Here is a 52,231-nt window from a genome sequence, read left to right on the forward strand (position 1 = left end):
CTTCCCAGTACATATTGTGGCCGCCGGTTCCGATTCCGAATACAACCGCCGTGCTGTAAAAATAAGCTACCGAAATGGCAAGTGCAATCAACGTCATCATGCCGGGATTTTTCTGCTTGAGTTCTTCTATCGTGCCTTTTAAGAAAGGCCATCCGCCGTAAAAAAAGACGATACTCGCTAACACAAACAACACATACATATCCCCTGTAAAACGCCAGTCGACGCCTATAAACGTTTGAATCAACGGCGACAGTAAGAGGATGGGAATAGTAATAATTAGTGAAATATAAAAGCGTTTCTTAAAATCCTCCCCGTGTCCATGATGGGAATGACCCTGTGCAGAATCGCTGTGCTCCTGATCATGCTGATGTTCGTGTTCCATTTAACAGCCCTCCTTTAAATATATACCCTTACACTGTATGTGTATTATATACCCCATATAGGTATATTTTCAACCGTTGTTTTGATATCATTAAAAAAAGCCTGAAGCTTCTTACGAGCGTTCAGGCTTTGCTTTTCTTTATTAAGCTGTCTGGCGGCAGGCTTCTGCACATGCAAAGCATGCTTTGGCACATTCCTGGCAGTGGTCATGATCGTGCTTCTCGCATTCTTTTCCGCAGGCTTCGCAGATGGTCGCACAAACGGCAGCCAGCTCTTTTACAAACGGGCTGTTTCTGGCAATCGCCTGTTCAAGATAGCCGCATATATCCGCACATTCTCTATCCAGGCGGATACATTCACTCATCATTCCCGGATCTTCTTCGTTCAGGCACGCGTCAAAGCAATGGTTGCAGGCTGTCATGCATTCGTGAAGTGCATTAATAAGATTTTCGTGATTCATGTTCGTTTCCTCCTTTTATGATGATTATTTTTTAGGGTACATAACAGCCATACCCTTTAATTGTGAAGAAAATATGTAGATATGGATATTTTTTGTTTTTCTCCTTCTATTTAGAGAGTAATAAAAGCGGAACTTCACACAAAAACCATACACCCCTGCTAAAATGTAAGGAGTATTTACAGTAAAGGAGGCCGAAACTAGTGGAGACTTCTATTTTAATAGTGGATGATGAAGCAAACATGCGGCAACTCGTGGATATTTACTTATCCAAAGAAGGCTTTCATGTGTATCAGGCGGCTTCCGGCCGGGAAGCGCTCGAATTAATGGAGCGTAAGCCTATCTGCGTGGCTATTATTGATATTATGATGCCGGGCATGGACGGCTGGACGCTGTGCCGTTCTATTAAGGACAGCTGGGAAACCGGTATATTGATGCTGAGTGCCAGAACGGACGTAAAAGACCGGATCAAAGGGCTGAATCTTGGCGCCGATGACTATTTAGTAAAACCATTCGACCCGGAAGAGTTAATTGCCAGAGTCCGGGCGATCACAAGGCGCAGCTCCCAGGCCCGGGAGGATGTTCCTTCGTCGCTTATTCTGCCTGAGATGAAAATATTTTATGAAACCCGGGAAGTTTTCGTTCAGAACAACACCGTTGATTTAACCCCGACAGAGTATATGATTTTACTACTTCTGGCTGAGCATCCTAAACGTATTTACACCCGGGAAAATATCGTGGAGCAGGCAGATAGATATGAGGAATGGCATGACTACCGGAAAGTGGACACCCATATTAAGAATGTAAGAAAAAAACTACAGGCAGCCGGTTTATCCTACAACCCTATTAAAACCGTGTGGGGTGTCGGCTACGCCTTTCAACAGCTTAAGGAACAAAACCAATGAATACGATATTTCTTAAATTGTTCGGCTCGGTGCTGTTCTTATTTCTAATCGTTCTTTTCCCTTTGGGATTTGTCGTGCAGCAGATTTTTTCTACCTATAACGAATCCCATCTGCAGGAGGAAACGGCTGAGCTCGCGCAGCAGCAGGCAGACCTGCTTCCTCTTCTGGACGAACGAAGGCTCGGGCTGCTCGTTGATGCCCTCTCAGAGAATACTGCACGGGAGATTGCGCTGGCCGGATCCAATGGGGAGATAGAAACCTCATCCGGTGTCGAGGAATTTTCCCCGGCAGGCCTTGGTGCAGAAGGCACGTATCAAGATGAAGCGTCGGGCCGCGAGTATTATTATGCAGAAGCGGAGGCCGTCTCCAACTCATTTGATGTGACGTCGGTGTATGTTTTTTCGCCGAAGCATCTGCTGGGCGGCTCGATGAATGAGCTGCTGCTGGCACTGATCTGGGCCGGAACAGGCTCTATCCTGCTGGCACTTGGCTTCACTTTTATTGCTGCCAGACGCCTCACTTCGCCTCTGCGCTCGATGGAAAAAGCAGCCCGGCAGATGGCGACGGGTAATTTAAACGTGCAGGTGCCGGCCTCTTCCAAAGATGAACTAGGCTCTCTCGCCCGCTCCATGAATGAGCTGGCCCGGGATTTAAAACAGTTCCGGAATACCCGCCGGGAGTTTCTCTCGAACGTGTCGCACGAACTGCGTACCCCGCTTTCTTATGTGCAGGGTTACAGCCGGGCGCTGAAAGAAGGCTGGTACCGCAGTGAAGAAGAAAAACAGCAGTATGTCCATTTAATCCATGATGAATCGCACCGGATGACTCGATTAATTAATGACGTATTTGAACTATCGAAAATGGAGGAAGACCGCTTCCCTCTCGCATGGGAGCTGGTACAGATCGAGAATATTGCAGAGGCGGCGGTTCAGAAAATAAAACCGCAGGCCCGGCAGAAAGGGATCGATGTATCGTTCGATGCAGAACCGGCTCTACCCGCAGCCGCAGCGGATCCGATGAGAGTGGAACAGATTTTTTCAAATATTCTTCAGAACGCCGTAACCTACACGCAAGAAGGACACATCGATGTAAAACTGAGCAGACAGGATAAACAAATATGGTGCCGGTTTTCCGACACCGGAACAGGCATAGACGAGGAGCATCTCCCCTATATTTTTGAACGCTTTTACCGAACCGATAAATCCAGATCCCGTGCTCACGGCGGCAGCGGACTAGGGCTTGCTATCGCCCGGGAGCTGACAGAGCTTCATCATGGCAGCATTTCCGTTCAGAGCAGGGCCGGACAGGGTACGAGCTTTCTAATTCAATTTCCTGTGGCAGAGGAGGAGGAAGAATGAAAAAAAGAGAATGGGTTCCGGCTGTTTTGTTTATTGTGCTGGGGATTCACTGCTTTGTGATGCCCGGATTTGTGCTGACCGGCTCCCTGAACGTTCATTCCTACCTCGCTCAGGTGCTTCATGTCTGTTTTTGGATAGGGATTCCTATCTTTCTCACCGGGATCATTTATCTTGTCTGGAAAAAAAGAAAACGCAGCAAAGGAGAGACATCATGAAAAAATGGTATGCCGCTATTGGAGCAAGTATGCTGATTTTTGCAGCAGCCTGCGGAGGAAACGAAGAGCCTGCTGCTTCAGAGCCGGAGGAAAAAGTAACCTTTTCGCATATTCACGGCGCGGGCTTTACCGCTGACGGGGAACATGCGCTCATTCCGGCCCACGACGGCCTGCGGAAGCTGGAAAACGGCTCCTGGAAAGTGCCTGAAGGAGAGGCCCACGACTATATGGGGTTCACGATGACCGACAGCGGATTTTACAGCAGCGGCCACCCCTCCCAGCAGACCGACTACGCGAACCCGTTCGGTCTTGTCAAAAGTACCGATCAGGGAAATTCCATTGATGTACTGGGAATGGAGGGAGAAGTTGATTTTCATATTATGGATGCGGGCTACGAGTCGCACGTTATCTACGCCGTGAATCCCCAGCCCCATGACGCTATGCCGGAGAGCGGTTTATACCGCTCGGAAGATGAAAGCAGCTGGGAATTGAAAAACATGGAAGGCCTGGAAGGCGAGGTGCTGTCATTGTCCGCCCATCCCACTGATTCTGACCTTGCGGCAGCGGGAACGATAGACGGCGTCTACCTTTCCAGAAATGAGGGCGATACGTTTGCGCCTGTTTCCACCGAAGCTCCTGTGCCTGCTTTAACCTTTTTAGCCAACGGAAACCTGCTGTATGCGGAAGGAACCGGTACACAGACAAAACTAATAATAGCCGATGACGGCGAACTACGAGAGATCCCCGCTCCTGACCTGAAGGAAGGTGACAGCACCGGCTATATCGCCCAAAATCCGAAGCATCCGGATACGCTGCTCGTTACAACCACCGAAAGAGATATCTTCTATACGGAGGATCAAGGAAATTCCTGGGAAAAACAGGCCGATGCCGGCGAGGAATTATAATAAAAAACATCACCTGCAGAAAAACAGGTGATGTTTTCGTATTTACAGCGCTTTAACCTGCTTCACGAATTCACGCAGCATAGCAGGAAGGTCAGGCCAGGCATGACCGGAAACGAGGTTTCTGTCCACGTAGTCCATTTCATCAATATACTCGGCTCCCATGCTCTGTACTTCCGGTTTGCAGGCATGATACGCGGTAAGCTTACGACCCTTCACCACGTCGGCAATGGTAGTAAGAACAAGACTGCCGTGGCACATGACGCAGATCGGCTTATCCTCTTTAAAAAAGTGGGCTACAATATCCGGCAGATGCTCGTTCATGCGGATATGCTCCGGAGCCCGGCCGCCCGGAATAATCAGCGCATCGTAGTCGGACGCCTTAATATCGGCAAAAGCGACATTGGCCTCAATGCCGTAGCCCGGCTTTTCTGTGTAAGTATCCCAGTCTTCAAAATCGTGAATGACCGTATGCAGCTTTTTGACACTTCCTGCAGCAATATCCACGTCGAATCCTTCTTCGAGGCACCGGTAGTATGGATAATATACTTCCAGTGCTTCCACTGCGTCTCCTGTCACAATCAACACTTTTGGTGCTGCCATTTGTAACGCCTCCTTTGATTTATCGTTCTGCTATCTCATTACACGTTTTGGACAATTTTAAACCTTTGCTTCCACAGCTTTACGGATCGCCTGATCGAGATCTTCGATAATATCTTCAATCGCTTCGATACCAATGGACAAGCGGATCATGCCCGGACTCACGCCGGCTTTTTTCTGGTCTTCTTCGTTCAGCTGCTGGTGCGTCGTGCTGGCAGGATGGATAATCAGTGATTTGGCATCACCGATATTAGCCACATGCGAAAACAGATTGACCGAGTGAATGACTTTTTTCCCGGCTTCAATACCGCCTTTAATTCCAAAAGTCAAAATGGCGCCCTGCCCTTTAGGCATCAGCTTCTGGGCCCGCTCATAGGTCGGGTGTGAAGGAAGGCCGGCATAGGAAACCCAGTCTACATCCTCATGTGCTTCCAGGAAGGCAGCCACTTTCCGGGCATTTTCACTGTGTCGTTCCATGCGCAGGTGCAGCGTCTCGAGTCCCTGCAGCAGCAGAAAAGAATTAAACGGCGACAGGGCGGAGCCCAGATCCCGGAGAAGCTGTACCCTCGCTTTGATCGCATAGGCGATCGCCCCAACGGCATCTGTATAAACAATACCATTATAGCTTGGGTCCGGCGTCGTCAGGCCGGGAAATTTATCGTTTGCCGCCCAGTCGAACGTACCCCGTCAATCAGCATGCCTCCAATCGTCGTGCCATGGCCGCCGATGAATTTCGTAGCGGAATGAACGACTATATCCGCACCGTGCTCGAAAGGACGGAACAAATACGGACTCGGAACGGTATTGTCGACAATGAGCGGAACCCCGTGTTCATGGGCAATATCCGCAACTGCCTGCATATCAAGCACATGGCCCTGGGGATTGCCGATGCTTTCTGCAAACACGAGCTTTGTTTTCTCGTTTATGGCTTCACGGAAGTTCTCCGGATCGGACGCATCAACGAAACGGACCGTAATCCCAAGCTTTGGCAGCGTTGTGGAAAATAAATTGTACGTCCCGCCGTAGAGACTGCCTGCCGAAACAATTTCGTCGCCGGCGCCGGCAATATTTAAAATCGAATACGTAACTGCAGCCTGGCCGGAAGCCGTTCCTACTGCAGCAGCGCCCCCCTCCATTTCAGTAAGCCGTTTTTCCAGCACATCGGTTGTCGGGTTCATTATCCGCGAATAAATATTGCCGAACTCCTGCAGTCCGAACAAATTAGCGGCGTGATCGGTATCCTGAAATCCATACGACGTCGTCTGGTAAATCGGTACCGCCCGTGCCATCGTCGTTGGATCGATTTCCTGTCCTGCGTGTACACCCATCGTTTCGGGACGAAGCTTTTTCTTTTCAGTCACTCTCTCATTCCTCCTTGAATTAATCGTTCTCTTCTCTGTTTCGCCATCTTCCTGTCATCTCCTGCCTGCACGAAAAAAACCGCTCCGGGCGGACCGGGGCGGTTTCATTAGACAAATTTGATGGAAATACGCTCGACGTCTTCTTTCACTTCAGCCGGCATGCTCTTTTCGGAGCGCGGATGAATGAAAAAATGGTCATTTCTCCAAATCTCCACAATATTGCAGGAGTAAATAACGTCTCCGTTCAGGTTTTTCATATAAAACGTCATGTGGGCACGCTTGTTCAGGTCGCCGTAACGGGTCCTTCCGTGATAGCGGGGAAAAGCAAATCCGTAGATATAGTCTCCCGCCTGTTTTTCGCCGTGCGTCTTGTCCAGGCTGATATTCAACTTGATGCGATCTTTTGTCTTCATCATAACAGCTTCCCCTTTCCAGATTTGTAGCATTGGATAACAATCGGATGGCCGTGGCTGTGAGATGGTGGTCTGTACCCTTATCTTACTATATTTTAGGAGCCATTGAAAACAGAACGTATATTTTTTATTACCTTCCTCTGCTTCCTTTTTTCTTCCCCGGAAGCGCCAGCCTGCGTGTGCCCCGGCTTTCAAGACGACGCAGGCGCTCTTCAAGTTCATTGTTTTTTTGTTTTAATCCGGCTTTGCTTTCCGTACGCTGCAGGTCAATATGCAGATTGGGTATATCCACGACCAGAAGCGTCCATTTAAACAGCTTTACTTTCAGCTTTCCATGAACGGAAACCCGCTTTACCGGATCGCCGGGAAGCACCTCCTCCTGTACGCGGAGAATTCCTTCTTTCGGCGGCAGCGTTTCCTGGAGATGGGTGTCAAATACCCGGCGGACGGCTGCCTTTCCTTCATTCGAAGACGGCGTGCCTTCCCGCAGAACGAGACGCTTTGTTTTCCAGTCTTTCATTATTTTATCTCCTTTTCGGCAGACTTTTTCTTTTTTTATTCTATTTTTCCAGAAAACAGGGTATAAGAAAGAAAAAGGAGGTGCCATACATAAAATGGAATTATTTGAAACATGGCTTGCCGCCGTGACAAACTGGCTCTGGGGTGTACCTATGGCAGTGCTGCTGCTGGGCATTGGTATTGTATTGAATGTGTATATCCGTTTTTTTCCGATCCGCTATTTTTTCCATGTGATCCAGCAGACATTTGGATCGATTTTCAAAAAAGAAAAAGCAGAAGGCTCGGTAACGCCGTTTCAGGCTGCCGCATCTGCTCTCGCGTCTTCCGTCGGTGCCGCCAACATTGTAGGGGTGCCCGTAGCTATTACGCTGGGCGGGCCCGGCGCGGTCTTCTGGATGTGGATGGTTGCCCTGATCAGTATGGGAACAAAGTATTCAGAGATTGTGCTCGGCATGAAATACCGGGTAAAAAATGAAAAAGGCGACTGGGTCGGCGGGCCGATGTATTACATACGCCGGGGGCTCGGCTGGAACAAAGTCGCCGTGTTTTTCTCGTTTTTCCTGCTGCTGCAGATATTTGCAAGCATCATGGTGCAGTCCAATTCCCTTTCCCAGACGGTAGAGGCATCCTTTCAGACGAACACCCTTTATACCGGTATCGGGGTGGCGGTGTTGATCGGCATCATCAGCTTCGGAGGCATACAGTGGATCGGCCGCTTCACCAGCCGGGTGATTCCGCTGATGGTCGTTCTGTATATCGGCAGCGTGTGTATTATTTTATTTAACAACCTGTCTGCCGTACCGGAAGCCTTCGGGATGATTTTCTACTATGCGTTTAATCCGATATCGGCTGCCGGCGGATTTGCCGGCGCCGGCGTCGCGGCTGCGCTGCGCTTCGGTCTTGCCCGCGGTATTTATTCCAACGAAGCCGGTATGGGTACCGCTCCCATCGCCCACTCCACCGCGATGACGGATCACCCTTCCAAGCAGGGAATGTGGGGTGTGGCGGAAGTATTTGTGGATACGATTGTTGTGTGTACGATGACTGCTCTCCTGATCCTCACCACTGACGTCTGGACCGGCTCGGCCGCGGATGATGCAAACGCTATGGTAGTTGAAGCTTTCGCCAGCGTCATGGGTGCCGGCGCTGCCGGGACGCTCGTTTCCATTGCATTGTTCTGCTTCGTGCTTTCCACCATCCTCGTTATTGTCTTTTACGGCGAAAAGCAGGCAGAATATTTATTTGGCTTCACGGTATCCATCGGCGTACGGGTTCTATACCTGGCAGCTATTGTGCTTGGAGCTATCGGCGGGCTGCAGTTTGTCTGGCAGTTCCTTGATTTTATGCTCGCAATGATTATTATACCCAACATTATTGCGCTGTTCTTTCTGCGCAAAGACGTCGCGGAAACTACAAAGGATTACGTCAGCCGTTATTTATCCAAAAAATAAAAACAAAGCCGAAGGCATAAAATCCTTCGGCTTTTTAACGTGCTTATGAAAAAATCTCGTCAATCTTACGGATTTCTTCGTCGGTCAGGGTCACGTCCCCTGCTCTTTTATTATTTACAACCTGTTCAGCGCGCTTGGCTCCCGGAATAATCGCGTCAATGGAAGGACGCGTCAAATACCAGGCAAGAATGACATGCGCCACTTCTTCGCCTTTGGCATCAGCAATTTCGCGTACTTTTTCCACCTTTGCCAGATTTTCTTTAAAGGCTTCTCCTTTAAAACTAGGACGGCTGTCACGGATATCCGAAAACGTTGTATTTTCATCATACTTACCGGCTAAAAGACCGGACTCCAATGGAAAGTATGGAATAAACGTAATGTTTTCCTGCTCGGTGTAGGGAAGAAGATCTTTCTCCGCCTCACGGTTTAACAGATTGTATTCTGACTGAAGCACATCCACATCGCCGTGCTTGTTGGCTTCTTTAAGCTGCTCGATCGTAAAGTTGGATACGCCGATCGAACGGATTTTCCCTTCTTCTTTTAGTTCCCTTAACGCCTGTACTGCTTCATCTTTCGGGGTCTCCTCATCCGGAAAATGAATATAGTACAGATCAATATAGTCGGTCTGCAGACGGCGCAGGCTGTCTTCTACCGCCTGCTTTAAAAAGGCGGGCGAGTTATCCATTGTCGTCTCGCTGCCTTCAATTTTATGGGCACCTTTCGTAGCAAGGATAATGTCTTCGCGGTTGTATTCTTTCATCACTTCTCCGACAAGCTCTTCGGAACGCTCTGGTCCGTAAATAAAAGCAGTATCAAGAAAATTCATGCCGTTGTCCAATGCGGCTCGTACGACATCTTTTCCCTGCTCTTCGTCAAGCATGTCCGGATAAATATTGTGTCCACCTACAGCGTTTGTGCCAAGGCCGATCGGATGAACGGCCAGCGTTGATTTTCCAAGTTTTACGTGTTCTGCCATGTTTTCATCTCCCTGATTATAATGTCTCTCTTACTATTTATCACCAATTGGAAGAGTTTAAACATATTAGACCGCTTTGATGTCGGCCCGCTTTGTGAGCATTCGGATAACTGCGGCCAGGAGAAGGAAGAGCAGCGTACTTAATAAGACAGATACCATAAGGGACACTTCCCCGGACGCCATGACAGATATGAATTGAAAAATAGAGTTTTCCGCTTCCCAGAATAGCTCGATCACACCCATCAGCCCGCCTCCAACAAACGTGAGCAGAAGACCAACGAACCAGTGAAACCGGAAGAAGGAGGCGCTGATAAACCAACCGATTGCATAATACAGAATAAACTGGAAAAAGGAAGAAAGCAGCTGGCCCGGCAGATTTAACGTGCTCCCACTCTGTGACTGGGTCCATCCGGTAAAAGCAGCTGCCATTGTTTCCAGGCCGTATGCTGCTCCGAATATAACCGTGAGCAGGGCGGCCAATATGACGGCGGCTCCCATGGTGCCGAAGAAATAATCCCTGCGGGTAACACCGTTGGACACGTAATAGCGGATTAAACCGCCCATTGAAAGGATACCGGCGATAAAGAAGTAAATCCGCGCAGAGCCTCTGGAGTTTTCCAGAAACGACCATGTCATTATATCGTCGCCCCACCATGTCATAAAGGCGCCGGTACCGAAATAAATTACCAGGTAAATGGCGAGGAACCAGAGGCTCCATCTTCCTATGATGTCAAAAGAGATTTTACCGACAAGTACTTTTTTATCCGGCATGCTGCTCCGCTCCTTCCGTTAAATGAATGAACAGTTCCTGCAGGGCAACCGGCCCTAATTCCAGGTTTTGTGCCTTTGCCTGCTGCTTTTCCTGATCAGAGAGCACTGCATCAATCATGATGGACATCGTGGTGCCGAGCTGCTGCTCTTTTAGACGTTTTTTACCTTCTGTAAATGCGAGCACTTTGTCTTTTGGCCCGGTAACGGTCGTCCCCCGCTCGAGCAGCTGTTCTTTATCCTGCTGCAAAAGCAGGCTGCCGTCGTTAATAATCAACACTTCTTCGATCATGCCGGCCATTTCCGAAATCAGATGGGTGGAGAGAATAATTGTCCGCGGATGCTCCATGTAGTCTTTTAATACTTCTTCGTAAAACAGCTCCCGCGCCGGGGCATCCATACCGAGATATGCTTCATCAAAAATGGTAAGAGGCGCCCGCGATGCCAGGCCGTCCACTACCTGAACCGCCGATTTTAATCCTTTGGACAGGTCTTTGACCGCTTTATTTACCGGAATCTTAAACCGTCGGCATAAATAATCAGCATAGTCGTGATCATAGTTCGGGCGGAAGGCTGCGTTCATTCTGAGCCACTTTTTCACTTTTTCTGTTTCATCTTCGAGATTCGAATCATAAACAAATAAAATGGTTTCCATCACTGCTGCATTCTCAAACGGCTCTTCCCCGTTCACCATAATTCGTCCTGCTTTTGGTTTTCTAAAGGCCGCAAGCACGGATAGAAGCGAGGTTTTCCCTGTACCGTTACGCCCGAGCAGACCATATATTTTATTTTCTTCGAGCTCAAATGACACGTGTTCGAGTATGTTCTTCGAGCCGTAGCCGATGCTTAGATTTTCCGCCTGAATATGCATAGTTACCGCTCCCCCCTTCTTTTCATTTCTTCCATCATCTTGTAAATGTCATCGATACTGATGCCGAGCCTGCCTGCTTCCTGCAGCATGCTCCCTATATACTCTTCCATAAACGTCTGCCTGCGTGCCTCCAGCAGCTTCCCTCTTGCTCCATCTGCAACAAACATGCCAACTCCCCTTTTCTTGTATAGAATTTGATCGTCTACAAGCTGGTTCATCCCTTTTAGAACAGTGGAAGGGTTAATCTTGTAATACGCTACGAGCTGTGTGGAAGAAGGCGCCTGCTCTCCTTCTTTTAATTCCCCGTTCACAATGTCATCCTCAATCATCTTTGTGATCTGCTGAAAGATCGGCTTGCTTTCGTCCAATGTGGGCCTCACTATAGGAACACCACCTTTATGTTATATGGTTAGTTGGTTGTGTAACTAACCATATAACTATATCTGTGTTTTGTCAATTCTTTTTCCATACAAAAAAACACCCTGCCGGCCAAAAGACCGACAGGGTGAGACATGTTTATTCATACAGTTTTACAAACATCACGGCGCACAAAAATGTCTCCTTAACCGAGCCGTCCGTTTCTTTTTCAAGAAGCAGCAGGTCCTGGCTGAAACTACCGCCAACCGGAATCACCATTCTGCCTCCCGGCTTCAGCTGCTGAAGAAGTGCCGGTGGAACAGAAGCTGCTGCAGCTGTCACGAGAATCCGGTCAAACGGGGCGTATTCTTCCCAGCCCTCGCTGCCGTTGCCAAGTTTGTATTTAATATTGGAAAAGCCTGCTGCTTTCAGCCTCTGTTTCGCTTTTTCATGCAGAGGCGCAATCCGCTCCACCGTGTAGACCTCTCCGCAGAAAGCGGCCAGCAGAGCTGTCTGAAATCCCGAGCCCGTTCCGACCTCCAGCACACGCAGACCAGGGCCCGGATCCAACTCAATTGTCATCTTCCGCACAAGCGAAGGCTGGGAAATCGTCTGTCCGTATCCAATGGGGGCAGCTGCATCTACATAAGCCTGATCTTTGGATGTCTCCATGTAAAAGCTTCGGTCTATTTCTCTCAAATAAGCGGTTATCGCTTCTTCCATTGATTTCATACCCGGATGCTCCTTTCCAGAGTATAAAAAAACACCAAAGCCTCTAAGCTCCGGTGTTTACTGCATGCAAAGAAACCCTCACTATTGGCTTTTTTCCAGCAGAACAGGAGAGAGACGTATATTCATTTAGTTTAGCTTTATTTATCCTTGTCCAGACGATTTTGTTCAGGGTTGGCGTCTTTTACTTCTTTGCGTTTTCCCTGAAAAGCTTCCAGCTCTTCTTTTGAAGGAAGGCCGACATGGGCTTTAATGTTATATTCTGCCCGCATGGCTGGTTTTCCGTCTTCTTTTCCGCCGATAGTACGTTCTTCTACGCGGTGAGCCTGCGATTGATCTTTATTTTCAAGATCTTTCACGATACGAGTGACGTCTTTAAGAAGGTCATTCAATCTCATTGTGCTTTCACTCCCTGCTTTTAATCGCTGAGGCTTTATTTATTAGACTCTTCGGTTTCTTCTTCCTGCTGCGTGCCGTTTGCTTCTTCGAGCTGGCGGATTCTTTCATGAAGCGCTTTGTTTTCCTGAACGACTTCCATAGCCTGGGAGGAATAATGCGGATCGTGTCTCCACCAGTCAATGCCCATTTCTTCAGCTTTATCAACAGAAGCGACAAGCAGGCGGATTTTGATTGTTAACAGTTCTACTTCCGCAATGTTGAGCTTAATGTCTCCTGCGATAACTACCCCTTTGTCCAATACCGTTTCAAGTACATCGACAAGGCTGCTGCTTCCGGAGTTGCTTGCATTTACCTGAGCGGGACGGTTACTAGCTGGATGATGACGATCGTTACTAGCCATTTAACATTCTCCTTTAAAGCTGATTTTCATACGTTATTTCTAAATAAGGTTTCCGAGCGGACCAAGATCAATATTTAAATCATCATCGGTCAGTCCGAAAATCACTTTCATTTCTTCCATTTTCTCTTCAAGCTGCATTAATGCAATACCGAGTTGTTCGATCTGTTCATCGGATAGGTCGCCGCCTTCTACCCGGCGCATTGCCTGGCGTTCCACGAGCTGGCGGAGAAGTTCAATAACGGTCATCACAATCTGTGACAGCCCTTCGTCTACCTTATCCGGATCCAGCGAAATCTTCCCGGTCGGGTTGCTTGTCTGCAGGCCGGTCAGGTCTGGTGTATCTCCCATACGGACGTCCTCCTTACATTACTTTACTTCCTGAATCGTTCTCTCGTTTTCAACGAGGGAGCGTTTCCGGTTGTCCTCGAGCTTCTGGACCGAAGCGAGCAGGACACTTAAATCAAGGTACACTAATTCAATATCAGCAATGGAAATGGTTAAATCCCCGCGGATTACTACTCCTGTTTCGAGCACCGTGTCCAGAATATCCAAAAGCGTGATATCCTTATTTTTTAAATCGAGGCTATCTTCCCGCATTGTCCTTTTCCTCCCCCTTCGCAGCGAAGTCCGAGAAGTGATAAGACGGCCACGGACCGGTCATTTCAAAATAAAAACCGGTATCATGATCCTCGGCGTACTGTTTTTCTGCTTCCACATAATCAAGCAGCGCCTTTTTCCCATCTGCGTTTACAAGGTATACGCTGTTCAGGCTCATATCTTCGTCACGACCGGTTACTTTTCGTTCCCAGTTTTTCTTTACATCGGTTGCTTCACTGAGGGACTTCAAATGGTCATGAAGCTCCTGGCAGTAGTCTCTAATTTTTTCAATTGCTTTTTCTTCAGCGAAATTGGCGAGCTTTTTCTTTTCAAAAAACTGACGGCCTTTCGGCATCGCTTCAATATCAGCTTTTTTCTGTTCCATTTCTTCGCTGTTTTCGACTACGTTGTTCATGAATTTATCTTTGGCTGCGTATACTTTCAGGTTCCATTCTTCTTTGTCGACAGACGCTGAAACTGTTCCATAATGGTAGTCTTTTTTTCAGAAATCATCGCTTGAAACGTTTCTTCTGTTTCAAAAATGGTACCGAATTTCAATGGAATAACCGTATAGTTTTCATGCAGCTTATTCATTAATTCATGATGATGAAAGGCTTTCACCTGAAGCCACTGCATATCTTCCACTTTACGCTGCAGCTTCGCTTCGGAGTATACGTCCTCCGGCACGCGGCACGTAACGGCGGTAATATCACCGTGCACTTCGTACTGTATCATTTCCGGCGGTTCAATACCTTCCAGCTCCGGCATGGGGTTGTCAGTAAACTGCCCTGATGGCACGAAGGCATACAAGTAGATTAGTTGATTGCTTTCTTGTGCTGTGTCTTCCACCTGTGATTCCTCCTTATTCCTCCAGGCTTTCTCTCAGCTCGCGCTGCTCAATTTCTTTCGCTACGCGGTAGCGGAGCAGAAGTTCCTCCTCCTGTTCGAGGTAAAGTTCTTCGGGTATTTCATCCATCTCAAACATCATCTGCAGGTTCGCAAGCTTCTGCTGGATGGTTTTTAGATCGTAATATTCCTTATCCACTTCATCTTTGACTTCCCTGCCGATCATAATCAGCAGATCGATGGGCCAAGTGAATGCTTTGGTTATCATATTACGTCGCACCCTTTGCTGTTAGTTTAATATCTATAAAGTTATAGGCCGGCCAAGGGCCTGTATATTTAAAATCAGCACTGTCCATCCATTTATTATAAATCTCATTGAGTTTTTTCTCAAATGCTTCCTCCTGGTCTTTATCAAGCAGAAAAGCAGCATTGAGAAGCATGCGTTCGTTAATTACTTCGTTGCTCTTGGCCGCATCGGAAATATCGGCAAGCGGATGAAACACTTCGTTTCGAACTCTTCATGAAGACGATCATAAATTTATGGGCGGATTCACCCAGCTGCATGCGCTCGTAGTACGCTGCGTCTTCAGGCTTTGACTGCGCCTTTGACTTTAATTCTTTCATACCCGGCTGCTGGCTTACTTTCTCCGACAGCCATTCTTTTTTCCAATAATCTTCAGGCCTACTTCAAACTTGTTGCGTATCTTTGGAAAATTTCATCAAACTGTTCTGAAGCTTTTCCATTAAAATATGCACATCTTTTTGCCTTCGAGCACGTTTCCAAAGCTCATCGGAATAATGTCATAACGCTCCATCACCTTTGTCACCACATCCTGATGCGACTTAAGGTTTTTACGGTTCGGTTCATATACATCAACCGGCGCATCGCAACAACCATAGCGTATCCATCGCGGTTCACCGTGTAAACGTCTCTCTCTTTTTTGAGAAGTGTAATCGTGCCAAATTCCTGCGGTGTATCCGCTTCGATGACACAAAATAGATAGACTCCTTTTTTCCACTCACAACGGCTGCCTCCTAAAGCTTCTTCAGTTCCTGCTTTAATAATTTCTCTGTTTCTTCATTGCTCTTATGCCTTTGGCTCCGTAAATATAAGCACCAAGCACATCCTGGCAGACAAAGAAGAAATCATCATCTTTTGTGTTAATGCTGATGTCACTTTTGCTGCTGATCTCAGCTATCATAACAGAAGCGCGGAAACTTGGTGTAGGCTTGTCTTCTTCCTGACAGATTTCTTTTACTCTGGAGACGGCCTTGACAATTGTCTTTGCATCGCCTTCAGATATATCCGTGCGGTCTGCAAGCACTTCTGCCTGTCTATCGACATCCTGTTCCTGCATGTGAATCGTGATTAGACGGTCTGCAAGCGCATCCTGGGTTTCATACACGCCGACATACTCTTCGGGTTGCTTGTAAAAATCATCTTAAAATCCGGATGAACGTTAACAAACGTGTCTCTCTGCTTTACGCCGTATAGTGGAAGAATACCTTCCTGGAGAATGGACAAAAACAGATTGTTTGTTTCCGGCATAGAACGAGTAAACTCATCATAAATAACTGTATACCCTTTTGTAACGGCTTCATATAAACGACCGCCGCTCCACTGCTCTTTCACTTCGTCTTCCCGCTTATAACGGTGCGTACATAGTTATCGATCAGGCGCTTGCTTTTATAGCCTACATATCCACCGAGAAGATCCACGTTGGATAAATCTCTATTACCGTTTAACAATACGACCGGCTGGCCGAGTCGGCTGGCTAACTGAAGGGCAAGAGATGTTTTTCCTACACCCGCGGCTCCCGTAAAGTGAACAGGGAATCCGGCATGTATATAACGCTCTGAACGTTCAAGCAGACTTTGCAGTTCTTCGTCTGAACAAAGTTTTCGAACGTGCGTACCATTTTATCATTTTCATCATATACTGCTTCCTTCTTATCAGAAGAGTCGCTCTTTTTACTACTGGTGTCTGTATTTTTCGAGCTGTTTGATGGAGATGATTTAGCTGAAGCAGACGAACTGTTCTTCGTACTGGATGAGGATGACGAGCTGCTTTTGCTCTGCTGGAGGATGACGAGGTATTTGCTTTGCTTTTCGGGCTGTTGGTTTCTTCCTCTGTTTTACTCTTCGACTGTTCTTCCGTTGTTCTCGCAGGCATCCGTGTTATCTCCCTTCTGCTTTATCTAACGGCGTGCTTCTTGGACGAAGGCTCACGCGCTGAAATGATACAACTTCTTTATTCTTATCAAGTTTGCTTCATATACACCTAAAAGCTGGTCTTTCGCATACTTTTTCATATATTCGCTTTCTTCAATTACTTCTACTTCTACATCCCATCCTTCATCGTGATTGATAACGGACGTTATCTTAAAAGGGGGAAGTACATAATTTTCAAAAAAAGTTGTTACTTTTTGTAGTAATTCTTCCATGGCTATCCCTGCTTTCCGCCTGCGGCTTTATCTATTATGGTGATAAACCCAGAACCCATACGCATGCGCGTATGGGAGGGTTGGGTTTATTCAAGTACTATTATGCGAAGTTAAGCTGCTTGGAACGGTCGCTTACATCCGCATCTTCGTCTATTTCACCTTGTACATCGTCTCTAAGCAGGCCGACTGCTTCAGCATATCTCAACCATGTGTCTACGCTGGCGATTACGATACGAGCTTCAATTGTTATAAGTTCAATACCTACGAGCGAGATTTTAGCGTAAATGTCGATTACGATACCTTTGTCCAAAATACGGTCAATAACTTCTGCCAAGCTTGAAGAATCTGAGTTTCTTTCCAATGTTGCCATTGTTGCGTCACTCCTTTAAGTGAAAGTATTAATATCTTTTATGCCTTTGATATCTTTGGCGCTTTGATGTTATGGGCACTCTTGATGCTGTCTGCTCCTTTGAGGTCCGTACTGCTCTTGAGGTTGCTTGCTGATGTCTTGATATCGCTGACACCCTTTAATTTGTCAGTTCCTTTGATGTCTTTGTATCCTTGATGTCACTGACGCCTTTATGGATGTCTTTCATTCCTTTAATGTCACTGGCTCCCTTAATAGTGGAGCCTTTCTTCTTTTTTTTCCCTCCCTTCGAGTCATTATCGCCGGTGAGCGAGTTATTTTTTAATTCGTCTTTAGCATCCGCTGCTTTGTCCTGGAATTCTTCAGCAAATTCATCCAGCTTTTCTTTCGCTTCTTCACCGGCGTCTTCCAGACTTTCTTTTAATTCGGCGACTTTTTCCTGGGCTTCTTCTTTAGCGATACGCATCTTTTCAAACGTATCGTAGAATTTTTTACCAATGACGGAAGCGGCAGCTGCATTCAGCGCTTTCGGATGATTTTTTGCTTCGTCCTTGGCGAACCCAATCGCTTCTTTTTTCGCATCGTTGATTGCACTTTTATCACCGGAGGCAAGATCCTTTACTGTTTCCAGCGGCTTGCCGTCGGTTACGTTTTCCACTCGTTTCTTCACATCTTTTAAATCATCGGATGCCAGAGTGTCTTTTGCCTTATCCAGCAGCGAAGGGTCTTCTTCCTTATCCTCTTCACTGTCGTCTTTATTAGATGAGAGTTTGTCTTTTGCTTTATCCAGCAGAGAAGTGTCTTCACTGCTGTCTTCGTTTTCTTCCTTCGGCTGATCTTCTTTTGTATCAGAAAATGTTCCCGGTACCAGATCTTTGGCTTTATCTTTCGCTTTGTCCATAAAGCTTTCTTCATCTGAGGAACTGGAAGAATCATCTTTATTTGCAATATCAAAGGTTCTCCGCTTCTCTTTCTCGGCGCCTTCTGTTAAATAATTAGAATTCATTAACGCAAAGCGCTTGAGATTCTTATTTTTCTTCCAGTCTGCCATATAGTGCACCACCACCTCTCGTGGTTAAAGCTTACTCAGCTGAGTATGCATGCTGCTCTATTATCATACCCGTTGAGTAGTTTGTTAATCTAGTTCATTCGGATCGTTTTTTATGAAAGTTCCGGTATCTCCGTAGAACGCTCAGAAATCCTGCGGTAAGAGGTTATATTAAGGTTATCGTTAATGTTCGCATCATACAGTACAATGTTCTTTATCACCTTATTGTCCTGCTTTTCTTCTGATTCCACGACCTCTAAGCGAACCTTCCAGCCGTTTTTGCGGTCGGTGGCCGAGATTGTTTGAAACGGTTCTGCTACTTCTTCTTTAAAGTAGGCTTCGACTTTTTCGATGGCGTCGTCGCTACTTTTTTTTTCGAATCTGATTTAGCGGCTGGCTGTTTTTTACCCGCAGATGAAGAAGATGTTTTTTTACTGCCCTCCGCTGACTTGCCTGAAGCGGCAGCACGGTGTTTTTTTGTAGGCTCTTTTTTGTTACTGATTTGTTGTCTTCATCTGTTTCCTGTTCGGTGAGCTGCTGCTGCGTTTTACCTGGTGCAGGCTTTTTAATGCGATTCGGCTTCTTAAAAGAGGCTTTTTTAGGCTGCTCTTCTTTTTCGTCTTCTTCTACTTCATCTTCTTCATCTTCTTCGTCTTCATCATCTTCTTCGTCTACTTCTTCATCTTCGTCTTCGTCTTCTTCGTCTACTTCTTCATCTTCTTCATCTTCTTCATCTTCGTCTTCATCTTCTTCTTCATCTTCTTCATCTTCTTCTACTTCATCTTCTTCATCTTCTTCTACTTCATCATCATCTTCATCTTCTTCTACTTCATCTTCTTCATCTTCTTCTACTTCATCATCATCTTCATCTTCTTCATCTTCTTCGTCTTCATCTTCTACTTCATCATCATCTTCTTCATCTTCATCTTCTACTTCATCATCATCTTCTTCATCATCATCTTCATCTTCATCTTCTTCATCATCTTCGTCTTCATCTTCTACTTCATCATCATCTTCTTCATCTTCATCTTCATCTTCTACTTCATCTTCATCTTCTTCATCTTCTACTTCATCATCATCTTCTTCATCATCATCTTCATCATCATCTTCTTCATCATCTTCGTCTTCATCTTCTTCATCTTCTACTTCATCATCATCTTCTTCATCATCATCTTCATCATCATCTTCTTCATCTTCTTCATCATCTTCTTCATCTTCTACTTCATCATCATCATCATCGTCGTCGTCTTCTACTTCTTCATCTTCATAACCATCATACTTTTCTTCTTCTACTTCTTCTTCCTCAAGCCATTCCGTATCTTCATCGAAAACTTCGTGCTCTTCGTCTTCTTCTGATTCGGCATCGAGACGCTCTTGTTCTTCAGCTTCTTTGGCTTTCTTCTCTTTATTTTTTAATTTTTTTTTTTGAAGAAACCGCCCTTTTTTTCTTCCTCTTCTTCTGTGCCCTGGATTTTCTGGCCGGCTTTTACCATGGACTCTCCGACTTTGCCTTTAGCTGCAACAAGGCCGCCGCCCACTTTGTTTTTAGCTGTTCCAAGTGATGATTTCACTTTATCCGGAAGAGCTGAAGCAGATGCTGCTGCATCATTAGCCTTTTTCGCTTTTTTTGCATTCTTAGCTGTCTTTTCTGTTTTATCAACAGCTTTCTTTACCGGCTTAGGAGCTGCCTTTTTCGCTTTCTCAGCTGTTTTGCCTGCCCCATTTTTTGCTTTTTTAGCCGTGCTTTTCGTGCTGTCCTTTGCTCCTGATGATTTCTTCTTTACGGCTTTCTTTGTATCCTCTGTACCTTTTTTTGCTTTAGCTGCTGGTTTTTTCACGTTTTCTTTCTCTCCATTCTCTTTGTCCTTACTGGAAGGTTTCTTTTTAGCGTCATCGCTTTTTTTAATTGTAGCTGTTTTTGTTTTAGGATTCTTTTTGTCTTTCATATTTTCTTTCGCGTCTTCTTTTTTCTTTTGAAGTCTTTTAGTTTTTCTCTGCTGACCATCGGCAGGGCCCCGCCTACCAGGCTGCCTACAGCCATTAATGCGTAAGTAACTTTGTTGCTGCTATTATTTTCAGCCAATTGAATGCACCGTCCTTCATCTTTTTATTATCCTATTAAGCACCATTACCCTTTTGTCCAGCATTTAATCTTCTATTATTCTGCCCATTGAAAAAAATATGTTATATAATCTCCAGAACCACTGACATACCAGTAATAAAAAAATATGTATAACAGATCTATAAAATTTACAAATTAACAATATTGCTTTTATTTTTTTTAAATATAAGCTTTAATATTTACCTTAAATTGGTATATTTTTGTTTTTCCACTGTTTGCCATCTTGTTTGTTTTCTTATAAACTTTACTTAACATTCATATATTAAAGGAGAACCTATATGCCCAATATTAGTGCTGTGAATCGTTCCCGCTCCACCCAGACCCGCCTGGTGCTCCCTCCGGATACGAATCATCTGGAGTCCATATTCGGCGGAAAAGTATTGGCCTACATTGATGAAATCGCCGCTATTGCAGCGATGAAACATGCAAACAGTATTGTCGTAACCGCTTCTATCGACTCCGTCGACTTTGTTTCGGCCGCGAAGGTTGGAAATATCCTCGAGCTGGAGGCTTTTGTTACAGCGACAGGCAGAACCTCCATGGAAGTATATGTGAAAGTACAGTCTATTGATGTAACAACCGGCACCACTGCACTTACGACCGAATCCTTCCTGACTATGGTGGCTGTTAATGAAAACGGAGATCCTATTCCCGTGCCCGGCGTATCTCCGGAAACCGAAGAAGAACAACGGCTTTTCGATTCTGCCCCGGCCCGCAAAGAACACCGGAAAAAACGGGCGTCTGTTTACAATAATCATGCCTGAAAGAATCAAGTTTCTTCATATTAATATAGTTAAAAATAAACTCCCTCCTGCATTTTGGCAGAAGGGAGTTTATTATTATGCCCACCACATATCGGATGGTTTTTCTACAATATTTACACTATGCAGATTGTCAACGGCGCGCTGAAATCCTTCCGAAATGCTCATCAATGGATCTTCATGTTCGATACTGACGGTGTGGTCATAGCCGAATTTACGGAGCGTACTAATCATGTCGCTCCATTCCTGCAGGCTGTGGCCGCATCCGACGGAACGAAAAGTCCAGGCCCGCTCCTGCACATTCTGATAAGGCTGCATGTCTGTCAACCCGTACATGTTTACATTGTCCCAGTCAATATGGGTGTCTTTTGCATGAAAGTGGTGAATCGCATCTTGTTTTCCAAGAATTTTAATCGCTGCGACTGGATCGATACCCTGCCACCACATATGACTCGGATCAAAGTTGGCCCCGACTGCATCACAAGTAGCGTCGCGGAGCTTCAGCACGGTGTACGGCGTATGCACGAGAAAACCACCGTGCGGCTCAATGCCTACTTTAATACCGTGGTCTTTTGCATACGCCCCCGCTTCTTTCCAATAGGGAATCAGCTTTTTCTCCCACTGCCAATTGTAAATATCGCTGTATTCCTGCGGCCATGGAGCAACCGGCCAGTTCGGAAGCGTGGCATTGTCATCAGCGCCTGCCACCCCGGAAAAATTATTTACAACGGGAACATTAAGCATTTCAGCCAGCTGTACTGTTCTGCGGAACACATCATCTGATTCCTTCGCATAAGCCTTGTCCGGCGCGATCGGATTGGAATGACAGCTGAAGGCACTCACGGACAAACCGCGCATGTCGAGTGCTTCCTGAAACTGTTTACGCTTATCTTCATTTTGAAGAAGACCGTCCAGATCAACGTGGGCGCTTCCTGGATTACCTCCTGTGCCAAGCTCTACCGCGTCCAGACCGGCGGCTTTTACTTTGTCCAGCATACCTTCGAATGAATCATTATTAAATAGTACGGTGAATACGCCTATCTTCATTGCGTGACGCCTGCCTTTCTTACCGATGTGATGGTTTTTTCCATGCTTGATTCAAGTGCTGCCAGAATAACATCCAATGCGCGTTTGCCGTCCGCTCCTGTAATAGGAATAGGTGTGTTTTTTACCACCGTTTCAACAAATGCGTCTACAATGCCCGTATTTTCCATGCCGCCCCCAGCGTTTGTCTGGATACCACCAAGGTCATAGCTCATCGTTTCCCCTGAGGTATAGACAGCAATTAGAGAGTACTGTGGATCATCTTCCAGGCGGAGCATGCCTTTTTCACCGTAGATCACGGTGGCGTTGTCTTCAAAAGGCTTGTAGGACCAGCTCGCTGTGAGCGTTCCGACAATGCCGCTTTCCATTTTCAGCACGCAGACGGCGTTATCGTCTACCGTCGTATTTTCTTTTGCCACAGTTTCTACAAATGCTCCAACTTCTGCCACAGGTTCATCAAAAAGAAATTGGATCAGATCGGATTTATGAACACCAAGGTCTCCCATAGCGCCGATAAAAGCCTCTTCTTTCCGGAAAAACCAGCTGTCCGCGCCATCTATGCTCCAGCCTTCCGGGCCGCCGTGGCCAAATACCGTACGGAAGCTGTAAATTTTTCCGAGAGCTCCTTCTTCCAGCAATTCTCTTGCTTTTACGTGGGAAGGAACAAGCCGCTGGTTATGAGCAATCATCAGCTTAGTGCCGCTTTTCTCCGCAGCTTCTATCATATCCTGGGCCTCCTGCGAGGAGGTCGCCATCGGCTTTTCGCAGAGGACGTGCTTTCCCGCCTCAAGAGCAGCTATTGACACAGGGGCATGCATGTAGTTAGGTGTACATACGCTGACGGCTTCAATAGAAGGTTCCTGCTTCAGCATTTCCTGATAATCGGTGTACGTATGCACGGAAATGTTAAATTTTGTTTCTACTTCCTGAGCCCGCGCTTCCACCAGATCGCAGACAGCCACGATTTCTACTTCACCTCCAGCGAGATATTCCGGAATATGCCGCTCTCTGGCGATGCTTCCGCAACCAACGATGCCAATTTTTAATTTACCCATCATGCAAAACCCCTTTTAAATAGTTAGTATTTTTTGACTCTTATGATGTTATTCTTTCACAGATCCGCTCGTTAATCCAGCCACAATGCGGCGCTGGAAAATTAAAACGAGAATAACGATTGGAATGGTCACGATAACCGTTGCGGCTGTAATGTCTCCCCATGGCACCGTATATTCACTCTGGTAAAAGGAAATTCCGACCGGAATCGTCCTCCAGGAGTCGTCTGTGTTGATGGCAAGCGCAAATAAATACTCATTCCATGCCGCAATAAAAACAAGAATTCCAGTTGTGAATACGCCCGGGGCAGCAAGGGGCAGAATAATTTTTCTGAACGTCTGGAAAGGCGTTGCCCCGTCCAGCTTAGCAGATTCTTCCAGCTCAATCGGGATCTTCTGGAAAAAAGTCGCCAGAATCCAGATAGCAAGCGGAAGACTGATCGTAATGTAGGGAATAATTAACCCCAGGTAGCTGTTGCGAAGACCTGCATCCGTCACAAAGTTAAAAATCGGGGACAGGATAGCAATCTGCGGGAACATGGATGAAGCAAGAACCAGCCCCAGAATCAGTCCTTTCCCTTTGATAGGAAGTCTTGTTACTGCATAGGCCGTAAAAGAGGCAAATGCCAGGGAGAGAATCGTAGTCGCTCCCGATACGACAAAACTGTTTAACATATATTGAAACAATGGCCGTGTCGTGATTGCAGACACGTAAGAGTCAAAGTTCATATTCGGAGTAAACCAGTTAAAATTTCCAAAAATTTCATTAGGCGGCTTCACAGAAGTAAGGAACACCCATAAAAAAGGAAACATAACCAGGAAAATAAAGAGAACCAGGAAGATATAAAAACCAATGCCTGCCTTTTTTTCCATCGCTGCCTTCCACACCTTTCTGTCGGTATTCTATCGTTTGGTTCGTTCTGCAAATAAGTCAGAGCCGATCATTTTCACAAAAATAACGCTGATAATGGCGACGCTGACAAAGACAATAACGGATAAGGCTGAACCTGCACCAAAATTCTGCTGCTCAAACAGAGCTTTATAGGCGTAAACAGAAATAGATTCTGTCGCGTTGGCCGGGCCGCCGCCTGTCAGAACGTAAATCAGGTCAAATACCCGGAACGCATCCAGCGTTCTGAAAAGAAGGGCAACAAGAATGGCTGGTTTTAAAAGCGGCAGCGTAACGCTTACAAACTGCTGCCATCTATTGGCACCGTCTACTTCGGCGGCTTCATATAAAGACCTTGGGATCGTCTGCAGGCCGGCGAGCAGCAGCAGTGCCATATAAGGCGTCGTTTTCCAGACATCCGCTAAAATAATGGAGAACATGGAACCGCCTGCGGTTGTAAGCAGAACCCCGGGGTCGGAAATGATGCCAAGCTGTGCCATATAATGAGCAACTATTCCCGACTGCCCGTCATATAAATAACTCCACATCATCGCAGCCACCGCCGTCGGAATGGCCCATGGTACCAGAACCGCTGTCCGGACAAGTCCTCTTCCTTTAAAAGCTCTGTTAATTAAAATCGCGACACTCAAGCCGAGAATAAGTTCAAAACCGACCGATGCAACCGTAAAAACAACGGTATTACCCATAGCGGTCCACGTTCTTGCGTTTGTTAAGTATTGGGCATAGTTCTCGGCCCCGACGAAATTGGAGTCAAGTACCGACCCCTGCAGGCCTTCGAGCTGAGACGCCATGTAACCAAATTCGACGGCTTCTTCTTCACCCAGATTTTCCTGATAGGACCGGATCGTATCGATATGTGTGCTGAGCGCCTGGTTAAATTCACTTCCCCAGTCGCCGTCAAGCGATGCAATAAGCAGTCCGCTTGAAATAGGTTCAAAATTTTCCAGGCGGTTGTTGACTTCGTTATACTGCTCCTGCATAGCTTCATCTTCCATTAAGGCTTCATGGTATTCATCCGCCGTCGCTTCAGCGGCTTCGAGATCGGCCGCTGCCTCCGGCTCCAGATCACTCAGCTCGGTAACCGATTGTTCAATTAAGTAGCGGTTATCGGCATACGTTTCCATGTTCAGACTTTCGGACATAATCCGCTCAGAGCGGGTCGGATCATTCAATCGGTAATCAAAAAGACTGTTCCAGCCCGAGAGCATAATCGGCCAGATAACGACCAGCAGAATTAATATAATAGAAGGCGCAATCATTGTGTAGCCCAGCTGTTTTTCGCTGAGCTGAAACGGTCGTTTGTTCTTTTTGTCTTTTTTAGCCATGTCAGGTCCCCCTATTCCTTTACTCGGCAAATGCTGCTTTCATTTTTCTTTCCATGTTTGCAGCTGCCTCTTCTGCTGTAATCGTTCCTGCCGCTGCACTTGAAAGTTCAATCTGCATAATGTCGGATACCTCCGGATAAATTCCGGTTACCCCGTGCTACCGCATTATCCAAAGTTTCCTGGAATACCGGGTCAGCAAACAGTTCGTTGGCGGCGGTTACTTCTTCGTCCTCGTAAAGGCTCTCAATCGTCGGAGCTCTGGCTCCTTCCAACGCACCAATTTTCTGTCCTTCTTCACTGCTTAAAAATTTAACCAGTTCCCAGGATTCTTCAATATGTTCAGAGCTCTTATTAATCATTGTCGACCAGCCCCCTAATGAAGATGCATTTCCTTCCGGACCTGAAGGCAGGGCGGTTATACCGACATTATCAGGCACCTGTGATATTTCGGGATCCGTAGACGTAGAAAGCATATACGGCCAGTTTCTTGCGAAGACCGTATTCCCTTCCAAAAAGGCATTTTCTGTTTCGATTTCCTGAAAATTAAGAATATTGTTAGGAACATAGTCGCTTTGCATCATTTCCACCATTTTTTCAATACCGGCAATTGCTTCCGGAGAATTAACGACGACTTCCTGGTTTTCGTTGATAACCTGACCGCCGTAGGCGCTGATATATTCCATTGAGGTAGTGACAAGTCCTTCATACTGTGAAGCCTGTGTAGCAAATCCGAAGCTCGTTCCGCCTTCTCCCTGCAGATCAAGTGCCATTGTTCCAAGCTCGTCCCAGGTTTCCGGAGGTTCTTCTACAATATCCGTACGGTAGTATAGGATACCTGCATCTGTATAAGAGGGCAGGGCATACTGACGGCCATTTAACGAACCGGATTCAATCGTTGCCGGAAAATGGGCATCCAGATCCACGTTGTCTCTTTCAATCAACCGGTCAAGCGGCAGTACATACCCTGCCTGCCCGAATTCAGCCGGCCAGACCACATCAGACGCAAAGATATCGATCTCCGGGCTGCCGCTGCTCATAAGCGTGACATACTGATTGTGTGCTGCCCCGCTGTCAGGCGGCATCTCCCTTACTTCTACATTAATATTGGGATTTTGTTCTTCAAATGCGGCAAGCATGGCATCAGTCGCCGGAGTAGTATCGGTACCGCGGGCGTACGTAAGGGTTACTTCCTCTTCACCGCCTCCGATATTTTGTGCAACGGAGGAACACCCGCCAAGAAAAACGAGTACACCGGCCATTGCTACAGGTAATACTTTCATCGCAAACCCTCCCTGTTTTTTTCTCACATTGTTTCCAAAACGTTTCGGATTATGTTTGTATCTGTCCCCCGTTTAACGTCTTGGCGGACAGGTGGATTTTCTGACGAGCAGGGATCCTGGTATAATCACTCTCGTCTTCGTCTCCTTACCCTGCAGCCGGTTAATTAAAAGTTCCGCAGCAGTATTTCCCATTTTGTATTTGTCCTGATGCACCGTGGTCAGTGCAGGGGTCGTGTACTGGGAAATAACGAGGTTATCATAGCCGACTACCGATAATTCATCTGGAAGTTGGTAACCCAGCTGCTGTGCTGCCCTCATTACACCCATTGCCATGAGATCACTCGAACAGAAAACAGCTGTAATTTCAGGGAATTCCTCGAGCAGTTCAATCGATCTCGCACAGGCTTCTTCTTCATTAAAATAAGCAAGCCTGACTTTCTTTTCATTAAAAACAATGTCTGCTTCCTGAAGACCTTCTTTGTAGCCTTTCATGCGCTCGAGACTTATGTAAGCTTCGTCATCCCCGTTAATGAAAGCTATCTCCCGATGTCCAAGTGATACCAAATGACGTACCGCTTCTCTTGCGCCTGCCGCGTTATCTGCAGATACAAAGCTGGTTGTTTCATTCTCTCCAGGGTGATCAATGAAAACGCATGGTACACTGCTTTCTTCCATCTGTTGAAGAAACGCATCACCATGTGCAAGACCCTGTGAAATAACGCCTTCAATCTGGCGTTCGCTGCAGAGCTGATGGTATGTTTTACCCTGCCGCTTAGCAAATTCTGATTGAAACAGGATCATGTCATAATCAGCGTAGCTTGCGTACTCGTTTACGCCGGAAATTACATCCATTGTAAACGTATCTTTCGGATTGGATGGAAATGAACTGGACGTAAGCAGTCCAATCGTGCTTGACTTGTTCGTCACCAGACGCCTTGCTGTCATATTCGGGCTGTACTGCATTTTTTCGGCGACGTCTTTAATACGCTGCCGCGTTTTTTCATTTACGTCATCGTACCCGTTCAAGGCTCTGGAAACGGTGGTAACAGAAACGTTGGCAGCTTTTGCAATATCTTTGATTGTGACCATTTTCTCTCAGCCTCCAAAACGTTTCGGTTTGTATAAATTTCATTATAGAAAACGCTTACAATTTATGCAAGCACTTTTTTTATCATCAAACATGTATATACAAAAAAAGCCTGACAGGGTAAGCACTTTCCGCACTGAAAAAAATTCTCTAAAAGTAAAAAAGGATTTCTTCAGCTGCGAAGAAATCCTCCTTCCGAATGAATAACCTGGCCGGTAATCCAGGAAGCCTCTTCCCCGGCCAGAAAAGCTACCAGGCGGGCCGCATCTCTCGGCCTGCCAAGACGGCCGCGCCCGAATTTAGGTTCAAGCAGTGCTTTCGTCTGCTCATCCATCCAGCCGCTGTCTGTGGGACCAGGATCTACGGCATTGACCGTGATGCCAAGCGGCGCTGCTTCTGCCGAAAAAGAGAGGGTAAATGCAGAAAGAGCGCCTTTCGTAGCGATATACGCCAGTTCTCCAAGCATAGGACCCTGTTCCTGCCCAGAAGTCATGATAATAATCCGGCCTTCCGATCCCTGGAACCGCCTTGTAAACATAGTGCTCAAAAGCATTGTTGTACGCATGTTCACTTCATAATGGCGGTCGATCGTTTCCGCTGTAAGGTTCTCATAGCCGTCTCTTGTAGAATAGGCTGCATTATTAACGAGAATATCCGGAGGCCCGCATGCTGTGTAGACGGCATCGAGCAGCGTTTCAGCCGCATCCGGCAGCGCCAGATCAAGTTCCATGCTTCTGCAGGAAACACCTGCGTCCAGCATTTCCTGTTCGAATCCGGCGGCAAACCCGTCTTCGCTCTGCCAGTAAACGAAAAAAATATCTATTTCTTTAGCTGCCAGCTCTCTGCATATCGCAGCTCCAATTCCGTTATTATGACTCACTCCCGTAATAACTGCGCGTTTCCTTTCGATACTATCCCCTCCAGCGTCTTCTATTCATTTTTCTCAGCACTATATTCATTCTCGAAATAACGGTCTCTTTCCTTTTTTTTTCTTCCATATGGGCCTCATCTTCTTCTTTGTCCTTTTGTTTTCCCTCGATAATCTGCAATATGAGTCCAAAAACAAGCAGAAATCCTCCTAGAAATAAGTTGGCATTTTGCGTCAGCACAATGACATTTCCCAGATCAAGTAAAATCAAAGTACCACCTGTAACAGCAAAGATAGTGTATAAAACCTTCCATGTCTTCATTAGGTTCTCCTTTTCAATCACTGTCATTATTTCCTATATATGTATTTTAACCTGAAAAAAGCATTAAAAAAACCTGCCTTTTTGCAGGCAGGTTTACTTCACTATTAAGGAAAGCTGATATTCAGCGGTTCGAGGTCTTTCTTCTGCAGCATCATCCGTACCGTAACCAGAGGATCGACCACCTGGCAGACTTCAACCTGGCCGGCGGCGCTTAGAAACATGACGGCATTGTTTTTGTCCATGTCACTTTCCCGTGCTAACAGGCCGGCTAAAAAAGAAGTCGCGCGGTGAATCCCCTCTTCAAGCGTGGAAGCCGAAGAAATCACACCAATCTCTGTTTCGTTTTCCAGAAGCGGCATAGACAGCTGTTTGTTTTTAATCACTTCAAAAGTAACCGTTGCACGTCCTGCAGCTTCAATGCCGGTCACCCCGACTTCACCGTCCCCCATAGCTGCATGCATGTCCCCGAGGCCGAAAAGAGCCCCCTGTGTGGAAACGGGAAAATAAAGCACGGCTCCTTCTTCTATTTTTTATTGTCCATATTGCCGCCGTGGTCTCCGGGAGTGCCATTGGAGACGGCTTCGCCTTCAGGGGCAACGCCGATCACACCGATCATTGGGTTCAGATCCAGGGAGATGCCATAGCCGAAATCACCTTTGTTCTGCCGGAGGGGTATCTTTTTAAATATAAGGTCCTCCATTTCCTCTTTCATTACGCCGAGCCCTTTACCTACTGCCATCATGCCGTAGTCTGCGAGTTCAATTTTATCAATCGTCACCTTGAGGCAGTCACCCGGCTCCGCCTCTTCTATGTAAACCGGTCCTGTAGCCGGATTAATCCGGTCCCAGTCGATCTCTCCGTAATTGTCCCCTTCTTCTGTTACCTGATTTTCAAAACAATCATATGTTTCCAGAGTGAGCGTTGTTCCGGAAGGAACCGTTACAGCTGCTTCCCGGTCTTTGGAGAAGCTGTAAAACATATTTTCTTTTGCTACTGTTTCCATCTGCCTGCCTCCTTTGTTTTATTACGGATAGTATAGCAAAAATCTCCTCAGCTTCCTATGTATTGCATTTTACGGATTTATCTATTATAATTAACATATACCCGGTAAGGGTATAAACAAAAAGGAAGGGGAATTCACATGATTGCTGTTTTACCGAGAATTAACGAATTAGCCAACAAATCCAAAAGGACGGGACTCAGTGCGGAAGAAAAAGCCGAGCAGAGGCAGCTTCGTGAAGAGTACCTTCAAGCCGTCCGGGGCGCCTGTGATGCGACCCTGCTTCAGACAACGGTGAAAGATCCGCTTGGAAATGACGTTACACCCGATAAACTAAGAGAAGCCCAAGGCGTGACTAAACTATACCATTAAGAAATAAAATAGTATTCTCATCTGTTTTAAAAACTCCGCGGCCCAAAAAAGGCTGCGGAGTTTTTTTATTGATCCATTGATTCGATATACTTTTTCAATACATGCACGCCCTGGACCCCGTCATTTAACGAAGTCCATTCCGCCGGATTGTGGCTGATGCCGTCTTTGCTTCGGACAAACAGCATGGCCGCAGGCAGATAGTGCCCGACGATCATAGCATCATGCCCGGCTCCGCTCGGCATTTCCACCGGCCGAAGCCGGCGTGATTCCAGCGCTTCGCGCAGCAGGTATTTTAGATTTTCGGCAATCGGTACCGGCTTCACCTTTAACGTCTGCTGCTGCGTGCATTCAACATTATAAAGAGCTGCCGCATTCTCAGCTGCCTTCATGATGCGCCGGACGACTTCGTCTCTTGTTTCCTCCTCAATGTCGCGGATATCAACAACCATCTCCACCCTGCCGGGTATGACGTTCGCCCCGTTTGGAAATACCTTCAGCTTCCCTACTGTGGCTACCGCTGTACCGCTAACGCTGACCGGTATATCCGGCACATTCCTCACAAATTCTCCGGCAGCGACAAGAGCATCCCGCCGCTCCCCCATGGGGGTATTACCAGCATGTCCGGCACTTCCCGTAAAGACAACTTCCAGCCAGCTCGGCCCGGCGATCCCGGAGACAATTCCGACAGGAAGATTTTCCTGCTCCAGGCGGACACCCTGTTCAATATGCACTTCTACAAAAGCCGCAACTTCGGAAAGGTTTCGTTCTGCCTTATAAAAACCTTCTTCCGTCAGACCAGTATCTGCCAGGACCTCCGCAAACTCTCTTCCTTCCTGATCAGTCAGTCCGCTTTGAATAGATGGATCAATTTCACCCGTCATGGCGCGGCTTCCAGTTAAACCATTATTAAATCGTGCTCCTTCTTCATCTGTAAAAATTACCACTTCATAGCTTCGTTTTGGCTGATACCCCATCTCTTTCCATGCCTCTGCCACTTCGAGCGCCGACAGGACGCCGAGCGGACCGTCAAAGTGCCCGCCCTCCGGCACGCTGTCTACGTGAGATCCGCTCAAAAGCGCGGGAAGGTCCGGGTCCCTGCCTTCCAGACGTCCGAATACATTACCGGCACTGTCCTCCGACACAGCAAGATCTGCTTTTTTCATCCAGCTGATCACCAGGTCCTTTGCCTGCCTTTCCTCTTTGGAAAAGCCGAGGCGTCGGCTGCCCCCGCTTTCGGTCAATCCGATTTCAGAAAGAGCGTGCAGGCGGGAAGCCAGCCTTTCTCCACTGATGCCATCATAGGAATACTCCATACTGTAGTCTTTGAGCAGTTTTTTATATAAATCCCAGTTCTCTGTCTGCATGCCCTCACCTGCTACTTTTGGTTTTTGTAAATCTTTCCGTCTTTCATTACAAAGCAGATCGTTTCGCTTTGTTCCAACGACCGGATATTCTCGAGCGGGTTCGTTCTGCTGAGAATCACATCCGCAATCTTGCCCGTTTCTATTGTACCCAGCTCTTTTTCCCAGCCGAGACATTCTGCCGCGGTCTTTGTAGTAGCCACAACAGCTTCCATTTCCGTCATGCCTATATCGCACATAAGCCCGAGCTCACGCAGATTTGTTCCATGCGCCATAACACCGGCATCCGTTCCCATCGCAATTTTGACGCCTGCCTTATAGGCTTTGGCGATACTTGCTTTGTGGGTTTCGAACACCTGCTTTGATTTTTCCACGGCATAAGGTGCCATGGAATCATCGGTTTCCCCCGCTTCCAGAACCGACAGCGGTGCAAGCAGCGTCGGCACAAGGAACGTACCGTTCTCGAGCATCAGCTCTATGACTTCATCATCAATATAAATACCGTGTTCAATCGAATAAATCCCGGCCCGGATCGCGTTTTTAATTCCTTCCGCCCCCTGGGCGTGGGCCATCACTTTGACTCCTTTGCGGAACTTCGCTTCCTCTACCATTACTTCCAGTTCTTCACGGGAAAACTGCGTAAATTCCGGATGATCGGTCGGACTCGTCACGCCCCCGGTCGCGTGCACTTTAATGACGTCCGCTCCGGCACGAAGCATTTCCCGTACTGTTTTACGTACTTCTTCTTTTCCATCGCAAATGCCGTTTGGCATACCGGGATACGTCTGCGGCGTCGTATCCACGCCGGAATGGTTCCAATTATCGCCGTGGCCGCCGGTAATAGTAAGCGGATTGATGCTCACCTGCATCCGTGGCCCTTCCACAAGACCGTCCTCAACGGCCTTTTTCATTCCTACGTCTGCAAAACCTGCATCGCGGACGGAGGTAATACCTGTGTTGAGCGTGCGTTTTAAATAGTGGATACTTTCATAAAAACGGTAGGAAAATGGAGTTAAAATCGATTCCTGAACGTTTTTAATCTGCAGGGCCATATGCACATGGGTATCAATCAGGCCGGGAAGAATATATTTGCCGCCTGCATCAATAACTTCAGTATCTTCCGGAATCTGTAAGTCTGTGCCTATTTTTTCGATACGGTTATTTTTAATCAACACCGAAATATTCTCGATAGGGGCAGTCCCTGTCCCATCGATCAGCGTTCCATTTTTAATAATAGTAAAGCTCATGTCAGATCCGCTCCTTTATATCGTCTGAATAAGAATACTTGCAATAACGATAGAACCTACCGTTACAGAGGTAAATCCTCCAATCAGCATCGGGGCAACGAGCTCGTTCATGATCCGCTTCTGTTCCGCCTCATTGCGTCCGACACTGCGGCTGACTTCTTCTACAATTAAATAATCACCCGGGAATCCATATAGAGCCGTCAGAACAATAGGAATCGACTTGGTCGGCTTCCACTTAAACAATTTACCGCCGATTACAGCCCCCAGCACCAGGCCGGTTGTACCGATCAGGATGATGCAGAAAACCGGCAGCAGGGACGAAACAACCTGGTCCCACGTAACGCCGACAAGCGAGTTCACGACGACGACAATTAACGCAACCATCGTAATTCCTGAACTGTTTGCTTTATCCATCGTACGCTCTGGATAAAAACGAAGAGCCGCTCCTGTAATACCTATGGCCAGTGCCCAAATACTGTTATTGACTCCGGTCAGGCCGTCCAGCCAAACAGCCAGGGCTCCGCCGATAAACAGCAGAAACAGCAGAAAGAAATTGCTTTTCATATACTTCTCCGGAAACAGCATCTTTTTCGGCTCATCTGCAGAGAGGGCACTTTCCTCTAGAGCATCGTCTCCTTCCGTCATATACTCTTCATTATGAATATCCTCCCGAATAGTATGCGCATATTTACTCAGCAGAATCGAAGTCAGCGGCATGCCGACCAGATTTTGCAGAGTAAATACAACCACCGGTATAGCAGCCAGCGTAATAAGGCCCGCTTCTGCCAGCCCTTCCGATGTAACAATATAAGCAATAATACCACCGGTGAGAGGTCCGGCTCCAGCTACTGCCGTGCCATATCCAAACAGCGGCGTAATAATGGCAAGCATCGCCGCCACTGATATAATAAGACCGATCAGCGTGATCGATACAGCTTTGTACTGTTTAATAATAACGGAAAGAGGAATCATCGTGCCTAAATGAACGATAAGAACAGGCACGAGCATACCGCCGAACGCTACCAGATTCGAGGCCTCTATGTATGATTCCGGCAGGATACCTGTCTGAAGCAGAATAAAAACAGAAGCGACCACCACAAGAAGGGTGGGAATTTTCGCCCGGGAAGATAAAGAAAGCACTTCTCCCAGAGCAATAATGGCGACTAAGATGACTGCTATAAAAATTGGCTCCATGTCGATTCCTCCCTTAATAAGTCTGAATGTTAAAACTATAAGATAATTCAAACAAATATTAAATAGAGGTAACCAACAAACATTCGGGTGATTGTTTGTCGATTACCTCCAATTCATTATTTTGTATTCAAGTATTCGAGAATATGAAGTCCCAGCTGCAGCTCAAACAGCTCCCGGCCATCCAGTTTATCCGTCTGCAGCAGCTGGTATATGGACTGCAGGCGGTACTTAATGGTATTCACATGCACATACAGCTTCTTCGCACTGGCCGCCATATTTTGATTTGATTCCACATAAACTTTGAGTGTTTTCAGGAGCTCGGTTTCGTGTTTTCTGTCATGTTCGGCTACCTGTCCGAGTACCTCATCTGCGTAATCCTGAAGCTCTCCTCGCTCCATTTTTAAAAATAGGCGGTACGGCCCGAGCTGCCGGTATGTCATAAGAGCCCGGCTTCCTTCTCCTGTCTGCAGGTACTGCACGCAGCGTTTGGCGTCTTGATAGGATAAATGAACATTCTGCAGTTTATCCACCACCTGTCCAAATCCGGCGAGGCTTTTCAGCTCGCACTCCTGTCCGCCGTAATGGATAATTGAAGTAAACAGTGGCTCAAGCGTATCAAAAACGCTTTGTTCCGAGGAGGAGGCAGATACGGTAAACATAAATGTCACTTCCATATTTCGTTCATACACGAGCGTTTTAAACGGAAAGCTTTCCATTTCCCTATAAATGACGCGCATGAGCTGCTTTTTCTTTTCTCCTACTTCCTGGAAAGGAAGCAGCGGGTCTCTCACATAGAGATGCACTACAGCGTAATGATGACGGTCATGCTCCGGGAAATTAAGCCGCGTCAGGGCGTCGGAGGAAAGCTCATTGTAAGGCGCGTGAATCAGCTGTTCGAGTACAGCACCGGAATAATGAAAATCTTCTGCAAGAAAACGATCCCGGCGGTTCATTTCCATCGCAAAAATCGTAATCGCCTGTTCAATAGCAAACTGATCGAGCGGATCAAACACCGTCTCCTTTTCTACAATAATAGCAAGCAGACCGAGCACGAGTCCGTCCGCCTGTATAGGAAGAAAATACGTCAGATAGGGATTACCGTTCAGCAGCGCTTCGCTCGTGGAGGAGCTTTTTCTGCTGATTGCATATTTTAACAGCGGCCCGGCTTCTATTTTAAGAGCTTCCCCTTTTTCTGCCGCGTCTTTATCCGACACCGCCAGCACGTCGGTCCGTTCATTAAAAACCACGACTTTCTCCTGAATGAGCCCCGCCAGTGCTTTTGTAATATCACTAAGTCCTCCTTTGGCCAAAGAGACTTTGGAGAGCTCTTCGTGAACAAGTTTTGTCCGTTTATTCTGTGAAAAAAGCCGGGCATTTTCAACGGCGATGGAAGCCTGGCCGGCAAAGGTTTCCAACAGCTGCAGATCTGATTGATCAAACTGCCTGTCTTTTTCAAATATATCGACTGTCAGTACCCGAGACATTTGTCCTCCGCGGGACATAATCGGCACGCAGATCGCACTCACCGGATAAGCCATTTCCCCCAGGGACCGGGCATAATAGTGTTCCGAATTGCCGGTGAGATTTTTCATTCCTTCCACTGTATGATCGAGCGAAGAGAAAATATTTCCCTTTTGAGACACAAATGTCTTCCCGCTCATTCCTTCCCCCGGGGCGAGGCGGACATGCCGGAGCTGCTCCATATCAAACCCAATGGCACTTTGGGCATAAAGCGTATTCGAACGGCTTTCATACAAAAATAGAACGGCCGCGTTGGCGCCGCCGATCACATTCAGCACTTCTTTAATCAGCTGATGCAGCACTTCCGGCAGGTCTCTGGTAGAGTTTAAAACTTTTACTGCATTGATTACGCTCATCAGCCGCTTCTCTGTTTCCATATCCGTGTCCCCTTTTTGATTTATTTTATTAGTTTATCAAAAAGAAAACGGCTCCGCTTCTGCTAAACGGTGCTTTATTTATTTTGCTGTAGTACCGGTCATTCTATATAAATTATTGTAAATACTCTCAACTACAATTTTTTTAATGCCTTCTTATCAAAAAATCCCCTCCTGCTTTCAGCAGAAGGAGAGAATTTTCTGTATAGTTACCGCCTGGCGCCTGCCCGCTTGTTGTCCTTATCCGCTCTGCGGTAAGCATCATAAATTGCATAGACCCAGAAAATGAAGTAGGTAACATATCCAATAAGGATAGCCATTAGAAGAATATTTACGGCCTGAATTGCAATAATAATTAATCCTTTGAAAATCTGTCCATTATAAATCTGCCCTAAGCCGGGAATTAAAAAACTTAATACGGCGGCAAGACCGGGACTTTTCATCATATTCATCACGCTGCCTTTTCTAGTAATAATTACTGTCTATCTTTACCCTTTTTTCTATGCATTTACGCTTATTTTCCATAAATACGTCCCGGGACGTAGAAAAACGCGCTTCTCTATTAGAGAAACGCGTTGATTTGTTAAATATTATATTACTCGCAGCCATCTGTCAATAATTATTATTACGATTCCCCGTAATAATAGTAGTAGCGCTGATCCATGCCTTTAACCTGGTTCAAAATGCAGCCAAGAATCGGCACTCCTGTCACTTCAAGCAGTTCTTTTGCCTTAACAGCTGAATCTTTTTCTGTGTCTCCGCTTTTAATAACAAGGATCGTTCCATCACAGTACTTTGATATAACCTGTACATCCGTTACAGCCAGTACCGGCGGCGCATCAAATAAAATGATATCGTATTCCTTCTTTAAATCGTTTACCAGATTCTCCATAGCCGTCGTGCCAAGAATTTCAGCCGGGTTTGGTGGAATCGGTCCGCTTGGAAGAATATCCAGATCCGGCACTTCGGTTTTCTGGGTAAACGTGTGAAAAGGTTCTTTGTTGGCCAGCACATTAATTAACCCATTTGTATTCGTACGGCGGAACGTGTAATGTACCGTCGGCTTCCTTAGGTCTGCATCGACAAGGATCGTTTTCTTTCCCTGCTGGGCCATCGTTACGGCGAGATTTGCAACTGTCGTTGACTTGCCCTCACCCGGACCTGCTGATGTAATTGCAATGGTCTGTACATTATTATCAACTGATGCATACTGAAGGTTTGTCCGAATCGTCCGGTACTGCTCAGCTACTGGTGACTTGCTGTTGAACCAGGTAACCAGCTTACGGCTGTTCTGCCCGGTTTGATCCTTCTTGCGTTTTGCCATTTTACACACTCCTGCTGTCTATTCTTTTATGTATCTCTTTTCAATATTTCCAGTGTACCACACAGTCCCCGGGAGATTTGGCTTATTTATAGAGCTTCTTCCCCCGTGAAATAATCAGTAAGCGCCTGGGCCCAAAGTTCATGCCCGGCCGCAGATGGATCGCCGTTTTCTTCTAAGTACTCTTCATCAAGGTCTGCATTGTCTGTATCCGGCCAGGCTTCCCAATGATCGATGTAATTCAGGTTATTTTCCCCGGCATGTGCCCGCAGTGCTTCTACCTGGTCAATGTAATACCTTGCTTCGTATACCGGCTGCGGCGGCTGTATAAAGACGGCAGCTTCCGGATTGGCAGCTTCCACCGTGTTCACGAAAGCATTGGTATTAAAGAGGGTATCCTCTACGCTGACATCTCCATTATCGTTGAGAACAAATGGTTCAAACACAAGCACATCCGGTTCCAGCCCGGCAGCCGTTACGTCCCCATCGGCTGCCATGACCTCCAGCGACGTGCTGCTTCCAAAAGTGGAGGCACGCACCGTTATGCTGTCCGTATCATAATAGCTTCGCAGCTTTTCCTGCAGCAGGGCAGGAACATTTTCCTCTGCTGACTCCAGCGCTCCGGATCCGGAGAGCACAATCGTAAGCTCTTCGTCTGCATCCATGCTTTCCTGCAGTTTCTGACCGAACTCTTCCTGCGCTCCTTCTAAAGGAGCTTCATTTGCTGCGGTCGTTTCTGCTCCCGATACTGATGATTCTTCTTCTGTATGTTCTCCGTCGGACTGTACCGTCGAAGCAATTTTCTGGTCATAGTGAATTTTCCCGTATACCATTACAGCTATAAATACGATTAATAATGCTACAAAACCAATTTTTTTCATACTTACGCCCCAATTTTTCATAATAATGAAACTGCCACTTCTCTTATCTTACCTAAAAGAATGGTAAATTCAAAGGACTATATAAAGAACAAAGGAAATATTTACCTTTTAAGCCAAGAACGAACGTGCGTTTGTTTTTATGGCATTCCCTCTATATAATGGAGGAAACGATATGGAAACGGAAAAAAGGTGATAAAACATGGATACCTCTCCGATTCGGAAAATAATTCATATAGATATGGATGCCTTCTATGCATCCATCGAGCAGCGGGACCGTCCCGAACTCCGCGGAAAGCCGGTGGTGGTAGGGGGAAGCCCACATTCCAGAGGAGTGGTGGCTACCTGCTCCTACGAAGCAAGACCGTTTGGCATTCATTCAGCGATGGCTTCCCATGAAGCCTATAAGCGCTGTCCCCAGGCGGTATTCGTGCGGGGTAACATGCAGAAATACCGGGAGGTTTCCAAGGGGATTATGGATATTTTTTATGAAATAACCGACCTGGTGGAGCCGCTTTCCCTTGATGAGGCTTATTTGGATGTGACGGAAAACAAGCTGGGCTACCCTTCGGCAACGTATGTAGCACGTGAAATAAAAAAAAGAATCAAAGAAAAGACCGGGCTGAATGCGTCTGCCGGCGTGTCTTATAATAAATTCCTTGCAAAAATTGCTTCCGACTACGATAAACCGGACGGTCTGACCGTAGTGACACCCGAAAAAGCTCCCGCCTTTATCCGCGAGCTTCCGATCGGTGACTTCCGAGGTGTCGGAAAATCCACAAAAGAAAAATTTCTGGAAATGGGCGTGCATAACGGCTCCGATCTGCTGACGTGGAGCGAAGAGGATCTGGTACGTATTTTTCACAAACGCGGCCATACATTTTATAACAATTCCCGGGGCATTGACGAACGGGAAGTCAATCCCTATCGGGAGCGCAAGTCCATGGGCCGGGAAACGACGCTTCCGCACAATATCAGCGAATATGAAGACATGCTTCCTATCGTAAAGGACCTTCTGCAGCAGGTGCTCAGCCGCCTGCAGGCGGACCGGATCCGTGTGAAGTGCGTCGTGCTGAAAGTGAAATTTTATGATTTTAAGCAGATCACCCGGCGGACTACGCTCGATGATCCGACCGACGATCAGGAGGTGCTGCTTGCCGCGCTGGGTGAACAGCTGGAACATATCGCCTCGCTCGGCCGGGAAGTAAGACTGCTCGGCGTAACAACTTCTGATTTCCACGGAGCAGGCGATGCCGCAGGAGGCAGAGGCAAGGTGTACAAAACGACACGCTACGAACAGCTCAGGCTGTTCTAACAAAAAAGCAGCCGTCTGGGCTGCTCCGTCTGGTGAAAAATAAAAATACGTATTTTATATAGAAATTTGTAAAACGGAGCGCTTTCCGCAGGCCATGCCTCAGCTGAAGAGAAAAACACTCTTCATCTTCACCGATGGCTGTTCTGCAGGAGACGCTCCTTTTTATTTTTCTACAAAGAGTTAAATAATCTCGAAATCATGTATAAATATACAAGATGAAATGGTTTCACGACACTCTAATAAGCCGCCTGGTCTGCTTTTTAACCGCCGATCTGCCACGGCCTTGATACAGTTGGACGTTTTTTGCGGATGGGCGTACCGGCCTGCTCTCCTTTTTTCCGAAGACGGGGTTCGGTCCCACTGTCTATTTTTTGTTTCACGGTGCTGTTCATTTTATAAATTGATGGAGCAAAGAATAAACGTTTTGCTTCCCCTCCGCAGGAAGGACAGACCGCACGACTTTTGTCTCCTTTTGTTGAGGAATGAAACTCATCAAATCTATCTCCGTTCCCACACTCAAACGTATACACAGGCACAGGCCTTCCCTCCTTATTCTGACGGATCCATCGATTTATCAAAAATAGCTTTCGGAATCGATACGGTGCAGCAGGCATTTGGTATATCTACAATACCCGCAATATGGCCTTCCACCGGAGCTGTTCCGAGCAGCATATAAGCCTGCTCTGCGGTATAGCCTTTTGTTTTCAAATATTCAATCGCATTCAGGCAGGCATTTTGATAGGCAATATTGGAATCCAGATAGCTTTGTTTTCCATCGGATTTATTGACGGAAATCCCTTCAAACACGAGGTATTCACTGTACTGGGGATCCATCGGCCCCGGCTGAAAAACCGGATTTTTATGGATATGGTTCTTTTCCATGCCGCCTTTAATTACTTCTACATGAAGATCAATCCAGCCCGGCATTTCAATCCCGCCGCAGAACGTAATTTCCCCGTCCCCCTGGGAGAAATGAAGATCGCCGACAGAAAGCTTTGCGCCATCCACAAACACTGGAAAATATATTCTCGAGCCGAGCGAAAGGTTTTTAATATCACAGTTGCCTCCATTTTCCCGTGGTGGAACGGTTCTTGCACCTTCTTTTGCTACTTTATCAAATGCTTCTCCTTTTAATGTTCCAAGGACGACGCTGTCTTTATCAGGCAGGTTGGCAAGCGGCGGAACCCGGTCGGGATCGGTTTTGACAAGCTCTTCTTCCCGCCTGTTCCATTCCGCCAGCAGCTCATGCGACGGGGCTACGCCAATAAGGCCTGGATGGATAATGCCGGCGAACTTCACTCCCGGAATATGCCGGGACGTCGTGTAAATACCGTGAAAATCCCATATTGATTTCTGTGCTTCCGGAAAGTGCTCCACGAGGAAGCTGCCGCCGTTTTCTTTTGCAAACACGCCGTTAAATCCCCACTCCTGTTCCTGCAGAGCGCCAACATTAAGTATATCCACTACCAGCAGATCTCCCGGCTCCACCCCGTTTACATGAACCGGACCGCTCAGCACGTGAACCCGATTCAGGTTCACATCGCGGATGTCGGACGGGTCATCATTATTTTTGATCTGTCCGTCGGTCCAGTCCAGACACTCCATGCGAAACGACTGGCCGGGATCGACTGAAAACGCGGCGGGAATGTCCGGGTGCCACCTGTTGTGGCCGGGAATGTCCTGCTTATCCATCGGTTTTGACAAATCCACTTTAAATAATTTTTCGGGCATATGTTTATTCCTCCTTTTACATAGTTTAGGTATTATTCCCTTAAGTCGTTGTTTTATATCAGAAAAATCAGAATTTTAATGGGAGAAAATGTACAAAAGGAAATAAACATAAAAAAAGAGCAGAAAGGCTGCCCTTTCCGCTCCTGCTCAGCAAACATCAAACTTGTTGCTTTTTCTGTTTCTTTTCCCGCCACGCGGCAGCTTTCTCTACAAAACGGGCCGGAATGGAGGGATTTGAACCAAAATGAAGGTGTGTATAGCCTGCGGTGATGTGATCGGTGTAATAGCCTTCCTGCTTTGTCCCTCTCATCGCCTTTACTTCGTGGTGAGGGGCCCAGTCTGCTTTTTCCTCCGCGGTGGAGTAATGAAATTCGTGGCCTTTTGCCACCGTTCCCCGGCGCATAATAACGGAATCATCCAAAGCCGTTATTTCCCGGTAGCCGAGGGATGCAAGCTTCGTCTGCATCGTAACAGCCACCGGTATAATACCAAGCATCTCATGCGGAATACCGTCTGTGGTTGTCAGCGTGTCTCCCAGATACATGTAGCCTCCGCATTCTGCATAAACGGGAAGTTTTTCTTTCAACGCTTCGTGGATGGACGTTTTTGTTTTCTGATTCCCGGCCAGTTCTTCCGCGAATTCCTCCGGAAAGCCCCCGCCGATATAGAGACCATCTGCCTGAGCGGGAAGCGGTTCATCTGCCAGCGGCTTGAAGTAGACCAGCTCGGCTCCGCTTTCCTCCAACAGCTCCAGGTTTTCCGGGTAATAAAAATTAAATGCCGCGTCGTACGCTACAGCAATAACTGCATGATGCTTGGGCTCAACAGGTTTCCGGACCGGCCATTCTCTGTCAGGGGCAGAAGCTGCAATTTCATAGATCCGGTCCATATCTATCCGCTCTGCCATTACCGTACCCAGCTCTGCAAAAAAGCCGTCCAGCTCCCCCCGCTCAATAGCAGGGATCAGTCCTAAGTGGCGTTCTGGAATAGCCGGGACGTCTCCCCTTAGGAGAAAGCCGACAACAGGTACATTACATTCCTGCTCAATAGCTGTCTGGCAGAGTTTGGCGTGTCCTTCATTTCCTGCCATGTTAAGCAGCACACCGGCAATGCGGCTGGAGTCGGACAGCGACTGAAACCCTTTAACAATAGCCGCAGCGCTTCTTGCCATGCTGGAAATGTTGACCACCAGAATGACCGGAGCTTCCAGCATTTGGCTGACTTCTGCTGTGCTGCCTTGATCGGATGTTGGACTTTTTCCATCATACATGCCCATCACCCCTTCAATCACCGAAATATCTGCGTCCCCGCTGCCGCGGCGGAACACATCCTTCATCCCTTCTTCCCCGAGCATCCAGCTGTCTGTGTTTCTTGAAGCCCGTCCGGTCACCGCTGTATGATAGCTCGGGTCAATATAATCGGGCCCGCATTTAAATCCCTGGGCCTGCAGTCCTTTATTTTTAAATGCCTGAAGCAGTCCGACGGTCACGGTCGTTTTCCCGCTGCCGCTTCCTGTTCCCGCGATCACAATTCTTGGGTTCATGCCTTCACGTCCTTTTTTAAAATAAAGTCTGGTTGAAACGTCATCTTTCTGCTTATAAAAGCAATAATAACACTATTTTCAATAAATACCATTTTGGCAAAAGGCTGCGTGACTTTCTTTTTTTCCTGCTTTATACTTCTCTACAGGTGATGCAGACATGTGGAATATAAAATATATTTGGGGGACAGCGGCACTCGGCTGGTGTCTTATTATTGCAGCGGCTACACGGATGACATTTTTTACAGGGAGCTCGACGGAACGGATGTTTACCAATCCGTTTCTTGATGCCGCTGTTGTGAACTTTTTTCTTAGAAAATCAGTCCATCTGGCCGCGTTCGGCCTGCTGGCTGTATTATGCTGGCTGGCTCTTCAGGGAGCTTCGCTTCGCTTTATAAAAGCATGGGCCCTGGCTGCCGGCTACGGTCTGATTGATGAATGGCATCAGTCCTTTATGCCGGAGCGGACCGCCCTGTTTACCGACGTTCTGATTAATGCCGCCGGTGCCGCAGCAGCCCTGCTTGCTGTAGGACTCGTTTTGTTTATAAGACGCAGACAAAACAAAAAACGGCTGTTTACGTAACAGCCGTTAGAAAAAGTGCAGCAGCGGGTATAAAGAAAAGTGGACTTTTCGGGAAAAGCATTATATACTAATTGATTCTTCAGACAAAAAATGGGAGGCACTTATTATGGCAATGGTACGATGGCATTGGCTTCTTATTGGTGCAGCCCTCGTAATAGCACTATATGCACTGACATCTTCTTCTGTGGCTACCGGATCCAGCACGGAACGCATCTTGTCGATCATTCCGCTTGTTCCGACAGAGCCGCTGAATTTTGTCGTCCGCAAAACAGCCCATATTATGGTCTTCAGCGGAATCGCTCTTATTTTATGGCGCACGTTCTCCAAATCAAAATGGTCGTACGTGATTGGCTGGGCCGGAGCAAGCTTTGTAGGCTTGGCTGATGAAGTTCATCAGTTTTTCATAAACGGCCGCAGCGCCGCTGTCAGTGACGTTATTCTAAATTCTTCTGCCGCTGCATTTACCCTGTTCATTGCTTTTGCAGCCGTTCAGATTATTCATTTTGTTAATTGGCTTAGATACGAATAGTCCCAGATTTTAAAGCAGGATGTCCTGCTTTTTTTTTGTTCCTCGAACTGCTCCGCACTCATCATAGAGATTGGTGCCCCTGGCTATGGAAAAATCATATGGGCGGCCCCCGCCTGATCCATGTCGTGAACTACTATGTATTCAAATGATTTTTCTTCGTTAAATTCTCCAAGGTATATTTGTTTTACAGCTGGAGATTCACAGATTTCCTTCATTTCTTCCCATTTCGTGAAACGCCATACGAGACGCTGTATGTCTTCAAAATATTCGTGGTCCTTGTTGGCCCGGTACATGATCGTGTTGCCTGCATCTCTTGTAAGCAGCAGTTCTTCGCTTGTCAGACGCAGCAGTTCCACCCGGACGGCATTGGCGGAATCATTAAATTCTTTTGCAAGCTGGCGTAGGTATGCTTCATTTTCTGATCTGACAAAAAATTTAAGAAGCAGACGCAGCCTTGTTTTGGATGTGATTAGTTGTCTCAGCATAATGGGCCCCTTTTTTATATAATAACCGTTTCGAACTGTCTTCCTTAATATCGGCAGGGTATCCTGTTTTTCCAGTATCCCAGTAAAAAAATGTCAATAAAATTTCACAAGTATACAAAAAGACCCCTCGCAGGGAGGGGCCGGATGGATTGGTATAAACTTTTCAGGCGGTGTTCTCTGCCAAACCGCCGGATCAATCGTCCTGCGGCAGCGGGTATGAATCTGTCAGGCCGGCATAGTCTCCTGCCAGGCGTCCAAGTGGCTTCCAGTAATCGATGTCTGTTTTGTAATTGCCTAAGTACACATCTTCGTTCATACGGACGTGCTTGACTTCCCCCAGTACCAGATGGTCACTGCCTATGGGAATGATCTGCGAGAGCCGGCATTCAAAGGCAATCGGCGATTCCTTCACGGAGGGGACGCTGACCAGATAAGACGGTTCTTTTGTCAGTCCCGTCATTTCAAATTCATCAATGGACGAATCTACACTTTTTGATGAACGGTGCATTTTACTGCCGAGGCTTTCCGGCACAATGTTAATAACATATTCTTCTGTCGCACGTATGTTTTCCAGCGTATCTTTGACAGTACCTTCGCGTTCATTGACACCAGGGCCGATCGACACAAGCAGGGTCGGCGGCTTTCTCGAAGCAACGGTAAAAAAGCTGAAAGGAGCCAGATTAAGCACCCCTTCTTTATCTTTGGAGCTGATCCATGCAATCGGCCTTGGGACAATTGATCCGATTAACAGCTTATACATATCTTTGTCATTTAAGTCTTCCGGTATAAAGGATAAAGCTTCATGGCCGGGCATAGGTTTCGTCCTTTCTTGTTGAAATATGAAGATAGATAAACAAACATCCTATTAGTCCAAGCAGTCCTGCAAGACTGTACCAGCCGGCTGTAAAAGCACCGGTAACATCTGTAACCAGCCCAAAAAGAGGCGGTCCGATAATAACGCCCCAGGAACCGACGCTGATACTAAAGCCGCTTGCAAGCCCGGCTTCTTTTGCCGGTACAAGCTCTGTCGCGGCATTCATCCACAAGCCATTAAATCCGGAAACACAGCTTCCGAAGAAGAAGGCAAGAACAGCCATGGATAAAAATGAGGCACCGGGCGAGAATCCCGCCATAATAACAGAGCAGACGGCAGAAACGACTGCAATAATGCTTAGGATAATTAAGCGGTTCCCGTGGAACAAGCGGTCACTGACCGTTCCCCATCCCACACGGCCGAGGGATCCTGCGATTTCTGACACGACCAAAAGCAGGCCCGCCTGGTAAATGGGGAGTCCGATGATTTGAATCGCATAAATAATCATATACGTATTCAGGCACATCTGGGCTCCATTGATGCCCATCGCGCCTCCGCTCATCAGCAGAAGCGGACGATTGCGTCCCATTGCTTTAAGCCGCTTAAATGTCTCTCCTTTTTCCTGCGGGGTGCCGCGGATCAGCGTTGCTTCTTTCGTATCGCGGTACCGCCAGAAGCTGAGCAGTCCTGCTCCAATCAACAGCAGGGCCGCGAGCATAACGACCGGCCGCCAGCCGTACCATCCGGCAAGCGGCACGAGCAGAAGCGCGGCCAGACCGGATCCCGCCGTCACCCCCATCTGTTTAATCCCCATCGCCGTTCCCCGGCTTTTATGCCCAAACCAGTAAATAATGCCGCGGTTGGATGTTGGATGCATGGCTCCGTAACCGAAACCGCCGATAACGATGAGAAGCAAAAGCATTGTAAAATTGGTTGTCATCGAGGCCAGGAACAGGCTGATGCCAAGACAAAGGGAGAGTGCCAGCAGCAGCGGCCTTGTGCCGATTCTGTCCACATAAATACCTGCTGGAATGGCGGCCGCAAACTGCCCAAAAAACAGGGCGGCCGGCAGCATGCCGATTTGGGCATTGGTCAGCGCCAGGCTGTCTCCGATGAAAACCCCGAGCGGCGAGAGACTTCTACCTACAAACGCCACTAAAATCTGTGCGAACAGCAGCCAGCCAAGCATGATCCACGGCTTGTTGCCTGTTAGTTCATTTGATGCATCAGTAAGCGGTGATAATGTCATAAACAGGACCTTCTTTGCATCAGTTTAAAAGCAGAAAGGCTCTATCCTAATGAACCTGTTTTTTCATTATACTTGATTTCTTCCAGTTTCATCGAGCTTCTTTCCTCTGCTTCATCCTGTTTTGCCCGGTTAACTGGAATAAGAAGGGAACCGACCGTACAGATAAAGAAGTTTGCCGCAAGCCCAATGACACCGCCGTGAACCCCCAACAGTGTACTGTTTCCCGTTAACGTCATAACTGCTGCAATAATAGCACCGGTGAGCATGCCCCAGAATACGGGCACGGCCGCGAGTCTTTTCCAGTAAAGCCCAAGTACAAAAGCCGGAAACACCTGCACGAGCAGTTCAAATTTCAGTACAAAAATCTGGTACAGAGTACCGGGCGGGTTCCAGGCAATCCATAAGAGCAGAGCAATAACTCCTATACCGGCGAATTTCCCTACCTTCACCTTTTTCTTTTCCGGCGCATCCGGGTTAATATATTTGCCGTAAATATCGTTGGATACCATGGAAGAAAAGCTGAGCAGCGCCGAGTCCGCCGTGGAAACGATCGCAGCTACAATCCCGCCGAACAGGATAACCATCGTCCAGTAGTAAAAGCCGTTAATGGCAGCGACTTCGTTGGCCATCAGGCCGACGAGCTGTTCAGAGGCAGCGGTATCAAGATCGGGAAACAGCTGAATGCCAATAATACCGATAATAAGCACAAATCCGGTTGTAATCGGCGGCATCAGCGCAATGCGGGACAGAGAACGCTTCAACGTCCGCTCGCTCTGCGAAGAGTAAATCCGCTGTACGGCATGCGGATAGATGGCGGCACCGAATCCCACGAGCAGAATCATGCTGAGCCAGTTCACCGACGTTATGGAATCAGGAACCCCAATTTTCTCCGGCGCAGTTGTCGCGATATCCGAGGTAAGGCTTGATATTCCGCCTCCCGTCAGCGTAAGCGCACCTATGAGCAGCACAATAATGCCTATCATCAGTACGATTCCCTGCATCACGTCCGTGAATGCTACCGCCTTCATGCCACCGAGCCATTCGTACGTGAGCATAACAAACACAAAGCCAATAACTGCATACTCATAGGGAATCGTGCCGCCGGTCAGACCGGAAGCGGCCTGTCCTATAGCTACAAGCTGCTCGAGCAGATAGTTTCCCAGACCCCACAGCATAAGAATAATGGCAAGAATCGTGACCGCTTTATTGCGGAAACGGTACGTGACCCAGTCAGTCGGCGTAATGAAATTGGCCCGTTTGGAAATGGCGTACAGTCTTGGCGCAAACATCAAGTAGACTCCGACGATAATGGTCATAAACGGAATCGACTGCAGCCAGGAAAACCCTTCCCGATACGCATTCGGAGCGTAACCGACTACCGTGTTACCGCTGTACTGGGTGGCGTATAACGTAAAAAATAAAGCAACGATCCCCAGATTTTTTCCGGCCAGGTAGTAATCATTCAGCGATTCATTTAATTTTTTACCCCTTCCGGCCAGGTAGCCGACGACAAGCATAATAACAGCATAAACAACCAGAATGATTATTCCGTCTGCGCCTGAAAACGTTAGATTCATTTATTTCCGCTCCTCTCCCGGCCTTCTTCCTCCAAATCCTCTACAATATCCCACTCATGCAGGCAGAGCCAGCTTAAAAAACCGCAGAGCACAAGAGAAAGGACGGTGGAAATGAGCACCCAGTAGGGAACGCCTAATATATAGGGTTCCATGCTTCCAACCGGGAGGTACCACGGTGCATTAAACAGAACAAGCAGTCCCATCGTAATCCAGATCCAGGGTTTGCGGATCGGCTCTTTTACTTTCTTTTGCATCTTCATTCTCTCCTTTCGAATAAAAGCGCTTACATTATCTAGGAAAACAAAAGCCGGATGCAGCTCCGGCCCTTTAAATAATATGGTTGTCTTTTAACTGTTTAAGCTGTTCTTCTTTTATTTCCAAAATAGTTCCGTATACTTCTTCATTGTCTGCCCCCATTGTTCCGGCGCCGGGTTTTTTGATTCGTCCCGGGGTGCGGCTCAATTTCGGCACAATTCCCGGCATCGGAAAGCTCCCCAGCTCCGGGTGCTCTACAGGTACAATCATTTCTCTTTCTTTATAATGCGGGTCGTCTACAATGTCTTCAGCCGAAAATATCTTTCCGGACGGGACACCTTTTTCTTCTAAAATGGCCAGTGCCTCTTCTGCCGGCAGCGATTTGGTCCACTCTTCGATCCGGAGATCCAAGGCTTTCATATTTCTGCCGCGGCCTTCATGTGTATGATAATCGGGATGGTCCGCAAGCTCCGGCTCTCCCATTGCTTCGCAGAGGCGCCGGAAAACCCCGTCCGCGTTCGCACCGATGACAATATACGTTTCGTCCTGTGTAAAGTAAATGTTGGATGGGGCGACGCCCGGCAGAATGTTGCCCATCCGCTCGCGCACATAATCGGCCAGCAGGTAATCCGGAATAATGCTCTCCATCACGGAAAAGACCGATTCATAAATGGCCGTATCAATCACCTGGCCTTTTCCGGATGTATGGCGTTCATGAACTGCCGTCAGGCATCCGATCGTCGCAAACAGAGCAGCCAGCGTATCACCAATTGATATACCAATACGCGAAGGCGGTCTGTCTTCGAACCCGGTTACGTGGCGGAGCCCTCCCATCGCTTCGCCGACGCTGCCAAATCCGGCCCGTTTTTTATAAGGACCGGTCTGGCCGAATCCGGACGTTCTCATCATAATCAGGCCGGGGTTATCCGCCGATAATTCTTCGTAGGAGGCTCCCCATTTTTCCATCGTGCCGGGCCTGAAGTTTTCAATAACGATGTCTGATTCCGCTGCAAGCTGACGGAACAGCTTCTGGCCTTCTTCTTCTCTCATATTTAAGGTGATGGACTTTTTGTTACGAGATTGAATCGGCCACCAAAGCCCTACTCCATCCTTGCTTTTTCCCCAGCTCCGCATCGGATCTGCTTTGTCCGGCGGCTCAATTTTAATAACCTCCGCTCCAAAATCAGCCAGCAGCCTGCCGGCAAAAGGTCCCGCCAGCAGCGTTCCCATTTCCAGTACACGAATGCCTTCCAACGGAAGTTTGGTTTCCTCCTCCGCGGTTGATTCCGTTTTTGTCTTATCCTCTATTTGCGCCATGCTGCGCACCTACCTTCTTTTTTCGAATGTAAGCCTTTACAAATATTAATTCTAAAAACGGCTTTTCTTTCTTATAAATTAGCACTTTGTATACAAACTATCAAGTTAAATTGTCAAACTATTTAAAAATAATTCGTTTATCCTATGTTGACAACCTTTAATTTCCTGTTATAAATAAAGCATCAGCTGTTTTTATTAATTGCATCAGTTATTGTATACAATGAATCGCTATTTGGTTTTCTCTGCCCGCTTGTATACAATGGGGATAGAGGTGCTGCGCATGAACGTTTATGAAAAAATCAAACAAGCTATCGTTACCGGTCTGTACAAACCGGGTCACAGATTAACAGAGGAAAGCCTGACAAAAGACTGGGAGGTAAGCCGGACTCCCATTCGGGAAGCGCTGAAACAGCTTGAATTCGACGGGCTGATCACCCCCCTCAAACGGGGCTTCAGCGTAAGAGTTTTCTCAAAAGAGGATGTCCGCCAGGTTTACGACCTGCGGGCGATGCTGGAAAGCTACGCGGCGGGACAGGCATCGATCCACCGGACAAACGGCCACCTGGAAAAAATGAAACAGGCAAACGATTCCTACGAAATGGCGTTGGAAAAGCAGGGGCAGGAACACGTCGAACGTATTGACGCTATTGTAAAGGCCAATCACGTGTTTCACGACGCCGTTTTCGAAGCAAGCCGCAACGATCATGTTCGGGAGCTGATTTCCAAAGTAGTTGTATTACCCCTTATTTTCCGGTCTTTTTACTGGTTCGATGAAAAAAACCTTTTTTATTCTCTGCAGAATCACCATACGATCCTGCAGGCCGTTGAAACTGGAGATGTAGAACGGGCAAAGGCCGCGATGACCGAACATATTTTCCGCGGCAGGGATTATGTGCTTCATTACTACGAAGGAGGCGGAACAGATGATTGAACTGTGCGAAGTAGGACCAAGGGACGGCATTCAAAATGAAAAGGTGCTTTTAACGACCGGACAGAAAGTAGAAATGATTGAACGGGCTATTGGGGCAGGGGTTAGAAAAGTAGAAGCCGTTTCTTTCGTGAACCCTAAAGTCGTGCCGCAGATGGCTGATGCTGAAACTGTGGTAGATCAGCTCGAAAAACGGGAAGGAACAGAAATTGCAGGGCTGGTTCTCAGCGCTTCAGGCATTGACCGCGCTCTATCCACTTCGATCGACCGCCTGCACGCCACGCTTGCTGTAAGCGACACGTTCAACAAAAAAAATGCCAGACGCACGACTAAAGAGGGAATAAATGAACTGACACACGCCCTAAAAGAGGTAAAAGGAGAACGTCCCTTTACAGCAGTACTGGCCACATCATTTGGATGTCCATACGAAGGAGAAGTAACAGAAAAGCAGGTCATTCAGGCTGCCCAGGCTTTCGTGAAAGCCGGCGCGGACAGCGTGGTGCTTGCCGATACAACAGGCATGGCCAACCCAGTTTCCGTCAAAGAACGTGTTGCCTCGGTGCAGAAGGCAGTCGGAGAGGACATACAGCTGGGTCTTCATTTTCATAATACCCGCGGCCTGGGACTGGCTAATGTTTTTGCGGGATACGAAGCCGGCATTACCCGGTTTGATGCTTCGATCGGCGGGCTCGGCGGCTGTCCCTTTGCGCCTAATGCCGTTGGCAATGTGTCTTCGGAAGATATGATTCATATGTTCGAAGAAATGGGAGTCACTACCGGAGTGGACCTGGATAAAATGATTGATCTGGCACGCCAGATTGAATACTGGATGGGTAAACCACTCGACGGCATGGTAATGAAAGCCGGCAAAACGAGTGAACTTGCAAAAGCCTAGGAAGAACAAAGAGGGGCGTCTCCTGCAGAACAGCCATCGGTGAAGATGAAAAGCGCTTCTCTCTTCAGCTGAGGCATGGCCTGCGGAAAGCACCCCTTGTACAGGTTTATGTGTGCACATATGTATTTTCAACAGCCGTAAAAGAACAACTTCTCACAGGAGAGGTTGTTCTTTTCTACATGGAAAACAGTATAAGTCGTTATCTATCTATATAAACTCCATTTAAAAATCCATCCATACAATAGACAATCCGACCGCATAAACAGCAGTTTCCAACCGGTTCCTGCACCTGGCTCAACCTCCTCGTATCTTTCTCTGCATAAAATGTGCAGACACTATTTCAAAAAACGAAGCAGAAGATGAAACACGACAGCGCGGATGTGACTGCGTTCATTTAAAAGCGCATGACTTCCGTTTTCAACAAATATCTTTTCCGCCTGCGGAAACAGCCGGTCATAAGCCTGCATGTTAAACGTCCAGTCAATGGTCTCATCATTATTGCCTTGCAGAATCTGCACATTTCTGCCCGGGAGAGGAGAAAGACTCCTCATATAACGCTCCCATTGAACTAAAGCCCGGGCCACGTGAACGAAATCGCCGCTCCCTGAGC

The 52,231-nt window shown here is 47.2% G+C and carries 64 protein-coding genes and 3 pseudogenes; 13 read left to right on the forward strand and 54 right to left on the reverse strand.

All coding sequences use genetic code 11. The features are described 5' to 3' along the window. Together MMY81_RS28115 and MMY81_RS28120 are read right to left on the reverse strand one after the other, a co-directional pair. Positions 1 to 382, reverse strand: a pseudogene (locus tag MMY81_RS28115) (heavy metal translocating P-type ATPase); the annotation flags it as partial. 141 nt (positions 383 to 523) lie between these two features. After that, positions 524 to 841, reverse strand: coding sequence for a four-helix bundle copper-binding protein (locus MMY81_RS28120; RefSeq protein WP_252315407.1), 318 nt, complete (start codon positions 839 to 841; stop codon positions 524 to 526). 200 nt (positions 842 to 1,041) lie between these two features. On the opposite strand from MMY81_RS28120, the gene MMY81_RS28125 reads away from it, so the two are divergent. Genes MMY81_RS28125 through MMY81_RS28140 form a run of 4 tightly spaced genes read left to right on the forward strand, consistent with a single transcriptional unit; the run spans position 1,042 to position 4,221 of the window. After that, complete coding sequence (locus MMY81_RS28125) at positions 1,042 to 1,743, forward strand: response regulator transcription factor (RefSeq protein ID WP_252315409.1); 702 nt, start codon at positions 1,042 to 1,044, stop codon at positions 1,741 to 1,743. Beyond that, on the forward strand, positions 1,740 to 3,101 hold the full coding sequence (locus MMY81_RS28130) for a sensor histidine kinase (RefSeq protein WP_252315410.1): 1,362 nt from the start codon (positions 1,740 to 1,742) through the stop codon (positions 3,099 to 3,101). The genes MMY81_RS28125 and MMY81_RS28130 overlap by 4 nt, the downstream gene beginning before the upstream one ends. After that, on the forward strand, positions 3,098 to 3,316 hold the full coding sequence (locus MMY81_RS28135; protein ID WP_120191669.1) for a hypothetical protein: 219 nt from the start codon (positions 3,098 to 3,100) through the stop codon (positions 3,314 to 3,316). The genes MMY81_RS28130 and MMY81_RS28135 overlap by 4 nt, the downstream gene beginning before the upstream one ends. Beyond that, on the forward strand, positions 3,313 to 4,221 hold the full coding sequence (locus MMY81_RS28140; protein ID WP_252315411.1) for a F510_1955 family glycosylhydrolase: 909 nt from the start codon (positions 3,313 to 3,315) through the stop codon (positions 4,219 to 4,221). The genes MMY81_RS28135 and MMY81_RS28140 overlap by 4 nt, the downstream gene beginning before the upstream one ends. Before the next feature lie 42 nt (positions 4,222 to 4,263). Here MMY81_RS28140 and MMY81_RS28145 read toward each other — a convergent pair whose 3' ends face one another. The 4 genes and pseudogenes from MMY81_RS28145 to MMY81_RS28160 all read right to left on the reverse strand — a co-directional run bounded on the left by MMY81_RS28145 (position 4,264) and on the right by MMY81_RS28160 (position 7,112). Next, a complete protein-coding gene (locus MMY81_RS28145; protein WP_252315412.1) occupies positions 4,264 to 4,821 on the reverse strand; it encodes a DJ-1/PfpI family protein in 558 nt (185 codons plus the stop codon). A 57-nt stretch (positions 4,822 to 4,878) separates the two neighbouring features. After that, a pseudogene (locus MMY81_RS28150) lies at positions 4,879 to 6,146 on the reverse strand (homocysteine synthase). Between the two features lie 140 nt (positions 6,147 to 6,286). Further along, positions 6,287 to 6,595, reverse strand: coding sequence for a hypothetical protein (locus MMY81_RS28155; RefSeq protein WP_120191665.1), 309 nt, complete (start codon positions 6,593 to 6,595; stop codon positions 6,287 to 6,289). A 127-nt stretch (positions 6,596 to 6,722) separates the two neighbouring features. After that, positions 6,723 to 7,112 carry a hypothetical protein gene (locus MMY81_RS28160; protein WP_252315413.1) on the reverse strand — a complete coding sequence of 130 codons (390 nt, stop codon included), beginning with the start codon at positions 7,110 to 7,112 and terminating at the stop codon, positions 6,723 to 6,725. 94 nt (positions 7,113 to 7,206) lie between these two features. Between MMY81_RS28160 and MMY81_RS28165 the strand changes: the two genes are divergently transcribed. Further along, complete coding sequence (locus tag MMY81_RS28165) at positions 7,207 to 8,562, forward strand: alanine/glycine:cation symporter family protein (protein ID WP_252315414.1); 1,356 nt, start codon at positions 7,207 to 7,209, stop codon at positions 8,560 to 8,562. Between the two features lie 43 nt (positions 8,563 to 8,605). On the opposite strand, the gene MMY81_RS28170 is transcribed toward MMY81_RS28165, so the two are convergent. The 19 genes and pseudogenes from MMY81_RS28170 to MMY81_RS28265 form a co-directional block, all read right to left on the reverse strand. Next, positions 8,606 to 9,538, reverse strand: coding sequence for an aldo/keto reductase (locus MMY81_RS28170; RefSeq protein ID WP_252315415.1), 933 nt, complete (start codon positions 9,536 to 9,538; stop codon positions 8,606 to 8,608). A gap of 66 nt (positions 9,539 to 9,604) precedes the next feature. Beyond that, a complete protein-coding gene (locus MMY81_RS28175; RefSeq protein ID WP_252315416.1) occupies positions 9,605 to 10,309 on the reverse strand; it encodes an alpha/beta hydrolase in 705 nt (234 codons plus the stop codon). Beyond that, positions 10,299 to 11,177, reverse strand: coding sequence for an ATP-binding cassette domain-containing protein (locus MMY81_RS28180; protein ID WP_252315417.1), 879 nt, complete (start codon positions 11,175 to 11,177; stop codon positions 10,299 to 10,301). The genes MMY81_RS28175 and MMY81_RS28180 overlap by 11 nt, the downstream gene beginning before the upstream one ends. Before the next feature lie 2 nt (positions 11,178 to 11,179). Continuing rightward, positions 11,180 to 11,557: a GntR family transcriptional regulator gene (locus MMY81_RS28185; RefSeq protein ID WP_252315418.1), complete on the reverse strand. Its 378-nt coding sequence runs from the start codon at positions 11,555 to 11,557 to the stop codon at positions 11,180 to 11,182. A gap of 136 nt (positions 11,558 to 11,693) precedes the next feature. Further along, positions 11,694 to 12,266 (reverse strand): protein-L-isoaspartate(D-aspartate) O-methyltransferase, encoded by a 573-nt coding sequence (locus MMY81_RS28190; protein WP_252315419.1) that lies wholly within the window; start codon positions 12,264 to 12,266, stop codon positions 11,694 to 11,696. Between the two features lie 137 nt (positions 12,267 to 12,403). Further along, positions 12,404 to 12,661 carry a hypothetical protein gene (locus MMY81_RS28195; protein WP_120191658.1) on the reverse strand — a complete coding sequence of 86 codons (258 nt, stop codon included), beginning with the start codon at positions 12,659 to 12,661 and terminating at the stop codon, positions 12,404 to 12,406. 35 nt (positions 12,662 to 12,696) lie between these two features. Beyond that, a complete protein-coding gene (locus MMY81_RS28200; RefSeq protein ID WP_120191657.1) occupies positions 12,697 to 13,062 on the reverse strand; it encodes a gas vesicle protein in 366 nt (121 codons plus the stop codon). Positions 13,063 to 13,101: 39 nt separating this feature from the next. Beyond that, complete coding sequence (locus tag MMY81_RS28205; protein ID WP_374562979.1) at positions 13,102 to 13,410, reverse strand: gas vesicle protein K; 309 nt, start codon at positions 13,408 to 13,410, stop codon at positions 13,102 to 13,104. 18 nt (positions 13,411 to 13,428) lie between these two features. Beyond that, positions 13,429 to 13,659: a gas vesicle protein gene (locus tag MMY81_RS28210; RefSeq protein ID WP_120191656.1), complete on the reverse strand. Its 231-nt coding sequence runs from the start codon at positions 13,657 to 13,659 to the stop codon at positions 13,429 to 13,431. Beyond that, a pseudogene (locus tag MMY81_RS35955) lies at positions 13,646 to 14,427 on the reverse strand (GvpL/GvpF family gas vesicle protein). The gene MMY81_RS28210 and the pseudogene MMY81_RS35955 overlap by 14 nt, the downstream one beginning before the upstream one ends. Before the next feature lie 94 nt (positions 14,428 to 14,521). Next, positions 14,522 to 14,773, reverse strand: coding sequence for a gas vesicle protein GvpG (locus MMY81_RS28225; protein ID WP_120191654.1), 252 nt, complete (start codon positions 14,771 to 14,773; stop codon positions 14,522 to 14,524). A 1-nt stretch (position 14,774) separates the two neighbouring features. Then, positions 14,775 to 15,008, reverse strand: a complete 234-nt coding sequence (locus MMY81_RS28230; protein WP_252315422.1) for a GvpL/GvpF family gas vesicle protein — start codon at positions 15,006 to 15,008, stop codon at positions 14,775 to 14,777. 240 nt (positions 15,009 to 15,248) lie between these two features. Then, entirely contained in the window at positions 15,249 to 15,500 is a 252-nt protein-coding gene (locus tag MMY81_RS28235; RefSeq protein WP_252315423.1) for a GvpL/GvpF family gas vesicle protein, read from the reverse strand. 63 nt (positions 15,501 to 15,563) lie between these two features. After that, positions 15,564 to 15,911 (reverse strand): hypothetical protein, encoded by a 348-nt coding sequence (locus MMY81_RS28240; protein ID WP_252315424.1) that lies wholly within the window; start codon positions 15,909 to 15,911, stop codon positions 15,564 to 15,566. Then, the gene (locus MMY81_RS28245; RefSeq protein ID WP_252315425.1) at positions 15,875 to 16,138 is read right to left on the reverse strand and encodes an AAA family ATPase; all 264 of its coding nucleotides are present in this window, start codon (positions 16,136 to 16,138) and stop codon (positions 15,875 to 15,877) included. Before MMY81_RS28245 ends, MMY81_RS28240 begins: the two co-directional genes overlap by 37 nt. Then, positions 16,135 to 16,386 (reverse strand): AAA family ATPase, encoded by a 252-nt coding sequence (locus MMY81_RS28250; RefSeq protein ID WP_308215515.1) that lies wholly within the window; start codon positions 16,384 to 16,386, stop codon positions 16,135 to 16,137. The genes MMY81_RS28245 and MMY81_RS28250 overlap by 4 nt, the downstream gene beginning before the upstream one ends. Before the next feature lie 344 nt (positions 16,387 to 16,730). Next, positions 16,731 to 16,949, reverse strand: coding sequence for a gas vesicle protein GvpR (locus MMY81_RS28255; protein ID WP_252315426.1), 219 nt, complete (start codon positions 16,947 to 16,949; stop codon positions 16,731 to 16,733). 100 nt (positions 16,950 to 17,049) lie between these two features. Beyond that, a complete protein-coding gene (gene gvpA, locus MMY81_RS28260) occupies positions 17,050 to 17,319 on the reverse strand; it encodes a gas vesicle structural protein GvpA (RefSeq protein WP_120191650.1) in 270 nt (89 codons plus the stop codon). Positions 17,320 to 17,476: 157 nt separating this feature from the next. Next, complete coding sequence (locus tag MMY81_RS28265) at positions 17,477 to 18,367, reverse strand: hypothetical protein (RefSeq protein WP_252315427.1); 891 nt, start codon at positions 18,365 to 18,367, stop codon at positions 17,477 to 17,479. A gap of 565 nt (positions 18,368 to 18,932) precedes the next feature. Between MMY81_RS28265 and MMY81_RS28270 the strand changes: the two genes are divergently transcribed. Further along, entirely contained in the window at positions 18,933 to 19,634 is a 702-nt protein-coding gene (locus MMY81_RS28270; RefSeq protein WP_252315428.1) for a hypothetical protein, read from the forward strand. Positions 19,635 to 19,776: 142 nt separating this feature from the next. Here the strand turns inward: MMY81_RS28270 and MMY81_RS28275 are convergent, their stop codons facing one another. Beyond that, positions 19,777 to 20,310: a hypothetical protein gene (locus MMY81_RS28275; RefSeq protein ID WP_252315429.1), complete on the reverse strand. Its 534-nt coding sequence runs from the start codon at positions 20,308 to 20,310 to the stop codon at positions 19,777 to 19,779. After that, positions 20,307 to 20,447 (reverse strand): hypothetical protein, encoded by a 141-nt coding sequence (locus MMY81_RS28280; protein WP_252315430.1) that lies wholly within the window; start codon positions 20,445 to 20,447, stop codon positions 20,307 to 20,309. Before MMY81_RS28280 ends, MMY81_RS28275 begins: the two co-directional genes overlap by 4 nt. Before the next feature lie 317 nt (positions 20,448 to 20,764). Here MMY81_RS28280 and MMY81_RS28285 point away from each other — a divergent pair, with 317 nt between their 5' ends. Continuing rightward, positions 20,765 to 21,250 carry an acyl-CoA thioesterase gene (locus MMY81_RS28285; RefSeq protein ID WP_252315431.1) on the forward strand — a complete coding sequence of 162 codons (486 nt, stop codon included), beginning with the start codon at positions 20,765 to 20,767 and terminating at the stop codon, positions 21,248 to 21,250. Between the two features lie 75 nt (positions 21,251 to 21,325). On the opposite strand, the gene MMY81_RS28290 is transcribed toward MMY81_RS28285, so the two are convergent. From MMY81_RS28290 to MMY81_RS28335, 10 genes are all read right to left on the reverse strand, one after another. Next, positions 21,326 to 22,294, reverse strand: a complete 969-nt coding sequence (locus tag MMY81_RS28290) for a sugar phosphate isomerase/epimerase family protein (RefSeq protein ID WP_252315432.1) — start codon at positions 22,292 to 22,294, stop codon at positions 21,326 to 21,328. Then, positions 22,291 to 23,346, reverse strand: coding sequence for a Gfo/Idh/MocA family protein (locus MMY81_RS28295; protein ID WP_252315461.1), 1,056 nt, complete (start codon positions 23,344 to 23,346; stop codon positions 22,291 to 22,293). The genes MMY81_RS28290 and MMY81_RS28295 overlap by 4 nt, the downstream gene beginning before the upstream one ends. Before the next feature lie 48 nt (positions 23,347 to 23,394). Further along, positions 23,395 to 24,216, reverse strand: a complete 822-nt coding sequence (locus MMY81_RS28300; RefSeq protein WP_120191643.1) for a carbohydrate ABC transporter permease — start codon at positions 24,214 to 24,216, stop codon at positions 23,395 to 23,397. A gap of 30 nt (positions 24,217 to 24,246) precedes the next feature. Then, positions 24,247 to 25,578, reverse strand: a complete 1,332-nt coding sequence (locus tag MMY81_RS28305; RefSeq protein ID WP_252315433.1) for a carbohydrate ABC transporter permease — start codon at positions 25,576 to 25,578, stop codon at positions 24,247 to 24,249. 107 nt (positions 25,579 to 25,685) lie between these two features. After that, a complete protein-coding gene (locus MMY81_RS28310; RefSeq protein WP_252315434.1) occupies positions 25,686 to 26,858 on the reverse strand; it encodes an ABC transporter substrate-binding protein in 1,173 nt (390 codons plus the stop codon). A 72-nt stretch (positions 26,859 to 26,930) separates the two neighbouring features. Further along, positions 26,931 to 27,947, reverse strand: coding sequence for a LacI family DNA-binding transcriptional regulator (locus MMY81_RS28315; RefSeq protein WP_252315435.1), 1,017 nt, complete (start codon positions 27,945 to 27,947; stop codon positions 26,931 to 26,933). A gap of 170 nt (positions 27,948 to 28,117) precedes the next feature. After that, on the reverse strand, positions 28,118 to 28,879 hold the full coding sequence (locus MMY81_RS28320; protein WP_374562998.1) for an SDR family oxidoreductase: 762 nt from the start codon (positions 28,877 to 28,879) through the stop codon (positions 28,118 to 28,120). Beyond that, entirely contained in the window at positions 28,857 to 29,135 is a 279-nt protein-coding gene (locus MMY81_RS28325) for a hypothetical protein (protein WP_252315437.1), read from the reverse strand. The genes MMY81_RS28320 and MMY81_RS28325 overlap by 23 nt, the downstream gene beginning before the upstream one ends. A 104-nt stretch (positions 29,136 to 29,239) precedes the next feature. Continuing rightward, positions 29,240 to 29,647: an acetamidase/formamidase family protein gene (locus MMY81_RS28330; RefSeq protein ID WP_252315438.1), complete on the reverse strand. Its 408-nt coding sequence runs from the start codon at positions 29,645 to 29,647 to the stop codon at positions 29,240 to 29,242. 11 nt (positions 29,648 to 29,658) lie between these two features. Then, on the reverse strand, positions 29,659 to 30,138 hold the full coding sequence (locus MMY81_RS28335) for an acetamidase/formamidase family protein (protein WP_252315439.1): 480 nt from the start codon (positions 30,136 to 30,138) through the stop codon (positions 29,659 to 29,661). 138 nt (positions 30,139 to 30,276) lie between these two features. On the opposite strand from MMY81_RS28335, the gene MMY81_RS28340 reads away from it, so the two are divergent. Continuing rightward, a complete protein-coding gene (locus MMY81_RS28340) occupies positions 30,277 to 30,507 on the forward strand; it encodes a DUF896 domain-containing protein (RefSeq protein ID WP_120191636.1) in 231 nt (76 codons plus the stop codon). 65 nt (positions 30,508 to 30,572) lie between these two features. Here the strand turns inward: MMY81_RS28340 and MMY81_RS28345 are convergent, their stop codons facing one another. The 7 genes from MMY81_RS28345 to MMY81_RS28375 all read right to left on the reverse strand — a co-directional run bounded on the left by MMY81_RS28345 (position 30,573) and on the right by MMY81_RS28375 (position 38,406). Continuing rightward, entirely contained in the window at positions 30,573 to 31,871 is a 1,299-nt protein-coding gene (locus MMY81_RS28345; protein WP_252315440.1) for a Zn-dependent hydrolase, read from the reverse strand. 11 nt (positions 31,872 to 31,882) lie between these two features. Next, complete coding sequence (locus MMY81_RS28350; protein WP_252315441.1) at positions 31,883 to 33,115, reverse strand: metal-dependent hydrolase family protein; 1,233 nt, start codon at positions 33,113 to 33,115, stop codon at positions 31,883 to 31,885. 15 nt (positions 33,116 to 33,130) lie between these two features. Continuing rightward, the gene (locus MMY81_RS28355) at positions 33,131 to 34,309 is read right to left on the reverse strand and encodes a hypothetical protein (protein ID WP_252315442.1); all 1,179 of its coding nucleotides are present in this window, start codon (positions 34,307 to 34,309) and stop codon (positions 33,131 to 33,133) included. A gap of 116 nt (positions 34,310 to 34,425) precedes the next feature. After that, positions 34,426 to 36,207, reverse strand: coding sequence for a helix-turn-helix domain-containing protein (locus tag MMY81_RS28360; protein ID WP_252315443.1), 1,782 nt, complete (start codon positions 36,205 to 36,207; stop codon positions 34,426 to 34,428). Positions 36,208 to 36,413: 206 nt separating this feature from the next. Further along, positions 36,414 to 36,656: a DUF5683 domain-containing protein gene (locus MMY81_RS28365; RefSeq protein ID WP_120191627.1), complete on the reverse strand. Its 243-nt coding sequence runs from the start codon at positions 36,654 to 36,656 to the stop codon at positions 36,414 to 36,416. Positions 36,657 to 36,829: 173 nt separating this feature from the next. Beyond that, positions 36,830 to 37,528 (reverse strand): CpsD/CapB family tyrosine-protein kinase, encoded by a 699-nt coding sequence (locus MMY81_RS28370; protein ID WP_252315444.1) that lies wholly within the window; start codon positions 37,526 to 37,528, stop codon positions 36,830 to 36,832. A gap of 86 nt (positions 37,529 to 37,614) precedes the next feature. Beyond that, positions 37,615 to 38,406 (reverse strand): SGNH/GDSL hydrolase family protein, encoded by a 792-nt coding sequence (locus tag MMY81_RS28375; RefSeq protein ID WP_252315445.1) that lies wholly within the window; start codon positions 38,404 to 38,406, stop codon positions 37,615 to 37,617. 199 nt (positions 38,407 to 38,605) lie between these two features. Here MMY81_RS28375 and dinB point away from each other — a divergent pair, with 199 nt between their 5' ends. Beyond that, positions 38,606 to 39,718 carry a DNA polymerase IV gene (dinB, locus tag MMY81_RS28380; protein WP_252315446.1) on the forward strand — a complete coding sequence of 371 codons (1,113 nt, stop codon included), beginning with the start codon at positions 38,606 to 38,608 and terminating at the stop codon, positions 39,716 to 39,718. Between the two features lie 260 nt (positions 39,719 to 39,978). On the opposite strand, the gene MMY81_RS28385 is transcribed toward dinB, so the two are convergent. From MMY81_RS28385 to MMY81_RS28395, 3 genes are all read right to left on the reverse strand, one after another. Further along, a complete protein-coding gene (locus tag MMY81_RS28385; protein ID WP_252315447.1) occupies positions 39,979 to 40,254 on the reverse strand; it encodes an FmdB family zinc ribbon protein in 276 nt (91 codons plus the stop codon). 13 nt (positions 40,255 to 40,267) lie between these two features. Continuing rightward, positions 40,268 to 41,449, reverse strand: a complete 1,182-nt coding sequence (gene fmdA / locus MMY81_RS28390; protein ID WP_252315448.1) for a formamidase — start codon at positions 41,447 to 41,449, stop codon at positions 40,268 to 40,270. A 157-nt stretch (positions 41,450 to 41,606) separates the two neighbouring features. Further along, positions 41,607 to 42,992 (reverse strand): cobyrinic acid a,c-diamide synthase CobB, encoded by a 1,386-nt coding sequence (locus MMY81_RS28395; RefSeq protein WP_252315449.1) that lies wholly within the window; start codon positions 42,990 to 42,992, stop codon positions 41,607 to 41,609. Between the two features lie 157 nt (positions 42,993 to 43,149). On the opposite strand from MMY81_RS28395, the gene MMY81_RS28400 reads away from it, so the two are divergent. Continuing rightward, positions 43,150 to 43,572 carry a VanZ family protein gene (locus MMY81_RS28400; protein ID WP_252315450.1) on the forward strand — a complete coding sequence of 141 codons (423 nt, stop codon included), beginning with the start codon at positions 43,150 to 43,152 and terminating at the stop codon, positions 43,570 to 43,572. Positions 43,573 to 43,678: 106 nt separating this feature from the next. Continuing rightward, on the forward strand, positions 43,679 to 44,101 hold the full coding sequence (locus tag MMY81_RS28405) for a VanZ family protein (RefSeq protein WP_252315451.1): 423 nt from the start codon (positions 43,679 to 43,681) through the stop codon (positions 44,099 to 44,101). Positions 44,102 to 44,184: 83 nt separating this feature from the next. On the opposite strand, the gene MMY81_RS28410 is transcribed toward MMY81_RS28405, so the two are convergent. From MMY81_RS28410 to MMY81_RS28435, 6 genes are all read right to left on the reverse strand, one after another. Further along, entirely contained in the window at positions 44,185 to 44,586 is a 402-nt protein-coding gene (locus MMY81_RS28410; protein WP_252315452.1) for a helix-turn-helix domain-containing protein, read from the reverse strand. A gap of 193 nt (positions 44,587 to 44,779) precedes the next feature. Next, positions 44,780 to 45,400 carry a flavin reductase family protein gene (locus MMY81_RS28415; RefSeq protein ID WP_252315453.1) on the reverse strand — a complete coding sequence of 207 codons (621 nt, stop codon included), beginning with the start codon at positions 45,398 to 45,400 and terminating at the stop codon, positions 44,780 to 44,782. Continuing rightward, on the reverse strand, positions 45,387 to 46,649 hold the full coding sequence (locus MMY81_RS28420) for an MFS transporter (RefSeq protein WP_252315454.1): 1,263 nt from the start codon (positions 46,647 to 46,649) through the stop codon (positions 45,387 to 45,389). Before MMY81_RS28420 ends, MMY81_RS28415 begins: the two co-directional genes overlap by 14 nt. Before the next feature lie 41 nt (positions 46,650 to 46,690). Then, positions 46,691 to 48,226, reverse strand: coding sequence for a sodium:solute symporter family protein (locus MMY81_RS28425; RefSeq protein WP_252315455.1), 1,536 nt, complete (start codon positions 48,224 to 48,226; stop codon positions 46,691 to 46,693). Continuing rightward, on the reverse strand, positions 48,223 to 48,480 hold the full coding sequence (locus MMY81_RS28430) for a hypothetical protein (protein WP_120191614.1): 258 nt from the start codon (positions 48,478 to 48,480) through the stop codon (positions 48,223 to 48,225). The genes MMY81_RS28425 and MMY81_RS28430 overlap by 4 nt, the downstream gene beginning before the upstream one ends. A gap of 73 nt (positions 48,481 to 48,553) precedes the next feature. Then, positions 48,554 to 49,798: a CaiB/BaiF CoA transferase family protein gene (locus MMY81_RS28435; protein ID WP_252315456.1), complete on the reverse strand. Its 1,245-nt coding sequence runs from the start codon at positions 49,796 to 49,798 to the stop codon at positions 48,554 to 48,556. 280 nt (positions 49,799 to 50,078) lie between these two features. On the opposite strand from MMY81_RS28435, the gene MMY81_RS28440 reads away from it, so the two are divergent. Together MMY81_RS28440 and MMY81_RS28445 are read left to right on the forward strand one after the other, a co-directional pair. After that, the gene (locus tag MMY81_RS28440; protein ID WP_252315457.1) at positions 50,079 to 50,729 is read left to right on the forward strand and encodes a GntR family transcriptional regulator; all 651 of its coding nucleotides are present in this window, start codon (positions 50,079 to 50,081) and stop codon (positions 50,727 to 50,729) included. Beyond that, positions 50,722 to 51,621, forward strand: a complete 900-nt coding sequence (locus MMY81_RS28445; protein ID WP_252315458.1) for a hydroxymethylglutaryl-CoA lyase — start codon at positions 50,722 to 50,724, stop codon at positions 51,619 to 51,621. The genes MMY81_RS28440 and MMY81_RS28445 overlap by 8 nt, the downstream gene beginning before the upstream one ends. Before the next feature lie 335 nt (positions 51,622 to 51,956). On the opposite strand, the gene MMY81_RS28450 is transcribed toward MMY81_RS28445, so the two are convergent. Next, the coding region (locus tag MMY81_RS28450; RefSeq protein ID WP_252315459.1) for an alpha/beta fold hydrolase at positions 51,957 to 52,231 on the reverse strand (275 nt) is incomplete at its 5' end.

The organism is Sinobaca sp. H24, from assembly GCF_023845525.1.

Excerpts from the sequence above, each read along its gene's own strand:
- MMY81_RS28120 (WP_252315407.1), bottom strand. The coding sequence starts at position 841 with ATGAATCACGAAAATCTTATTAATGCACTTCACGAATGCATGACAGCC.
- MMY81_RS28130 (WP_252315410.1), top strand. The coding sequence starts at position 1,740 with ATGAATACGATATTTCTTAAATTGTTCGGCTCGGTGCTGTTCTTATTT.
- MMY81_RS28135 (WP_120191669.1), top strand. The coding sequence starts at position 3,098 with ATGAAAAAAAGAGAATGGGTTCCGGCTGTTTTGTTTATTGTGCTGGGG.
- MMY81_RS28140 (WP_252315411.1), top strand. The coding sequence starts at position 3,313 with ATGAAAAAATGGTATGCCGCTATTGGAGCAAGTATGCTGATTTTTGCA.
- MMY81_RS28145 (WP_252315412.1), bottom strand. The coding sequence starts at position 4,821 with ATGGCAGCACCAAAAGTGTTGATTGTGACAGGAGACGCAGTGGAAGCA.
- MMY81_RS28155 (WP_120191665.1), bottom strand. The coding sequence starts at position 6,595 with ATGATGAAGACAAAAGATCGCATCAAGTTGAATATCAGCCTGGACAAG.
- MMY81_RS28160 (WP_252315413.1), bottom strand. The coding sequence starts at position 7,112 with ATGAAAGACTGGAAAACAAAGCGTCTCGTTCTGCGGGAAGGCACGCCG.
- MMY81_RS28165 (WP_252315414.1), top strand. The coding sequence starts at position 7,207 with ATGGAATTATTTGAAACATGGCTTGCCGCCGTGACAAACTGGCTCTGG.
- MMY81_RS28170 (WP_252315415.1), bottom strand. The coding sequence starts at position 9,538 with ATGGCAGAACACGTAAAACTTGGAAAATCAACGCTGGCCGTTCATCCG.
- MMY81_RS28175 (WP_252315416.1), bottom strand. The coding sequence starts at position 10,309 with ATGCCGGATAAAAAAGTACTTGTCGGTAAAATCTCTTTTGACATCATA.
- MMY81_RS28180 (WP_252315417.1), bottom strand. The coding sequence starts at position 11,177 with ATGCATATTCAGGCGGAAAATCTAAGCATCGGCTACGGCTCGAAGAAC.
- MMY81_RS28190 (WP_252315419.1), bottom strand. The coding sequence starts at position 12,266 with ATGAAATCAATGGAAGAAGCGATAACCGCTTATTTGAGAGAAATAGAC.
- MMY81_RS28195 (WP_120191658.1), bottom strand. The coding sequence starts at position 12,661 with ATGAGATTGAATGACCTTCTTAAAGACGTCACTCGTATCGTGAAAGAT.
- MMY81_RS28200 (WP_120191657.1), bottom strand. The coding sequence starts at position 13,062 with ATGGCTAGTAACGATCGTCATCATCCAGCTAGTAACCGTCCCGCTCAG.
- MMY81_RS28205 (WP_374562979.1), bottom strand. The coding sequence starts at position 13,410 with ATGGGAGATACACCAGACCTGACCGGCCTGCAGACAAGCAACCCGACC.
- MMY81_RS28210 (WP_120191656.1), bottom strand. The coding sequence starts at position 13,659 with ATGCGGGAAGATAGCCTCGATTTAAAAAATAAGGATATCACGCTTTTG.
- MMY81_RS28225 (WP_120191654.1), bottom strand. The coding sequence starts at position 14,773 with ATGATAACCAAAGCATTCACTTGGCCCATCGATCTGCTGATTATGATC.
- MMY81_RS28255 (WP_252315426.1), bottom strand. The coding sequence starts at position 16,949 with ATGGAAGAATTACTACAAAAAGTAACAACTTTTTTTGAAAATTATGTA.
- gvpA (WP_120191650.1), bottom strand. The coding sequence starts at position 17,319 with ATGGCAACATTGGAAAGAAACTCAGATTCTTCAAGCTTGGCAGAAGTT.
- MMY81_RS28265 (WP_252315427.1), bottom strand. The coding sequence starts at position 18,367 with ATGGCAGACTGGAAGAAAAATAAGAATCTCAAGCGCTTTGCGTTAATG.
- MMY81_RS28270 (WP_252315428.1), top strand. The coding sequence starts at position 18,933 with ATGCGATTCGGCTTCTTAAAAGAGGCTTTTTTAGGCTGCTCTTCTTTT.
- MMY81_RS28275 (WP_252315429.1), bottom strand. The coding sequence starts at position 20,310 with ATGAAAGACAAAAAGAATCCTAAAACAAAAACAGCTACAATTAAAAAA.
- MMY81_RS28285 (WP_252315431.1), top strand. The coding sequence starts at position 20,765 with ATGCCCAATATTAGTGCTGTGAATCGTTCCCGCTCCACCCAGACCCGC.
- MMY81_RS28290 (WP_252315432.1), bottom strand. The coding sequence starts at position 22,294 with ATGAAGATAGGCGTATTCACCGTACTATTTAATAATGATTCATTCGAA.
- MMY81_RS28295 (WP_252315461.1), bottom strand. The coding sequence starts at position 23,346 with ATGGGTAAATTAAAAATTGGCATCGTTGGTTGCGGAAGCATCGCCAGA.
- MMY81_RS28300 (WP_120191643.1), bottom strand. The coding sequence starts at position 24,216 with ATGGAAAAAAAGGCAGGCATTGGTTTTTATATCTTCCTGGTTCTCTTT.
- MMY81_RS28305 (WP_252315433.1), bottom strand. The coding sequence starts at position 25,578 with ATGGCTAAAAAAGACAAAAAGAACAAACGACCGTTTCAGCTCAGCGAA.
- MMY81_RS28310 (WP_252315434.1), bottom strand. The coding sequence starts at position 26,858 with ATGAAAGTATTACCTGTAGCAATGGCCGGTGTACTCGTTTTTCTTGGC.
- MMY81_RS28315 (WP_252315435.1), bottom strand. The coding sequence starts at position 27,947 with ATGGTCACAATCAAAGATATTGCAAAAGCTGCCAACGTTTCTGTTACC.
- MMY81_RS28325 (WP_252315437.1), bottom strand. The coding sequence starts at position 29,135 with ATGAAGACATGGAAGGTTTTATACACTATCTTTGCTGTTACAGGTGGT.
- MMY81_RS28335 (WP_252315439.1), bottom strand. The coding sequence starts at position 30,138 with ATGGAAACAGTAGCAAAAGAAAATATGTTTTACAGCTTCTCCAAAGAC.
- MMY81_RS28340 (WP_120191636.1), top strand. The coding sequence starts at position 30,277 with ATGATTGCTGTTTTACCGAGAATTAACGAATTAGCCAACAAATCCAAA.
- MMY81_RS28345 (WP_252315440.1), bottom strand. The coding sequence starts at position 31,871 with ATGCAGACAGAGAACTGGGATTTATATAAAAAACTGCTCAAAGACTAC.
- MMY81_RS28350 (WP_252315441.1), bottom strand. The coding sequence starts at position 33,115 with ATGAGCTTTACTATTATTAAAAATGGAACGCTGATCGATGGGACAGGG.
- MMY81_RS28355 (WP_252315442.1), bottom strand. The coding sequence starts at position 34,309 with ATGGAGCCAATTTTTATAGCAGTCATCTTAGTCGCCATTATTGCTCTG.
- MMY81_RS28360 (WP_252315443.1), bottom strand. The coding sequence starts at position 36,207 with ATGGAAACAGAGAAGCGGCTGATGAGCGTAATCAATGCAGTAAAAGTT.
- MMY81_RS28365 (WP_120191627.1), bottom strand. The coding sequence starts at position 36,656 with ATGAATATGATGAAAAGTCCCGGTCTTGCCGCCGTATTAAGTTTTTTA.
- MMY81_RS28370 (WP_252315444.1), bottom strand. The coding sequence starts at position 37,528 with ATGGCAAAACGCAAGAAGGATCAAACCGGGCAGAACAGCCGTAAGCTG.
- MMY81_RS28375 (WP_252315445.1), bottom strand. The coding sequence starts at position 38,406 with ATGAAAAAAATTGGTTTTGTAGCATTATTAATCGTATTTATAGCTGTA.
- dinB (WP_252315446.1), top strand. The coding sequence starts at position 38,606 with ATGGATACCTCTCCGATTCGGAAAATAATTCATATAGATATGGATGCC.
- fmdA (WP_252315448.1), bottom strand. The coding sequence starts at position 41,449 with ATGCCCGAAAAATTATTTAAAGTGGATTTGTCAAAACCGATGGATAAG.
- MMY81_RS28395 (WP_252315449.1), bottom strand. The coding sequence starts at position 42,992 with ATGAACCCAAGAATTGTGATCGCGGGAACAGGAAGCGGCAGCGGGAAA.
- MMY81_RS28400 (WP_252315450.1), top strand. The coding sequence starts at position 43,150 with ATGTGGAATATAAAATATATTTGGGGGACAGCGGCACTCGGCTGGTGT.
- MMY81_RS28405 (WP_252315451.1), top strand. The coding sequence starts at position 43,679 with ATGGCAATGGTACGATGGCATTGGCTTCTTATTGGTGCAGCCCTCGTA.
- MMY81_RS28410 (WP_252315452.1), bottom strand. The coding sequence starts at position 44,586 with ATGCTGAGACAACTAATCACATCCAAAACAAGGCTGCGTCTGCTTCTT.
- MMY81_RS28415 (WP_252315453.1), bottom strand. The coding sequence starts at position 45,400 with ATGCCCGGCCATGAAGCTTTATCCTTTATACCGGAAGACTTAAATGAC.
- MMY81_RS28420 (WP_252315454.1), bottom strand. The coding sequence starts at position 46,649 with ATGACATTATCACCGCTTACTGATGCATCAAATGAACTAACAGGCAAC.
- MMY81_RS28425 (WP_252315455.1), bottom strand. The coding sequence starts at position 48,226 with ATGAATCTAACGTTTTCAGGCGCAGACGGAATAATCATTCTGGTTGTT.
- MMY81_RS28430 (WP_120191614.1), bottom strand. The coding sequence starts at position 48,480 with ATGCAAAAGAAAGTAAAAGAGCCGATCCGCAAACCCTGGATCTGGATT.
- MMY81_RS28435 (WP_252315456.1), bottom strand. The coding sequence starts at position 49,798 with ATGGCGCAAATAGAGGATAAGACAAAAACGGAATCAACCGCGGAGGAG.
- MMY81_RS28440 (WP_252315457.1), top strand. The coding sequence starts at position 50,079 with ATGAACGTTTATGAAAAAATCAAACAAGCTATCGTTACCGGTCTGTAC.
- MMY81_RS28445 (WP_252315458.1), top strand. The coding sequence starts at position 50,722 with ATGATTGAACTGTGCGAAGTAGGACCAAGGGACGGCATTCAAAATGAA.